The following is a 57,671-nucleotide window of genomic DNA, read 5'->3' on the forward strand; positions in this document are numbered from 1 at the left end:
AAGATGCAATCTATATAGCGGCATCGGAGATTTTGGCGATAAGCTCGGTTTCGTTAATTCATTAGCTGCAGCTTATATAGACAATGGACTACAAGGATTACGAACACTTTATTGAGATAGCTGCAGAGATAATAAGTGAAACACTAGCCACGAGGGAAAAGAAAGAGAAGAAAGAATAAAATGGGGGTCAAGTCTTCCTTTATGAATAGATACAAACTGTTCAACATACAGACGTGAACTTCAATTAACGACATTTTACATGTAACTTATTGGAAGGACGTCGGAACATAGTCTATACTGAGTATAAAGACTTGGTCTGCAGTGAGAAAAGGAGCGCATGGAATGAGTATGACTTATTTTGAATCCCATTTAGTGTTTGATGAATATATAAGTAAGACTCATCTCCGTGGCTTCTCTGTGGGTTACGAATTAAATGAGTATAGATATGACTCGATTGTCGAATTAATATTTAATGCATTACCTGATTTTGCACTTAGCCATAGTGAGCTTGCTACTTTGGGTTCTAACAACTGTGTTAGAAAAATGAAAAAAGCAGCGAAGTTAGTTTACGAAAGTGATAAATATACACGAAGAGGAGAATTCGGGGAAGTATTGTTACATATAGTTATGAGGGACTATTTTAATACAATCCCGGCTATATCAAAGCTATATTATAAAGATAGCTCCAATGATACTGTTAAGGGTTTCGATGCCGTTCATATCGTTCCTATTAAAGATGAGCTAGAACTATGGCTAGGTGAAGTGAAATTTTACAATAACTGTTCAACTGCAATTAGAGATGTGATCAAGGAACTATGGGTCCATACAGACAAAGATTTTCTTAGAAAAGAATTTCTATTTGTTAGTAATAAGATTGATGCCTCTTGGCCACATGCAAGCCAACTACAAACGTTAATAGATGATAGAACATCATTAGATAAAATCTTTTCAAGACTAAAGATTCCTGTGCTATTAACTTATGATAGTGACGTAATTAAAAAACATAGAGTAGTAACAGATACATTTAAGGATGAGTTAATAACCGAACTTGAGGCGAACCACCAGTTATTTAGAAATGGTGGTTTGCCCACTACTGTGGAATTCGTATTGATATTAATCCCTCTTGAGGAAAAGAAGATATTAGTTGATCAATTACATCAGGAATTAAGGGGATGGCAAAGATGAGCAAATTAAATTTTTATGAGATAAAAACTATCCTTAGCCTTCCTGAAGTTTCTCTTGATCAATGCTCTGAAATATTAGCATGGATTGATGTTAATGAAAAAATTTCTGACCAACAGAAACATGCTAGAGAAATATTGTTTCGTCTTTTAGACAGAAAGCAATCACTGCCTCAGGCGATTTTACCTGTTCTTTTTGATTACGTCGAAAACTTAGGATATTACCCATATTTAGAGGCAAATAAAGAGGGGATGTCTTTAAAAAGCACACTTCATTACGAATTTTTCCGTTCAGAGAATATACCTGAAATTGTAATGCACCAGAAACAGGCTGAGGTGTACAATTTACTTTCAAATGAAAGGAGTGTTATTCTTAGCGCTCCTACCAGCTTTGGTAAGAGTTTGATTATAGAAGAGATCGTAGCTTCAAACAAATATAATAATATTGTAATTATTTTACCAACATTAGCTTTAATCGATGAGGTGAGGCAAAAGCTTTCAAGGTATGCGGGGGTCTACAAACTCATTTTTACTACTAAACAGCGAATTGGAGAAAAAAATATTTTTATTTTGACTCCCGAGAAATTTATTGAACTTGAAAATTTTCCGCAAGTTGAATTTTTCATTATCGATGAGTTTTATAAAGTGAGCTATAACAATGACGATGATGAACGAGTAAATGTACTCAATCATGTATTCTATAAGTTAATGAAGCAGACTAAAAGTTTCTATTTACTTGGCCCTAATATCGATACGATCCCAAATACTTTTGAAGAGACCTATGGATGCGAGTTTCTTTCTACAAATTATGCAACTGTTGCAACAGATGAAATTTATATCAATAGAAATCCTGGCAACGAATTCGAGCAACTAAAAGAACTATTAGATCAGCTAGAGGAGCCTACATTGATTTATTGCCAATCACCTGCGTCATCTGAAAAGCATGCAAAATTACTTGCTGAAATATATCAAGAACAAAACCGGAATCAAACCACAGTTCATATAGATGCAATTGAGTGGATAAAGAAAAATATACATCCTGAGTGGTCTTTAACGAAGACATTAGAGTCGAAGATTGCATTCCATCATGGTGTAATTCCAAGGTATCTAGGGAGATATATTGTAAACGAATTCAATAAAGGAAATATAAAATATTTGTTTTGCACAAGCACATTAATTGAGGGAATTAATACATCTGCCAAAAATGTGGTCATATTTGAAAATAAAAAGGGCAGAGGGAAGATAACCCATTTCGATTACAAAAATATATGCGGCAGAGCAGGGCGAATGAGAAGGTATTTTGTTGGCAATGTATATAGTTTTCATACACCCCCTGAGCAATTAAGCATGCATGTAGATTTCCCTTGGTTTACACAGGATAGCTCTTCTGAAGAAGTGCTAATCCAGTTAGATTACTCCGATTTAAAGGATGGTTCAAGACAAAAGATACAGAATTATATTGATCAAGACTTTCTAGATTTAGATGTTATTAAGCGAAATAATAACCTAACGGTAAGTGGCCAAATTGAATTGGCTAAAGAACTAACTAATAAAATTGATTACTACCATAGGTTTTTAAATTGGTCACAGTTCCCGACCTCTATTCAGTTAAAAGTATGTTGCGAGTTAATTTGGAAATATTTTGTTGTAAATCCTAAGGATGGAGTGTTCTCAGACAAGATGCTCCACTACTATGTGAACAGTTACCGAATGTCTCAACAGCCGATCACTGCCTCATTTATAAAGAATATATTAATGAACGACAAGAAGGTAAAAGATACAGATGATGCAGTACAAAAGGCTCTAAAGATAATTAGAAAGTGGTTTGAGTTTAGATTCCCTAAACTATTACTCGGATTAGAACAAATACAAAAGTCGATATTCTTAAAACATAAAAAGACATATGGCGATTATAAGATGTTTGCTTCATCTATTGAATCAGGGCTAATAAATCCTACGCTTTCCGATCTTGAAGAATTCGGTTTACCACTTTCACTTTTGAGAAAAGTGGAGAAGTATTTGAATAATATCGAAGATCAGGATCTGGATGGTGTAATTGGCCAGATAAAAAAATTAGATATATCCAAAATAAACTTAGACAAATTCGAAAAGAAATTGTTAGAAGAGTTTATAGGAAGTTAATTAATGTGACGCTGTTATGATAAATAGTCTTTAAGGCTACTCAACAGATTTCTCTTCAACTTTCTTCAAAATGTTATCATTGCTTCAATTTAACCAATAGGGGCGCGTAGCAATCTTCGGATTTTCGTCGAGTTCAAAGATTAATTAGTTTAAGGGAATCGCCCAATTGTTTTTTTTGACGCTTCAAGCGTAACAGGAACCATACAGAAGAGAAAAGGGATGCTTCAATTTATGAAGATTATTCATAATACAGGAACTGAACGTGTTGTCGATCTGCTCCGCCCATGGATCAGAGAGGGCAATCAGATCGACATTATGACCCCATATTTCTCGTTGTTCGCATTTTTGGAACTTCTTGAGGAAGTTTCAAAAATGAGTAGAGTCCGTTTCCTTTTGCCTGCAGATGGAGCCGATTTAGCATTGCTGGGCACGGAAAATGACCGTACTGTACGCAATAAATTGCAAAACCGTTGGTTGGCAATGCGTTGTATGGAGTGGATTCAGAAGAAAGCTGAATTGCGTCGTGCAACTAGTGGAATACCGCAAGGAGCAATTGTGATTCGTGATGCAGAAGGGAGTCCTAAACAAGCGATACTAGGCTCATTAGCATTTAGCACCGATGGGCTTGGTATAACACCAGGGAATCCGCTTAGCCTTGTTCAAGTATCTGAGAATGCAGAGGAAAGCGAATTTCTTACTCAGTGGTTCGATAGGCAGTGGGAGGCGCTACAAGCTCAACCAGAAGCTCAAGCTGGATTGATTGCGACATTGAAATCTATTGCAGCTAAACATGATCCTTACACCGTATACACGTTGATTCTCTATCATCTTTTTCGGGATGGTGGAGAAGAGATGGATGAGGAGCGTATTATTAAATCAGCTACTGGAATCCGAAACACAATTATTTGGAATAAGCTCTATAAGTTCCAACTTGATGGTGTGATCGGAGCCATCGACAAGCTTAATCGGTTTGGTGGATGTATTATTGCGGATAGTGTGGGCCTCGGAAAGACGTTTGAGGCACTTGCCATAATTAAATATCATGAATTAAGGAACGATCGTGTTTTGGTACTTTGTCCGAAACGCCTGCGTGATAACTGGACATTGTACAAGTCAAACGATCGACGCAATATTCTTGCTGCGGACCGCTTTAATTTCGATGTGCTTAATCACACGGACCTGTCTCGTGATGAGGGGAAGACTGGAGATATTGACCTGTCTCAGTTAAATTGGGGGAACTATGACCTCGTAGTTATAGATGAATCACATAACTTTCGTAACAAGCAAACTCCACGTCAAGGCGGGGAGACCCGTTATGATCGATTGATGCGCAAGATCATCAAAGAAGGAGTCAAAACACGGGTATTAATGCTTTCAGCAACACCAGTGAATAATAGATTAGCGGATTTGCGCAATCAGATAGTGTTCGCCACTGAAGGGGACGATGTTGCTCTTTTTGAGCATGGTATTTCAAGCATTGACAATACTACCCGGCTTGCACAAAAGCAGTTCAATCGTTGGTTAGAGCTGGATGAGGATGAAAAGACATCATCTCGTTTGATTGAGATGTTGGGATTTGATTATTTTACATTATTGGACCATCTAACGATTGCTCGTTCTCGCAAGCATATAGAGAAGTATTATGGAATAGCTGAAACAGGCCGCTTCCCGTCTCGTCTGAAGCCAATCAATATCAAGCCGGACGTAGATAGCGCCGGTCAATTCCAATCCATCCGGGAAATTAATCAAGAAATTCGGAAGCTTAATTTGGCCTCTTATGCGCCTTTGCGCTATATTTTAGCCACTAAACAGGCAGCCTATGATGCTAAGTACAGCACTAGAATCCGTGGTGGCGAAGGTTTATTTCGTCAGGTAGACCGAGAGGAAAATCTGATCCACCTGTTACGTGTTAACTTGCTTAAACGAATGGAAAGCTCCGTCTCTTCATTTGCTCTGACTATCCAGAGGCAACTTAATGACGTTGAAACAACATTAACCAGGGTAGAGGCACACGAAGAAGAAATTGAAGAGTTGGATATCACCGACGTAGACATAGATGATCCTGCTTTCGAGAGCCTGCTGGTAGGGCGTAAGGTAAAGGTGCTGCTTGGAGATGTTGACCTTATAAGGTGGAAGCAGGATCTTATTGAAGATCGGAATAGATTAGCAACATTGCTCTCAGCCGCAAGACAGGTTGATGCCACTCGTGATGCAAAGCTGATGGCACTAAAGGAAGTCATTGTACACAAGTGTATGAATCCTCTCAACACCGGTAATCGTAAGGTGATTGTTTTTACGGCCTTCGCAGATACGGCCAAATATCTTTATGAGCATTTGGCGGTATGGGTGAAAGAGACGCTTGGCATTAATGCTGCTCTCGTAACGGGATCTGGCGGTAACCAGGTTACTTTACCTGGATTGCGTAAAGATTTGGGTGCAATTCTGACCGCGTTCTCCCCCCGCTCGAAAGAGCGTCCAGAAGAACTCAATAGCGAGGGGGAGATCGATCTATTAATCGCTACGGATTGTATTTCCGAAGGTCAAAACCTTCAAGATTGTGATTGGTTAATCAATTATGATATCCATTGGAACCCAGTACGCATTATCCAGCGTTTTGGACGTATTGACCGACTTGGTTCACCTAATGAACAAATACAGCTAGTTAACTTTTGGCCGAACATGGAATTGGAGGAATATATCAATCTTGAGCAACGTGTTAGTGGCCGTATGGTGCTGCTCGACATTTCTGCCACCGGCGAGGAGAACTTAATTGAACAGCAATCTGGCAATCAAATGAACGACCTAGAGTATAGACGTAAACAATTGCTTAAGTTACAAGATGCAGTAATAGATTTAGAAGACCTATCGTCGGGAGTATCCATTACTGATCTCACACTAATGGGATTCCGAATTGATTTGGCACAATATATAAAGATGCATCCTGGCAGACTCGAATCGTTGCCACTAGGGACCTGTGCAATCACTACTTCAAATGAGGTGGAGATTTCGCCTGGTATTGTTTTTTGCTTGCGTGGAGAAGGTGCAGCTTCAGAGATTGCCGAACCTGGCTATCCACTTTCACCGCATTATTTGGTATATATAGGTGATGAAGGGCCTGTTCTGTTACCGCACACGCAAGTCAAGAGGATTCTCGATCAGATTAAACGTCAATGCATAGGACGTGATCTTCCGGACGCTGAGGCGTATAATCGCTTCGAGCAAGCAACACGATTTGGTGAGGATATGCGGCATGCTCAACGCATGTTGTCAGCGGCGGTGGCATCCATTGTCGGCAAGAGTGAAGAACGTGCTGTAGCTAGCCTGTTTTCACCTGGTGGTACCCATGCTATCAGAGGTGAGTTCGCTGGTATTAATGATTTTGAAGTTGTCGCATTTCTAGTAGTGTTGCCGGAGGATGGGGCATGAATGTCACAGACTTATTATCTGCGATGGAACTGTCCAAAAGTACAGCTGTAAATCAGCGTGTTCCGAAAAAGCTCTTCATTGAAAATGGTGCAAAAACTACTGCTGACAAACGCCAGATCAATGAGGGTATCGATGAAATATATTGGCTGGCTACGATTAAACCATCCACAGTTGGAGTGCCGGAATATCGAGATGAAATGCGTGAGTATCTTGAGATCGCTATTCTTAACGTAACCGTGCGTTCAGGGGCTAATGCTAGGCGTATTGCTGAGTTTGTGCATCGTGCAATACCTTATCCTGTGTGGCTGCTGCTTGCACAAGACAAGGGGATAAAGATTTCACTTGCTCACAAACGTTGGGCTCAAAATGAGAAGAGCAAAGTAGTTCTGGAAGGTGAAATTGTAGAAATTGATTTAGAAAGTCATTCAAAGGCGACACTGGAGTTAGAAAAACGTTTTTTGGATGGACTATCCTTGACGAATCAGCGTCGATCAAACATTATGATCCTGTATCAAAGCTGGATGGACGCTCTTTTGGCTTGGCAGGCTGCTCTCCTAACAGGTCAATTTGCCCAAGCGAGAACAACAGAACAAGCCATTATTCGTCGTGAATCATTAATAAAATATAAACATTTGATTTCTCAGATTGAGACGCTTCGTTCGCGTGCCATACGTGAGCACCAAATTAGTCGACTCATAGAAATAAACATGGAGATAAAGCGCCTAGAAATAAAGCTTGATGAAGTCAAAGCAAACATTTAATGGAGGATTCCAATGAATAAATTTACTACAGACGATCCGGAGACGAAATCAAGTGATATCATTTCTGAAAATATCGGACGCTTGAAAGAATTGTTCCCGGAGGCATTCATCGAAGGGAAGATTGATTTCGAAGTTTTGAAGCAGTTATTGGCTGGTGTGATAGAAGAACGGGAAGAGAAATACGGCCTGAATTGGCATGGTAAACGGCAAGCTCGACAACTAGCGCTCACTCCAAGTACAGGAACGTTGCGTCCCTGCCCAGAAGATAGTGTGGATTGGATAAATACAAAAAACTTATTTATTGAGGGTGACAATTTAGAGGTCCTGAAACTCTTGCAGAAAAGCTATGCAAATAAGGTAAAACTCATTTATATTGACCCACCGTACAATACAGGTAAGGATTTTATCTATTCTGATGATTTCCGAGACAGCATAAAAAATTACCAGATGCTTACGGGCCAATTAAATAGTGATGGACGAAAGATCTCTAGTAATTCTGAAGCTTCAGGACGTTTCCATACTGACTGGCTCAACATGATTTACCCTCGGATTATGTTAGCAAGACATTTATTGCGCGAAGACGGAGTCATTTTCATTAGTATAGATGAGGCGGAGTTTAAAAACTTAAAATCCGTTTGCGATGAAGTCTTTGGTGAAGAAAATTACATTGCAACATTGATCTGGGAGAAGGGAAGAAAAAATGATGCGAAGTTAATTTCAGTAGGCCATGAATATATGCTTGTTGTCGCCAAAAACAAGTCGTATTTCACTGCGAATAATATTAAATGGCGTGAAGCAAAGCCAGGAGCGAAGGAAATTCTTGATGAGTATCTGAGATTGAGGTCAGTTCATAAAACGGATAATTTTTCTATCGAACGTGGAATCCGGGATTTTTACGAATCGTTGTCCAAAACCCATCCTTCTAAAAAGCATACTAGATACAATAAAGTTGATAACAAAGGGGTGTGGAGAGATGATAATATGTCGTGGCCTGGTGGCGGAGGGCCGGATTACGATGTAATACATCCCGTTACAGGGAAAAAGTGCGCTGTTCCAGAAGGGGGATGGCGTTACAGCACTCCTGAGAAGATGGATGAAATGATTAGAAAAGGTAAGGTAATATTCCGCGAAGATCACACTGAACCTCCAATCAGAAAAACCTATTTAGTGGAGGTCGATGATGAACAAGATGTCGGAATAGAGGAATTTGAAGCATCGGATGACTCTGATGATCTACCCATTCAAGTGGCTGGTAGCTATTTTTACCGAAGTGCACTTCAATCAACAAATGAACTTACAAGATTATTCGGTAAAAAAGTGTTTAACAACCCGAAAGATCACGAAGTGCTCGCTAGATGGATTTCTTATGTTGGCGTCGGACAGAATGATATTGTAATGGATTTTTTTGCAGGGTCTGGAACAACTGGACACGCTGTTTTTTATCTAAATTTGATAGACAAAAAGGATATCCACTTCATATTAGTGCAGATCCCCGAACCCATAGATCCAAAAAATAAAGCAAGTAAACCTGCAGCTGCATTGTTGGAAAACATGGGGAAGCCCTTTAATATAGCGGAATTAACCAAGGAGCGTCTTCGTCGTGTAATTGCAGGGATTATTGATGATAAATCCCAATCCACGAGTGATTTAGGATTTCGTGTCTTCAAACTGGACTCATCAAATATCCATACTTGGGATCCGGATCAGGATGATATTGGAAAGACATTGCTTGACCATCTTGAACATATTCGTGCGGATCGTAGTGAAAATGACATCCTTTACGAATTGTTGTTAAAGCTTGGTTTAGATCTCTGTGTACCGATCGAAACCCGCAAAATTTCCGGAAAATTGGTACATGCTGTAGGTGCCGGTGTTCTCCTTGTTTGCCTTGATATGCATATATCACAAGAAGAGGCTGAACCATTAGCGACTGGCATTGTTACATGGTACAAGGAACTGGATCCAGCTGGCAAGGCTACTTGCATATTTCGCGATAGCGCCTTTGCAGACGATGTTACGAAAACCAATCTTGCAGCAATTCTCCAGCAGAATGGGCTGGACAAAGTGCGGAGTCTATAGGGAGGGCCGCTTGTGAAACTACAGTTTGAGTCCAATCTTGATTATCAGCTAACGGCTATTGATTCGGTCTGTGACCTGTTTCGTGGGCAGGAGATATGTCGTACTGAGTTCACCGTAACCAACGCTGTATTAGATGATCAGCTATCTTTTGCCTTCGAAGAGAACGATCTAGGTATTGGTAATCGTTTGAGCCTACTGAATGATGAAATTATAAAGAACCTTAACGATATTCAACTAAAGAACGGGCTTCCTCCCTCGGCAACACTCACCTCTGGTGATTTCTCTGTGGAGATGGAGACAGGAACCGGAAAAACTTATGTTTATCTACGCACGATATTTGAGCTCAACAAACGATATGGCTTTACTAAGTTTGTCATTGTCGTACCATCAGTAGCAATTAAGGAAGGAGTATACAAGTCCCTTCAACTTACTGATGATCATTTCCGTGGATTGTATACAAACACACCGTTTGAATATTTTATTTATGACTCCGCAAAGCTTGGCCAAGTGCGCAACTTCGCGACTAGCCCGCATATTCAAATTATGATTGTGACGGTTGGGGCCATAAATAAAAAAGAGGTCAATAATCTATATAAAGATTCGGAGAAAACTGGCGGCGAGAAGCCGATAGATCTAATTAAGGCCACTCGTCCAATTATTATTGTAGATGAACCACAAAGTGTTGATGGAGGTCTAGAGGGACGAGGCAAAGAAGCACTTGGGGCAATGAATCCGTTGTGTACCCTTCGCTATTCGGCTACACATGTGGACAAACACCATATGGTATACCGTCTGGATGCGGTTGATGCCTATGAGAAAAGGTTGGTAAAACAAATCGAAGTCGCCTCAGCAACGATTGAGGAGGCGAATAACAAGCCGTATGTACGGTTAATATCAGTAGATAACAAACGAGGAATCATCAACGCCAAAGTAGAATTAGATGTGGACACTACTAACGGCGTACAGCGTCGCGAAGTAACCGTGCAGGACGGGGATGATCTCGAGCAAACCACTAGGCGAGCGATTTATCAAGGGTGTCGTATTGGTGAGATTCGCGTGGGGAAAGGCAACGAGTTAGTCGAATTACGTGTGCCAGGTGACGAGCGCTATCTCAAACTCGGGGAAGTCTGGGGGAGTGTAGATACACTGGCAGTACAACGTCATATGATTCGTCGTACCATCAAGGAACATTTAGATAAGGAGATGCGCCTTAGACCACAAGGAATCAAAGTGCTATCATTATTCTTCATCGACGCAGTGGACAAGTACCGTCAATATGATGAGAACGGCAACCCAATGAAAGGTGAATATGCCCGGATTTTCGAAGAAGAGTATCGAAGGCTCGCGAATCATCCTGATTATCATACATTGTTCCAAGAGGTAGAACTGAGTCGTGATGCTGCACTAGTTCATGATGGATATTTCTCTATCGATAAAAAGGGTGGTTGGTCGGACACAGCCGAGAACAACCAAGCCAATCGAGATAATGCTGAGCGTGCGTATAACCTAATCATGAAGGAAAAGGAGAAGCTCCTAAGCTTCGAGACGCCACTTAAATTTATTTTTTCACATTCGGCTCTTAGGGAAGGTTGGGATAACCCGAATGTATTTCAGATTTGTACGCTTAGAGAAATTCAGACTGAGCGTGAGCGGCGGCAGACAATTGGCCGCGGATTACGGTTAGCAGTTAATCAGAACGGTGTAAGGGTACGAGGATTTGACACGAATACGCTTACGGTTATTGCCACGGAGAGCTACAAGGACTTTGCAGAGAATCTGCAAAAAGAGATCGAAGCAGACACTGGTATCCGCTTTGGTGTCGTGGGGGAACATCAGTTCTCAGCGATTTCTGTGATCCAGCCGGATGGTGAGAAGACACCACTAGGGTTCGAGCGTTCCAAGATTTTATGGGAGCATCTTAAGGTTCATGATTATATTAATGGACAAGGAAAAATTCAGGACAAGCTTAAAAAGGCGCTTAAGGAAGGGACATTGTTCTTATCTTCGGAGTTTGAAACTCTAGGCAGCCAAGTTACAGAGATATTGCGTAAGCTCGCAGGCCGGCTAGAGATAAAAAATGCTGATGAACGCAAACAAGTTCGTGCTAGGCAAGCTGTCTTACAAAGTGTAGAGTTCAAGGCGCTGTGGGATCGAATTAAGTACAAGACCACCTACCGTGTGAATTTTGATAATGAAAAGCTAATTCAGGAATGTATCCGCGCCGTTCAAGGTATGCCGTCAATTTCCAAGACGCGTCTTCAATGGCGAAAGGCTGATATCGTCATCGGTAAGGCTGGCGTAGAGGCTGCTGAGAGAACCGGGGCAGCAACAGCAGTATTAGAGGAGTTCGATATTGTGCTGCCAGATTTACTTACTGACTTGCAGGATCGAACGCAACTCACCAGACGTAGTATTCAGCGCATACTCTCGGAGAGTCAGAGGCTAGACGATTTTAAGCGTAATCCTCAACAATTCATTGGGCTAGTTGCTGAAACAATCAACCGCAATAAACGATTAGCATTAGTGGATGGTATCAAGTATCAGCGATTAGGTGAAGAATACTATTATGCGCAGGAACTAATTGAACAGGAAGAACTGACCGGATATTTGAAAAATATGCTCAACGATACCATGAAATCGGTTTATGAGCATGTTGTATACGATTCGGAGACGGAACTACACTTTGCAGATCAGCTCGAGAAGAATAGCTCCGTCAAGTTGTATGCCAAACTGCCTGGATGGTTTGTCGTGCCGACCCCCCTTGGAGGCTACAACCCGGATTGGGCTGTGCTTATTGAGAAGGACGGAGATGAATTGTTGTACTTTGTAGTTGAAACGAAAAGTAGTCTCTTCACGGATGATCTGAGAGATCGTGAAGGGGCTAAGATCGCGTGTGGCAAAGAGCATTTCAAATCGCTTTCTGTGGGGGAAGCTCCAGCCAAATACGTCGTAGCTCGTGGAATAGATGATGTGATAAATTTGATTCCGTAGAGTCAGATGAATGAGTTGAATGAAACGAAACGCAGTTGAAGGTGTTGATTTCTCAATGCCCTTAACTGCTTTTTGATTTTGGCTGTATTGAATATTAGTTTAATCTTTTTTATTTGTTGTGCAACAGGGTGCACGAATACTTATGTTTGCCATTAGATAATTACTAGAGATCAAATCATATTCGTTGCCTAAGATGCCTCTGGTTCGAGCGGGTTTTGATGAAGGGCTCATGTGGTATTACAGGAATCCAATTGAGCAACCTATTCGTCCGACTTATCATCCAGAAATGTTTCGAGGTCGATATACGATATAAGGATAGCAAGGAAGGGAGACGAACTACGTGAACCAAGGCCTCTACGAACAAGTCATCAACCAACTGACGGCCAGTCAGCTCTCAGGTCTTGATCTTTCCACTCACGAGATCGGCAAGGAGAAGCTCGACGTCGAAGAAGCTCGCAAGCTCCTCTCCAATTATATCGCACTCGTGACGCGTAGAGCCTTGAAGCTGGTGCGAGAGCAATCGGGTTCAGATAACAACGGGGACGCCATCCTGGCCCAGGTGCAGACCTGCAACGAAATGATCGAGACACTGAAGAATAGCCTGGGGCAAGAGGAATGCGATCAGCTTAAGCTGGACGAGCAGGGAGAGGTCCTTACTTACATATACAGCAAGATGAATCATATCCGCTCCTTCAAGAGCGAGAAGGTCATTCGTCCCGCGACGCCGCTGTCTCAGAGTTCGCTGTTCACAGGTGCGCATTCGGAGCCGAATATGCTGCATGAGTTGAAGCATGAGATCGTGACCTCCGACCGGATCGACTTCCTTGTGTCGTTCATCAAGTGGAGCGGGTTGCGGATTCTGATGGAGCAGCTTGAGACGTTCACCAATAACGGCGGACAGCTTCGGGTTATTACGACGACGTACATGGAAGCGACTGACTACAAGGCGATCGTGGAACTGAGCAAGCTCCCGAACACGGAGATCAAAATTTCCTATGACACAGATCGGACCCGTCTGCACGCCAAGGCATACGTGTTCAAGCGGGACACGGGCTTCACGACGGCGTACGTGGGTTCTTCGAATCTCTCCAATCCGGCGCTCACGAGTGGCCTCGAGTGGAATGTGAAGGTGACGGAGAAGGATTCGTACGATGTCTTGATGAAGATCGAAGCGACCTTCGAGAGCTACTGGAACGATAGAGAATTCAAGACGTTCGTTCCGGAAGACACCGCGCATGAACAACTTCTCCTCCAAGCTCTCTCCAAGAACAAAGCTGCCGAGCAGGGCTCGTCGGTTTATTTTCCATTCGAGATTACTCCCTACGATTATCAGAAGGAGATTCTTGAGAAGCTGGAGGCGCAGAGAACGTTATACGATCGGCATTATAACCTCGTTGTGGCGGCGACGGGAGTGGGCAAGACGGTGGTGTCCGCATTCGATTACAAGAGGTTCGCTAATGTTCATACTCGTGCCCGATTGCTGTTCGTCGCGCATCGGGAGGAGATTCTGCAGCAGAGTCGGGACACGTTCCGGTATATCGTGAAGAACCTGAACTTCGGGGAGCTGCATGTGGGCGGCAACCAGGCGGAGTCGCTGGAGCATCTGTTCATCAGCATTCAGAGCTTTAACGCCATGAGGCTGACGGAGCATATGACGCCGGACTTCTACGATTACATTGTCGTGGATGAATTCCACCATGCGGCAGCACCGTCGTACCAGAAGCTTCTGTCGTACTACAAACCGAAGATTCTGCTGGGCTTGACGGCGACTCCGGAGAGAATGGACGGCAAGGATATTCTCGGCTACTTCGACAACACGATTGCGGCCGAGATCCGTCTGACGGATGCGATTGATCGGAAGCTGCTCAGCCCGTTCCAGTACTTCGGTGTGACGGATCAGGCGGATCTGAGGCAGGTGAAGTGGTCGAGGCGCGGGTACGATCTGGCGGAGCTCGAGAACCTCTACACGAACAACAAGATTCGAGCGGTTCAGGTTCTAAACAGCATGAGGCGATACGTCACGGACATGGACCAGGTCAAAGGGCTTGGGTTCTGCGTGGGCGTGGATCATGCGAAATATATGGCGAAGGTGTTCGAAGAGGCCGGCATTCCGGCGATCGCGCTGCATGGCGGGTCCGACGACGGGGAGAGGCAGATGGCCAAGGTTCGGTTGACGAACGGTGAGATCAAGATGATTTTCGTGGTTGATCTGTACAATGAAGGGGTCGACATCCCGGTCGTGAACACGATTCTGTTCCTTCGTCCGACGGAGAGCTTGACGGTATTCCTCCAGCAGTTGGGACGCGGACTGCGCCTTGCCGAGGGCAAGGAATGCCTGACGGTGCTGGACTTCATCGGGCAGGCGCACCAGGAGTACAACTTCCAGGACAAGTTCCGGGCTCTGATCGGTCATACGAAGCATTCGGTTCAGCATTATGTCGAGAACGGATTCTCGACCTTGCCGCGGGGGAGCTTCATCCAATTAGAGAAGCAGGCGAAGGCTTATATTCTCGGGAACTTGAAGCAAGCCGTCGTGAACCGCAGGAGCCTCATTAATCGGATAAAATACTTCGAAGAAGACACGAGTCTGGCGCTCAGTTTGAGCAACTTCGTCAGTTATCATGGGCTGAGCTTGTACGAGTTATATGGCGGCCGAACGGGGAATCGGACGTTTACCGGCTTGCAGGAGGAAGCGGGAGTTGTGGAAGTAAGGGCAGACTATACGTGGGACAACGCCGACTTCGTGGCGAAGAGGGTCCCGGCTCTGCTGAACATCAATTCGCGGAGATGGCTCAAGTTCCTGCTCGCCTATCTCGAGGATGGATCGCTCCCAAGCTGGGAAGAAGAACGGCTTATGGTGAACATGCTGTTCTACACGTTCTACCGAACCGAACCTTCCCGGAATGGATACGCCAGTGCGCATGAAGCCATTCAAGCGACGCTCGCATACCCGGCCTTCCGCGAAGAAGTTGTGCAGATCCTCAAGATCAAGCTGGCTCACCTGGATTTTGTGGATAAGCCGAATGATTTTCCATACATGTGCCCGCTCGATATTCATTGCACCTATTCGATGGACCAGATTCTCGCGGCATTCGGGTATTGGAACGAGGAGAAGGCGCCGAGCTTCCGCGAGGGAGTGAAGCACTTCGAGGACAAGCGGACGGATATCTTCTTTATCACCTTAAATAAGACGGACAAGGACTTCTCGCCGTCAACGCTGTATGAGGATTATGCGATCAATGAGAGGCTGTTCCACTGGCAGACGCAGAGCCGGACGTCGGAGGAGTCGAGGACCGCTCAGCGCTATATCCATCATCGGCAGATGGGAAGTCGCATCGCCCTGTTCGTTCGGGAGTACAAGGAAGAGCACAACTACACGTCCCCGTTCGTCTTCTTAGGGGAGGCAGAGTACGTGAAGCATGAGGGGAACAAGCCGATGAGCTTCGTGTGGAGGCTTCAGCATGATATCCCTCCGGGGATGATTCAGGCGGCGAATAAGGTGATTGTGTAGAAGGAGATAGAGTGAAGTCAGTCGCTTACCTTAGTCACCTGCACCTACGAGGTTAGCGATGCCGAGTTGATTATTTATGCGAGACGAGTATAGTTCATTGACATCCGGTTTACAATAGGTTGACAACTTGTTGAATATAATTGTTTGGGATATACTTAATTCAATAGGATGCTGAAGGAGGCCATTTAGATGACCACCAAACAGGAAATTCAACATCGCTTGGATCAATTAATTATTAGGGCGGATCCATCGATTGCTATTGAATTACGCGAGTTGAAGCGTCAGATAGCGGACTCGAAGGAGATTGGCGTGTCCATTCTTAGTATTTCTTCCGAGAAACTCAAGAAGACTATGGCTGGATCAGGACAACTTAGGAGTAGACGACCTCATAATGTGTTAAAAGAGGTTCTTCTTCCTAATGAAGATTACTACACCGTTGAGGAGGTGGCTAAGCGGTTTGGCGTCACGAGGCAAGCTGTTCATAAGTGGATTAGCATGGAGAAGATTAAATACCTGGCTCCTACGGATGGGAAGAAAAAGGGATACCTGATTCCTAAAAACCAGTTTAAGCTAGAAAAGTCACGAAGCGCAGAGTTTCGCAAGCGACGAAATGCCATCTTCGGAGAAGGAGAACTTTCGCTTACAGATGCACATGATGTGTTTCGCAATGGTGAGGTGGAGGAATGAGTCATTCGGCTCGACAAGAACCATTGGTGCGAATTCTTTGGGACACCAATTTATTTGTTTCGCTTCTTGTCTTCCAATCGGAGTCTCTGAATGACTACTTGGATAAATTAATATACCAACATGAGCACGGGTTGATACAGCTGATCGTTCCCAAAGCAGTGCAGGCTGAGTTGTACGGTATTCTGCAGGCTGGAAGAGTGAAGAGAAGCAATCAACCCGTTTTTTTATCCCACGAGCAAATTTTGTATCTACTGGAGCCTTATTTGGACCTCCTTTTTGATCGGGATTACTTGAATCAGTTAGGGAAACGTGCTTGGCCAAGCGGCGAAGCCTATAAAGAGCTTCTAAAACAGTTGCTGGCAGAGGAGTACGGCTGGCATGATTTCGGACAGGCCTACATAGAGAGAAGGCTTCGTCATACGGTTGAGATGATGGGGCTATTGGATCGTTATGATTTTCCTATTATGGCATCAGCTTTATTTCATGGAGTTGATTTAATTGTTACTCATAATATGCAGGACTTCATCGATCCCCTTGGCAAGATAAGAGTTATGAATTTTCGCGAAGCTAGTCGATTTGATCATTTCGAATTACATCTTCCTTATGAGTCGTGGGAGGATCCTGTCGCAGAATAGAATTGTCGGTTAATCGATTGCCCCACTGGCTTGCGCGCGGCAATAAACGAATAAGAATCCCCAGCAGCCCTATGTTCAGGACGTTCGTTCTGGATGCAGGGCTTTTTTGACGATTCAGAATGTATAAGTTTCACCTGTATCATTGCCTGAATCATCTCCGCAAAGCTTCTCCGGCGTCTTGAGGACGCCGAAGGCGTTTTTGCTTGGCCTGCGGCAAATCAGTGCCATCCCCTTCCGTATGCGACTATCAGAAATTGTTCAGATGAATGAACTAGAATCAATCGCTGATGAGTGTACGATAGGAGGGAGAATTAATTTTGCGGAAGTATGCGAAGATTGCAATGCTTGTTTTGCTGATTGCTGCACTTCAGGCCGGCCCTGTATCATCCATGTTTCTTGCGTATGCAGCGGGCACTGACGTGACAAGCCAAGTGGCATCTCAGTTTATCACAGGTGTGGATATTAAAGAGAAAACAGGGACGACGGTAGGGAGTACGCTGGTAGGCCAGCAAGATCTCGACACAGCAACACCGTTTTATTTGTGGTACGACTTTACCGTGCCTAATGCTCACTCTATTGAAGAGGGAGACTACATCGCTTTTGATGTGCCGCAGGCCATTGTTTTTCCCGGCGGCGGTGCTTCCACCATTCAATTGCCGGATCTGATCACGGAAGACGGGGACTCTATAGCAGAGGCTTACCTGGACCCGGGCAATCGAATCAGGCTTGTGTTCACAAGTGCCATAGAGACACTATCGAACGTCGGCGGCGCTTTCTATATTGCGGGCAGCTTCGATCAGAGTGTCATTAACACGGATGGCAGCGATACAGATATTAACTTCACCGTACCGACGCGGACGGTAACGCTGTCGTTCAAAGCCGCCCCTCCTCCCGAGCCGGAGCCGGTCACGGTCAAGAAAGACGGCGCAATCTCGAACGGAACGAGCATTGAGTGGACAATCACCGTCGATAAAGCTGATTTTAGCGCCGTGAACGTGGTCGAGAATGCGGTGTTGACCGATGTTATTCCAGCAAGCCAAAGCCTGGATGTCTCATCGATCGAAGTGAATAATGCCGCTCCTGATGTCGGCGACATCAGCTTGGAGGGCAACACCTTAACGCTGTCGCTGGGCACCATCTCGACGAAGCAGGAGATCACATTCGTTACCACTCTCACGGAACAGGCATTGCTGGACGCTCTGGCTGATGGCCAAACCTCGATCGATGTAACGAACGACGCGCAGCTTAAGCATGACGATAATCAAATCACCAACGCAGATCACCCTAAGACGGTTACGATTCCCATTAATATTTTGAGCAAGTCCGGCAATTATCTCTCCGCTACAACCGTCAATAACACGAAGAACATATCGTGGACGATTGTCGTCAATGAGGACGAGTTAACGTTCGACAATGCCGTTATTCAGGACACGTTGCCTAGCGGACTCACCTTCATAGCCGGATCGGAGACGATTACGGGCGCATCCGGCGTCACGCCAACGGTAAGCGGATCGGATGTTGCGTTTAGCCTTGGGAATATTACGGGCAAGGTTACGATTACGTACCTGACGGAGATCGATCCGGCACGGTTTACGGCGAATGGTTCCTATAACTTCAACAACACCGCCGTGCTTACGTGGGATGGCCTTACCGGAACGGGAATCGCTAAACACGCCAATGTCGGCGTCGGAAGCAACCTGTTTACGAAGTCCGGAGCAGGCTACAACCGATCCAACGGCGTCATCTCCTGGTCAATGGTGATCAATAATGAGAGCATTAATCTGGCAGCTCCGACGATTACGGACACCATTCCGGCCAATCAGCAATTTATTGAAGGCTCCGCCAGAATCGTTGACCATCAAGGCATTGTTTATTCGGGCGGGACGTTCGATTATGATGCAGCGACCAAGGTGTTGAGCTACGAGTTTAATTCGGCGATAAATTCGAAGTACACCCTTACTTTCGATACCAAGCCGGTTAGTACGGAGAACATTACATCGAACAGCAGCGGTCAGTTTACGAATACTGCCAAATTTACTAGCGGGGCAATCTCATTCGATAGCCCGGGGACGCAGAGCTTCTCAAGCAACGTCCTCCGCAAGGAGCAAGCGGGCTACAATATCTCCAATCGTCATGTGACATGGAGATTTATTGTGAACGAGAACGGAGACACGACTCCGAGCAGCAATGCCGGCGCTCTTGATCCCAGCTTCTATCAAGCCAATCCGCTGACTAACGTTGTTATTACGGATGAGATTCCGGCAGGTCTTGAATATGCAGATAACTTCAGCATTGTCGACAGTCTCGGAGCGGATGCAAGCAGCCTGGTAACGGTTAACGACACCAATGGCACATTAACGATCTCCTTTAACCAACCGATTACCAAGAAGTATGTGATTCTATTCGATACGAAGATCGTGGATGAATCGCAGTTTACGGAACAGAACAGCAGCCTTAATAACGGCAATTTCAACATTACCAATGAAGCTGCATTAACTCATAACGGGACAACCAAGACGAACAAGATGTCGGCAACGCAAGAGATCAAGAACCGTATTGTCAGCAAAATGGCCGTCCCCACAGCGTTCGGCAATAAGTATATCGATTGGGTCGTCTACCTGAACTCGAATGCGGTAAATCTGAATTCGTTGTTGAACGTAGATAACTTCTGGCTGATCGACGATTTGCAAGAAGGTCTGGAGTTGGATACAACAAGCGTATCTCTCATCGCCTACGACCAAGCGGTTAACTTGCCGAATTCCATTCCGGCTAACGGAGATGACGGACTAGGCTCCGGCAGAGATATCCCGCTGGACGGCAGTCATATTAAATACGATGCGACAACCAGACAATTCAGACTGAACTTCCCGGGCGATCTTACTACGGCGTATAAGCTCTCGTTCCGTACGTACGTAACCGAGAGCGTTGCTTCGGGGGCTCAATTCTCTAATGGCATCAACCTGTACGGCTCCAAGGACGGCACTCCGGTTAGCATTGACAGCGTCTATCAATCCAGCGATGCTCGTCAAGTGTCTTTCCTTGAAGTGGGCAGCTTGGGATACGGCAACCTGGGCAAGCTTATCGTCAAGAAGGTAGATCTGGAGGATACGAACAAGAAGCTGTCGGGCGCTACATTCGCGTTATTCGATCGATACGGGAACAAAGTTCAAGAGAAGGCGACCGTAAATGGCGAGCTCGAGTTTAATCGTATCAAAATCGACTTGCCCTACTATGTCCAGGAGGTAGAGGCTCCGACGGGTTATCTGCTGAGCGGCGACGTGAGCGTAGACGGGGCCGCGGCAACGTTTACCGGATCGAGTGCGGCCGTAGCGGATGCCATTGAAGTGCAATTGGATTCGGCAATCAATCAGAAGTCCATGGAGTTGCTCTTCAAGAACCAAGCGATCAAGGCAACGATCCAGTTTGTGAAGCAAAATGAAACGGGAGACGCGTTGGCCGGTGCACAGTTCGGATTGTTCGAACGCGGAGCGTCCGCAAGCTCCACGCCATTGGCTACAGCAACGAGTACAAGCTCGGGTGTCGTATCCTTCGCGGATGTCCTCTATGGACAGTATGATATCCGCGAAATCTCGGCGCCAACCGGCTATCGCACGTTAACTGGCGTGGTTCATGCGGCAGAGGTCACTGCCCAGGATCATGGGCAAACCTTGAGTCTCGCTCCTGTGGCGAACGAATTAATTAAAGCCAATATTAAGTTCGTGAAGAAAGACAGCGCAGGGACGGGGATTGCCGGCGCCGAGTTCACCTTGTATGACAGCGGTAATCAGCCGGTAGCAACAACCTTGAGCACGGCTGATGGAACGGTAGAGTTCAAGGATGTATTGGCAGGACCATATACGATTCGCGAGACGGCCGCCCCGTTCGGTTATGTGCCGCTTGCCGGTGTTGTCGGAACGGCTGCCGTTACGGAAGCGGAGCATGGGACAACGATTCTGCTGGCCGATGTCGCCAATGAGCTGATTCAAGCGGATATCGAGTTCGTTAAGCAGACGGAGAACGGCTTGCCATTGGCTGGAGCAAAATTCGGTTTATATGGGGCCTCCGATGAGCTGGTGCAGTCGCAGGTCAGCCAATCGGACGGCAAGGTGAAGTTCACGAATATCGGTCAGGGCACATACACCATAAGAGAAATCGAAGCGCCGTACGGCTATCTGACCGATAGCAATGACATCTACAACGTAACGGTAACGGCGAACGATCACCATCAAACGATCTCGCTTAACCCGGTAATCAACACGCTGATTAAGGCCAACATTGCATTCAAGAAAGTGAATGCGAAGGGGGACGGGCTGGCCGGCGCGGAATTTGCGCTGCTGGACGTTAATAATAGCGAAGCTGTCGTTCAGACGGCAACCAGCGGCTCCGATGGCCAAGTTGTGTTTGCGGATGTTCACGAAGGCCAGTACTTGATTCGCGAGATAACAGCGCCTGTCGGGTATAATCCGTTAACCGGCGACGTTGCGGCAGTAAACATCGATGCGCAGAAGCATAATACGACCGTAGCGCTTCCGGATGTAACGAACCAGATTATTAAAGGCGATGTCGAGTTTGTTAAGGTGGCCAAGTATACCGGCTTGCTATTGAAAAACGCACGTTTTGCTCTCTATGCGGCAGACGATACCACCTATGATCATGAGATCGCAACCGCAACATCCGATGATCAAGGGATCGTTCGCTTCGAAGACGTCGAATATGGAGACTATACCATTATTGAGGTAACTCCGCCTGGCGGGTATAACCTCTCCAAGGACAAGCTGTCGGTGTCCGTTCGACAAGAGGGGGAGACGTATCGTCTTGGGAACTTTGAGAACGAGCCGACACCTGCATATCTTATTATAGGCACAATCGAAGTAAATACGGTTAATGTCATCGGAACTCCGCTTGCGGGAGCGAAGTTCGGTCTCTACGATTTGCAAGGCAAGCTTGTGAAGGAAGCCGTTACGAACAGCTCGGGTATTGTCCGTTTCCTGGAGGTGCCGGCAGGAGCGTATACCGTTAAGGAGCTTGAAGCGCCTGCCAATTATGCGAAGACGGACAACATAGAGAAGGCTGTTATTGCAACGATGAACAATGAAGTGAAGCTGACGTTCGTCCATGAACGCAGCGGCGATGCGCCTTGGCCGGACGTAAGTGTTCACAAGGTTGACGATGCGGGCAAGCCACTGGCCGGCGTAAAGTTCGCCTTGTACAAAGCTGCGGATGCCTCATTCGCAACGCCGGTAGCGACCGGTACAACCAATTCGGAAGGCGTTGCAACGTTTACGAATATCATTCCGGGCCAATATGTTGTAAAAGAAGTCGAAGCTCTTGAAGGGTATATTCCTTCCGATGTCGCGTTGCCGGTGACCGTGGCTGAAGATGCTAAAATGTATGATGCCGGTACGGTGGTGAATCAAAGATCGAATGCTGCACCGGAAGGCAACGAGGGGACATCGGACGACCAGGTTAAGGGAAGCAACGATGAGGGAGCTTCTGAAGGCGGCAGTGCTGGCAACGGCAGTGCTAATGGCGACGGCAATGGCAGCGGCAATGGCAGCGGCAATGGCAGCGCTAATGGCAATGCCGGCGGCAATGACGATACAGCAGTAGCCGGAGCTCATGCGCATAACCAACTGCCCAAGACAGGAGACACGATTGCTCCGATGATCTGGCTGTTTGTTGGCAGCGGAGCGCTGATCCTTGCCTTGCTGGTGATCGGCAGAAGAGCGCGTAAACAGTAACGCCATTTATTGCAGAATGCGTACGTTCCTGTCGGAATGTACGCATTCCTTATTTGGCTGTCATCGGAATTGAGGGATAGGATGGGGAAGGCAATCAGGCGAGTCGTGCTGCTTATTCTTATTGCCGTGTTCGTGTACAGCGGCTATCGAATAGCGTTATATCTGTATGACGGTTATGCAAGCAGTAATTTGAACGATCGTATGAAGCAACAATATGAGGCTGCACAGAACGTGCAGGAAGAGACGAACCGTGCAGAGCAGGGACAGTCGACGGAGGAGCCAGGGAAGACAAGCTATCAGGAGCGATTCGATCCCTTGCTGGCGATCAATCCGGATATTGTAGGTTGGCTTCGCATCGACAATACGAACATTGATTATCCTGTCGTGCAATCCGGCGATAATCAATATTATCTTACCCACAATGTGGAGAAGCAGCGATCACAGCGAGGCGCGATTTTTATGGATTATCGATATACGGATGCGAACGACAACGCCCAATTGGTCATTTACGGTCATCATATGAAGGATGGCAGCATGTTTGGCGAGCTGGCGAAATATAAGGATGCTGCCTATTATCAGGAGCACGATAGGATCACTTTTGAAGGACTTAAGGAACCGGCGAGCTATCAGATCTTTGCCGTCTATATTTATAGTCCCGAGAGTCGCTTCTTCGAATATGACTTCGCAGATGCACAGCAGTATCAAGCCTATCTGGATACGATCAAGGGACAATCCTTGTACGATACAGGAGTCGAAGCGACTTCGGACGATCAACTTCTTACCTTGGTAACCTGCACCTACGAGGTTGCCGATGCCAGATTAATTATTCATGCGAAGCGAGTGCAGTAATGTCGTGGCAATTGGAGAATGGGATGGAGTATTATAGATAGTGACTTGGAAAATGACGCTGCGAGAAGACGCGAAGGAGACTCCACATGCAAACATTCATCGTCCTGGGAAGCATTCTGATGGCCATCGCGGTAGCGGTGGGGGCGTTCGGAGCGCATATGCTGAAGAGCAAGCTGGAGCCGGACAAGCTCAAGGTGTACGAGGTTGGCGTGCAATATCATCTGATCCATGCGCTGGGCCTTATCGGGGTAGGCCTGTTAAGCGGACAGTACCCGGAATCGGGGATGATCGAGGCGGCAGGCTGGTTGATGTTCGCAGGGATTGTGCTGTTCTCAGGAAGTCTGTACGTGTTGAGCTTGAGAAGAGTTCGGCTGCTCGGTCCGATTACGCCGCTTGGCGGATTGTGCTTCATGGCGGGATGGGTGCTGCTGGCTCTAGGCGTGCTGTAGATGGCGAGACGATAGCCGCTCGCAGATGCTCGCACATGCTCACGCAGAACAAGCTGACGACGGAAGCGTTCCGTCGTCAGCTTGTTGCGTCTCACACGCTATTATTGGATAGAATCGGCCAGTTGAAGGGCGCCATCGGCCGACAACGGACCGACGATGGAATAGTTAACGCCGTCAACGCTCCAGTACAGTTCGACCAGCTCGGGCTGCTCGAACACGAACCCGTCCGCATCGCCGACCTGCACCGGGGTGAACATCTCGGCGGGGAACGCAGCGGTCATGCGGCTGGCCGAGAACGTTAACGTCTTGTCGCCTGCCGCATACGTAAGGACGATATCTCTGGCGGGCTGACCGTCTTCCCCGACGGCAACCGTCTCCGCCAGCGCGAAGCCTTCCGGTGCGGCGGCAGGCAGCCGCAGGTCCTCGCCGAACGCCGCCTTCGCGTCTTCTGCGGAGCTTAGCGTTGTCGTCACGAGCAGAGACAGCTCGGAGCCCGAGGTCGCCCCGGTTCCGCCGGCCGACTGGCTTGCGCTCGGCTGACCGCCGGGATTCGCCGCGTTCTGGTTCTGAATCAGCGCATACCCGGACCCGATCAAGATCGCGACCGCCGCCGCAGCGGTGCCCAATCTCCAACTCTTGGGCAGAAGAGAACGCCGCGCCGTCTTTTCCAACCTTGCCTGCCCTCCTGTCTCCATCCGCTCCGCATCCGCTTGCTCGCGGATTCGCTGCTTCGCTTGCCCGCTCAGTTCCATGTTCTTAAATAACATCTCATCCGACTCCTCTCTCAATTGCCTTCGCAGCTTATAATCCGTATCCGTCATCGCTTGTGCCCTCCTTCATCTCCCTGGCCAGCGTCTCCCGAGCACGATGCAGGCGATTGCGCACGGTTCCTTCTGGAGTCGACGTTGCCAACGCGATCTCCCGCGTGCTGTAATCGAGGTAATAGTACAAATACAACGCTTCCTGATACGGCAGGGGCAAGCGAAGCAGGTACTGAAGCACCTCGCTCCTCTGCAATTTATCCAACGCTTCCTCTTCCACGCTGATCGTGCGACCGAGCTCTACGCGGCTCAGATCGGCGGGCTGCTCCGTGAACATGCGGACGCCCATCTTATCCCTGCATACATTGACGGCGATCGTCGTCAACCACGTCTTAACGGAGCTGTCTCCCCTGAACGAGGTCCAGGAACGATAAGCTCTCAGGAACGTCTCTTGGCTGATATCCTCGGCAAGATGACGATCGCCGGTATAGAAATAAGCGGTTCGCATGACCGTCGCGCCGTAACGTTCCATGAGCTGTTCCAAGGCTTCCGATGGTTGCGGGGAGAAGCTGTTTTTGTCGAAGTTGTCTTGGTCTCTCGAGCCGGCCGGCTTCACAGGATCATCACCTCCAACCTTATAGACGGCATGAGCGCGAAATCCGCTGCATCGAGTTAGAACTTTGTTCGGGCAGTTCGGGCAGTTCGGGCAGTTCCGGCGCATTGTATCCGGACGTCGATTTACTGTAGAATGATTTGAATGCGGAGCAGGGGCGGAGGGGCACTATTGGCTAAGAGGTCGAAGAAAAAAACGAACACGCCGAGGGCGAAACGAATGAACCGGCATGGACGGCTGCAATCGGCGGCAAGCTGGCTCAAGAAGTATCCCGGCGAGCGGTACATCTATGGATACCGCAAACATTTTGGAGTAGATACGGGAACGGCGATTGCCGAGCTGAAAATATTAGGTGTGCCGTTGTCGGAAGAAATGATTCAAAGTGCGAGAGCAAGTGCCGAGGCCTTGGTGAAACAAAAGCAAGCACGCAAGAACAAGAGAATGTTACGCAGGCAAGAGGAAGAATCGTCCGAATTCCCGGATTCCGATGAGACTTATGCTTACATAGCCGGGTACACAAACTGGGGGTTCCCTTATGGAATTACCTGGGCCGAGATGGAGCGGTTCGCCGATCAGGATAGTCTCGACGATCTGGTTCCTCCCCGCCCCCCATCGCAGCCTTGTACCTCGGCGGATGAGAGGGAGCGGCCGTACGTTGAAGACGGGGGGAGGGAAGAGGTTCCGTTCGATATCGAAGAATTCATCCGATATTATTCCAGTTCTAGGAACGAATTTATGTGAAATTTCACATTCGCGCCCCCGATAATCGGCGGTTTGGACAATTCTATGTGAAAAATAGCATACATAGAGAAAATTCCGGGTCGAGCTGCCGGATATATGCGAAAAATCACATAAAACGCCTCGATTCGCCGGAAACGAAGCCGATGAATGTGAAAAACCACATAAAATCGCAAAAGACGGAAGCATTTCAAACCGCAGAACGAAAGCGGGATGGGATGCTTCTTTTTTTACCCCACAAATCTAACGTTTGTTGACCGCGATCTCATGTTTGTTGTCTGGAATGGAGGGGGCGAATTTCATTACAATGACATCAATCGGTTGCATGTAAGCGTGTACACGGTGCGTGTACCAATGGGTGCGAACAACGAAAGGGGCGGTTCATATATGGACACCAAGAGCGGGGGCAAGCGCGTGCGGGCGCGATGGCGGACGCAGGACACCGAGCTGACGCTGTTGGCGTTGCCGACGACGATCTGGTACATCTTGTTTTGCTTCTTGCCGATGTTCGGTCTCATTATCGCCTTCAAGGACTTCAAGATCCACGGCGGATTCCTGAGCAACGTCATCCACAGCGAATGGTCCGGGTTCAAGAACTTCGAATTCCTGTTCAAGTCGAACGACGCTTGGGTCGTGATCCGCAATACGCTTGGGTACAATGCGATATTTATCGTCCTGAGCATCGCGGTCCCCGTCACGCTGGCGCTGATGATCGGCCAGTTGCACAGCGGCAAGGCCGGCAAGTTCTATCAGACGCTCATGTTCCTGCCGTACTTCCTCTCCTGGGTCGTCGTCTCCGCCATTGTCTGGGCTTTTCTCAGCTTCGATAAGGGGATCGCGAATCAATTCCTGGCCGACCTCGGCAAGGACCCTGTGAACTGGTACATGGAGCCTAAGTATTGGCCGTACTTCCTCGTGTTCATGAATGTGTGGAAGGGGCTCGGCTACGGCATGGTAGTCTACCTGGCGACCATCTCCGGCATCGACAGCACATACTACGAGGCTGCCGTCATCGACGGCGCGACCAAGTGGCAGCAGGCGCGGTTTATCACCTTGCCCCTCATGAAGCTCGTCATCGTTATGATGTTTATCCTCGCTGTCGGTCGGATTTTCTACACGGACTTCGGTTTGTTCTTCCAGGTGCCGCGGGACTCCAACTCGTTGTTCAATGTGGCGACGACCATCGACGTTCTCGTGTACAAGCAGCTTAAGACGGCTACGGTCGGGATGGCTTCGGCTTCCGCGTTCGTCCAATCCGTGCTCGGCTGCGTGACCATTCTGACGGCCAATTGGATCGTACGCCGCATTGATCCGGACAGCGCCATGATGTAGAGGGGGGAGCGGAAAAATGAGTACGAGGAACAGAGTGGAGGCTGAGACGGGGCTCGACAAATTTAACCGAATCGGAACCTTCACCAACGTGGGCTTCCACGCGATCTTTATCCTGTTGGCGTTGGTCTGCCTGGTGCCCGTCCTGGTCGTGCTGTCCATCTCGCTGTCGAGAATAGCTGGAGCAAGGATCGCGGCTACAAGCTTGTTGCAGAGCCGGTGACGCCCGCAATCATCACGACGGAGTCGATTCGGGGCGGGGTTATGGCGGTCAGCGCGGATACGAAGCACCCGCTCGAAGCCGTCAAGTTCCTGAATCTGCTCAACACGGACCCGACGGTGCGCGACCTGTTCAACTTCGGAATCGAAGGCGTGCATTATACGTTGGACAGCAACGGCCAGGTGGTGCCCATCGCTGCCAAGGACGATGACGGCAATCCGATTCCGGACGCGCTGCCCAGCTATGGAGGCGTGCAGTACACGCAGGGCAATTGGTTTATTCTGAAGACGATGGGCGGAGAGTTCCCGGACCCCTTGGACAAGTGGGACCGGTTCCGCGAGAGCAACCGGGAGGCCGTCGCTTCGAGCACGCTGGGCTTCACCCCGGATCTGTCGCGGATGCCGCTCCAGATGCAGAACATCGAGATGGTCTGGGAGAAGTACTTCCCCAGTCTGATGACGGGCAGCGTAGACGTCGATACGGTGCTGCCGCTGTTTAACGAAGAGCTCCGGCAAGCAGGCATCGACGAGGTGCGGGCCGAAGTGCAGAGGCAGCTTGATGCCTGGCGAGCCAATCTTGCGCAGAATTCAGGCGGCCAATAAAACAATCGTGTACAATAGAATCCACAGACGAGAGGGGGAAGCGAATGGACTGGGAAGCCCACATCGAGCGGTGGAGCCGGGTCGCTGTCAGGCTGGCGGATATTCGGGAGTGCAGCGCGGAGCAGGGGACGGTTCCGAAGCGCGGTGCAGCGCCTTCCGGCTTCTTCCTGATGACGACCCGCGGAGAGGCCGAGGTGAGTCTGGCGGGAACCGTCTATCGCAGCCGCGCTCCTCACGTTCTGCACGGGGGCAAGGACTCGGAGCTGGCGGTTCTCCCGTTGGGGAGCGACTTCGCCTGCTGCATCGTTCTGTATACGGCCGATGCGCAATCGCCGGAGGATCGGGCGGGCTTCCGGCTGCCGTACGCCTTCACTCCGTATGCGCTGCTGCCTCTGCAGGAGAAGTGTCGGACCATGTATCGCTTGTGGCAGCAAGGGGCTTCGCTGGACAAGCTGCAGGCGCAGGCGCTCTTCCTTCCGTTCGTATACGAGCTGATGCGGCAGATTCGCAAGTCGGCAATGGGCAACAGCCGCTCGAATCTGGTAACCGAAGCGATCCACTATATTCACGAGCACTACAAGGAGCCGCTGACAGCCGAGGGATTGGCCGGGATGTACAATTGCAGCGCAAGCTCCATGGCGCGGCTGTTCAAGAGTCAGATCGGCGTCGGTCCGATCGACTACCTGATCCATGTCCGCATCCGCAAGGCGAAGCAGTTCCTGCAGCAGTCGGAGGCGCGAATCCAGGAGGTCGCAGGCGGTGTCGGCTATGCGGACGTGTATTACTTCAGCCGGCTGTTCAAGAAGCATACGGGCGTGTCTCCCCTTCAATATCGGGAGGACCAGCGGAAGGCGCGGAGGAATAATCCATTCGATCTGTCAGAATCGTCTATTGTTTCCCCTGCCCTCGGTTACCATAATGATAATGATAGTTATTATCAACAGGTAGAGGAAGGGGAACCATCGATGTTCAGATTGGCAAGACCTGTATTCGGAGCCATGCTGTTATTATGCACAACCTTAATTCTGAATGCGTGCCAGGCAGGGGGCAACACAGAGACAACGTCCCCGTCGCCTGCTTCGACGGATAGCGCCGCGGAGAGCGCGGCGGCGGGCACCCGGATGTACGAGCACTTGAACGGCCGGACGGAGATTCCCGTCAAGCCTCAGCGGGTAGTCAGCCTGTTCCACCTGGGCGAGCTGATGGCGCTTGGCGTGAAGCCGGTCGGTGCGACAACCCATATTCTGAACAATCCGCTGATCGCCGACAAGGCCGATATCGTGGATGTGGGCGTTCCGCCGGAACCGGAGAAGATTCTGGCGCTCGCGCCCGACTTGATCGTGACGACGGCACCGTTCGCGGAGATTGTGGAGGGCGGATACGAAGCGCTGAACAAGATCGCGCCGACCATCGTTGTGGAGCAATACAACGATCCGATCCAGGATGTCGAGATGTTCGGCGATATTCTCGGCAAGCAGGAGGAGGCGCGGCAATGGAACGAGGCGTTCGCGGCCAAGATCGCCGAGTACAAGGAGAAGATCGGCCCATACGTCGGGCCGGAGGAGACATTCTCGATTCTGAACGTGCGCCCCGACGCGATCTTTATCTACGGCGATACGAATATGGGAGGCAACATTCTCTACAAGTATCTGGGGCTGAAGCCGACCGACAAAGTCAAGACGGACGTCATTAACGGCGAGACGTGGGAGATCTCGAGCGAGGTTATCGACCAATTCGTCGGCGACCGATTGTTCCTGGCCGTGAACGAAGGCTCGGAGGAGCAATTGAAGGTCGTGGAGAAGTTTATTCAGAACACGCCGGCGGGCAAGTCCGGCAAGATCTACAACATCGACTTCAATGAATTCCTGTACAGCGACCCGATCTCGGTGGATCAACAACTGGACATCATCGTCGACTTGCTGACGGAGGGCAACAAGTAGTCGAGCGTTGCCCCGCATCCCTTTATACGACAACGGACCCTCGGCCGATTCGGCCAAGGGTCCGCTCTCTTGTGCACCCAAACCTCTTATTTGGCATTCAAGACGAGGACGATAACGCTTTTGTCCGAGTCCAGGTTCCAATCCACGAAGCAATCGACGACGCGCTTGCCGAGCATGTTCTCGAAGTTGTCGTTGTTGTGCAAGTAGCTGTTCTCCAAATCGCGTTTAATGCCCTTAAGCAGTTCGCTATGCCCCAGACGAATAAGTTCCTTCTCGATGCGCACAAGAATGCCGTTGCGGATAATAAGAATCGTGCGAGGATTGACCTCGTACGAGATAATCTCCTCCGGCGTCTTCTGCGCCATCTGGCTGATGCTGACGATCTCTTGTTCCAGCTCCGCTTTGCCTTCGAACTCCTGGCTGACCTCTTGGCCGCCGGGAACCGGTTCGGGACAGAAGGCGAGCAGCATGCCCGATTTATTGGGCAGAGACCAATCATAATAGAATTCATGAGGTTTGATGCCCGTCACGGACTCGATGTAGCTCGCAAGCTCGGGAATCATCGCCTGGAACAGGGCCTGCCTCAATTGATGAATGATCGTCTCTTGATTCTGCTCAAGCAGAACGCGCTCGGAAGGCGTCAGGAAATTGCGGAAATAAATCGTGATGGAATTCGAGCCGATGGACACCATAGCGGATTCCGGGCCTTTGCCGAAGTGATCCCGGAATAGCTTGCCGACATAGCTCGCGATAAGCTGCTGAAATTGGTTGATTTGCTGATTCATCAGATCGAACTCGACCATGCGTTGCTCCTTATGCGTGCCGGTCTTGCACAAAACACGCCTAAGTATATGGAATGGCGAGTCACCTTATCCTCCTTCGCGATTAATCGGAAGTTTGACGGCAACGACCGCCCCGCCGGCAGAACGATTCCGGAAGCTCATGTGCCCTCCGTGGTTGTCCAGAATCGTCTGGCTAACCATGAGCCCCAATCCCGTTCCCTTCTCTTTGGTACTGCTGAACGGCTGGCCGATTCGCTGCAATTGCTCCTGAGCGATGCCGGGACCGCTGTCCGCAACCTCGACATAAACCCATTCTTCGTCCGCAGAGACCTCGACGGCGACCGTTCCGCCATCAGGCATCGCTTCTATCGCGTTCTTAATGACGTTAAGAAAGACTTGTTTTAACTTGTTCTCCACGCACAGGACTTCCAATGAATCCAAGTGCGGCGGATAGAGATCGAGCAACTGGACATTGAGGAGGATCGCCTGAGGGTTGACCAAGGTGAGGACGCTCTGCAGCAACGTCCGCAGCTTCTTGCGTACCTGTTCGCCTCCCTGGGGTTTGGCCAATATCAAGAGCTCGTTGACGATGTCGTTAATCCGGTCAATCTCCGCCAGCATGATCTCGGAATGATTTTTGGAAGTGGCTTGGCTTAACTGAACGAATCCCTTCAGGCTGGTCAATGGATTTCGGATCTCGTGGGCGATCGACGCGGCCAATGTTCCGGCCATCGTCAGCTTCTCCGATTGCTGCCTCTCCTTATGTAGTCCGATTGCCGTCTCCTGCCTGTTGCGTTCGATTTCGTTGATGGAATGAGTGTGCACTCTCCGGAAGACAAACCAGAAGAACGCGAGACTGGTCAAGGTTCGCGCAATTCCCCAGATCTTTATCCACCCATTGAGGTGCAACGCCCACAATATGCTTTGATCCGCCGCGATGATGACTAATCCAGCCAGAATAAACACGTTCAGGTCGCGAATTTGTCGTCTTCTTCTGTCCATTGATAAAACTCCATCTATGGATTGGGTAATTATGGCAAAGCATAAAGAGACCTAACTTTCCCTGTTAAAGAAAGTTAGGCCATGAACGTGACTTTTATCCGGAGATAGATTCACTCATTTACCTTATATGAAGAAATGGAAGCTTGCAGAAGCTGCACACAATCTGTATACACTATAACACAATGACTTGGGTATTAAAAGAGCGCCTTCATTCTTGGCTTAAAGAGATTCGGCCGTTTGGACCGACGCCGCGCTTGGCGATCCGTCCTTATGCGAGGCTGCCAAGCGCCAGGTCGCCAAGCCGCATCGCCAAGTCGTACCGCCAAGTGGCATCGCCAAGCCGCCGAAGCCATCGGAGCATCGGAGCTGCTGGAATGGCCGCTGGTTGCTGATGGGTGTTGCTGGGTGTCGCTGGATGCTGATGGGTGTTGCTAAGCTACCGCTAAGATAGCGCTAGGCTACCGCTGAGATTCCGCCGACACCGCTGCCCGCCGAATTTTATGTGAAAACCACATTCGCGCGGCTCGGAAACGGGTGCTTTGTCCGGTTTTATGCGAAAAATCACATTCGTGGAGAAATTTCCGGGCCGGAGTGCTGGATATATGCGAAAAATCGCATAAAACGCCGAAATTGCCGCCAATCCAAGCCGATGAATGTGAAAAACCGCATAAAATCGCAAGAGCCGCACCAGTCGCTGGAGTCACCAGAGTCACCAGAGTCGCCGGAGTCGCAAGAGACGCACAAGCCGCCGGACCCGGGTCTCGACTATTCTTCCCAACCCTCCCCAATCCTCCCCCTGCCTCTCCAACCCTCTCAGTCCCAAGGCCCCGCCAGCGGAACGAAGATCGCCCGAAGTCTCTTTTCCGCCCCCCGGCCTATTCAACTGTCTATTAACGCAATAAATGGTATAGTTAAAGGAGATTAACTCTATTCAACAGAGGTGCCGAAGATGAATCCTCAATTGTTACGCGACTTCCCGCTCTTCGAGAACCTGACGGACGAGCATCTGGCCGAGATTGCCGAGCTATGCGGCACTTCCGAGTATGCCAAGGGAGAGTCGATCTTCTTCGAGGGCGACGAAGGGGACGGGCTCTATCTCATACTGTCCGGCGTCGTTCAAATCTATCAGGATAATCATACCCGGGATGTTATACTATCGATCTTCCGAGAGGGGGACTTCTTCGGGGAGATGGCGCTGCTGCAGAACGAGAAGGTGCGCTCCGCTTCCGCGAGAACTATCGAGAAGTCGACTCTGTGCATTCTGAAGAAGCATCACTTTCTCGCATTGGTCCAGAGCAGGCCGGAGATTCTGATCGGGATTCTGGAGACGGCGCTGGATCGGCTTCGGGACGCCAACAAGCTCATTACGGACCTCACGATTCTCGACGTGCGCAAGCGGATGGCGCGGCTGCTGCTCCGGCTGACCGAACAGCACGGAGTGCCTTCGGCAGAGGGGACCCTCATCGATGTGAAGCTGACGCACCAGCATCTCGCGGACATGATGGGGACGGCGCGCGAGACCGTGACGAAGCTGCTGCTGGAGCTGCAGAACGAGCAATGGATCCGAATCGATCGGAAAAAAATCATCGTGTGCGACATGGCCAGGCTGCGAGCGACAGTGGATGCCATGTGAGCCCGATAGCCGGGCTATTGAGAGGCGGCGCGGTGACTAGGGCAAGCGGGCCGGTTTTTGCGACGATTTTGAGTCTACTCCTCGAACCCGTTGGCCCCACCAACCCCACAAATCCCGCAAACTCCACCGTAACTCATCGAACCTGCCGACCTCGACCAACCCGCCGAGCCGCCGAGTCTGCTGAATCCATCGCTCCCGTCGAACCCACCAACCCCATCGAACCCAACAAATCAACCGAGTCTGCCGAACACGCTGAACTTACCGTCCTCGCCTCCTCTGTCGCTCCCACCGCCTCCATCGCCCCACCGACTCCACCGCTCCACCGCCTCCATCGCCCCCACCGAAGCCGGGATGCCGAGTTTTATGTGAAAAACCACATTCGTGATGCCCCGATAACGGTAGTTTAGGCGATTTTATGTGAAAAATAGCATACATAGAGGAAATCCCAGCTCGAGGCGCCGGATATATGTGAAAAACCACATAAAAAGACGCGATTCCCCTCCAAATCAGGCCGGCGAATGTGAAAATTCATATAAAATCGCCAAAGTCGTAGGCGCGGGGGAGCGACTGGCGGCCTAAAAGGGGCCACGGGAGCGACTATCGGCCTAAAAGGGGCCATGGGAGCGGATAGTGGCATACAGGGGGCACATGGGAGCGAATGCAAACGTGAGCGGTCCTCAGGAGCGTATCGCATTGCGTGAGGGATGCCCCCGAAGCCAACCGTTCGGGCGATCCCCCAAGGCGGCTTTGTTTACCCATCCATCCGTGTCAAAAAAATTGCAAACGAGTCATAAACCGGCCTTATTGCCGATGAAGCGGTTTCCTATAATGAATTCATACCCTTATTAGCGAGGAGGCGACAGCCTGTGAGTCAAGCGCGCATACCGGCCAAGACGAACGCAGCCTCCCTGCGGACGCAGGAGGGGCGGCGGCGCAGACGGCGCGAGATCGCAGCCGGCTACGTGTTCATCGGTCCGATGCTGATCGGCATTCTGTTGTTCACGATCATTCCGATGCTGATGCTGTTCCTGTTCAGCCTGACGGACTGGTCGTTCTTGACCGGCTACGATAAGCTGAAGATCGTCGGCTTCCACAACTTCAGCAGGCTTCTTCACGACCAGGACTTCGGACAGTCGCTTGTGCACAACCTGATTATGCTGCTGGCCGTGCCGATCGGAATGGCGCTCGCGCTGCTGCTGGCCGTCATCATCACCGAGCGGGTGCATCTGTCCGGCTTCTTCAAGGTGATCTTCTTTATGCCGCAAATCTCGAGCATCGTGGCGGTGGCCGTCGTCTGGCAGGTGCTGTTCCATCCTTCGTACGGGCCGGTCAACGGCATGCTCTCCGCGATTGGCATCGACAGCCCGCCCAAGTGGCTGGCCGATCCCCATTATGCGCTGCCTTCCGTTATGCTTCTGATGATCTGGATCGACCTGGGGGTTGGCCTGATCATCTATATCGCCGGGTTAAAAAATATCCCGAGAGACTTGTACGAGGCAGCCGATATCGACGGTTCTTCCGCGTGGACCAAGTTCCGCAAGATCACGTTCCCGCTGCTCACTCCGACAAGCTTCTTCCTGCTCATCACCGGCATTATCGCCAACTTCAAGGCGTTCGCCCTGATCAAGGTGCTGACCGACGGCGGTCCGGCGCATGCCACCTCCGTCATCGTCTACGACATGTACGAGCAGGGCTTCGTCAACCTGAAGACCGGGTATGCCTCGTCGATGGCGGTTGTGCTGTTCCTGATCATTCTGTTCATCACGTTCCTGCAGTGGATGTTCCAGCGAAAGTGGGTGCATAACGGATGACAACGGCTACGGCAAAAGCCAAGACAACCAGGCGCAGACGCGCCGTCTCCGTGCGCAAGCTGATCTATACGATTCTCATGCTCGCGGCCGGCCTGGTGTTCCTGCTCCCCTTCCTCTGGATGCTGTCCACGTCGATGAAGCCGGAAGTCGACGTCTTCATCTATCCGGTCGAATGGATTCCGAAGCATTGGCAGGCTGCCGAGAATTACGCCAAGGTGTGGAGCGGCAAGGCGAACTTCACTCTCTATTACTGGAACTCGATCAAAGTGTCGGTGCTGACAACGCTGCTGTCCGTCGTCGTCTCCGCAATGGCGGCCTACGGGTTCACGAAGATCCGCTTCCCCGGACGCAACGCGTTGTTCTTCCTGGTTCTGACGACGTACATGATTCCCCCGGAAGCGACGCTGGTGCCGTTGTTCGTGCTTTATCGCTCGATGGGGCTGTACGATACGCATACCGGCCTGATTCTGCTCGGCGGCTTCAGCGTGCTCGGCACGTTCCTGCTGCGCCAGTTCGTCGACGGAATCTCGAACGATTATATCGAATCGGCTCAGATCGACGGCGCCGGCCACCGTCAGATTTTCTTGCGAATTCTGCTTCCGCTCATTCGGCCGGCGGTTGCCACTTACGCGATTCTGCGTTTTATCTGGACATGGAACGATTATCAGACGCCGTTTATTTTCCTGAGCGACAAGGCCTTGTACACCATTCAGCTTGGCATGAGCGCGTTCGCCGACCGCAACGGCCAATTCTACTCGCTGGTGATGGCGGCTTCCGTCTCGGCCATCGTGCCGCTGCTGATCGTGTTCATCATCGGCCAGAAGCAGGTCATCGAAGGCATCAGCTTCGGCGGAGTCAAAGGCTAAGACGGTGGAGAAGGCGGAGCTTCATATTGTCAATATATTTTCAACATAGTAAAATCCGACCCCTTCGCAATTCGCCGCCTAATGTTACGATTGTGTTACAAGAAGGGGATGCCTTCGAAGATAACGAAAGCGAGGGAGGATATTCATGTTCAAACTTAAAGGAACGCTTGTCCCTGTGTTAGCAACCGGTCTCATGGCAAGCCTGCTGGCTGGGTGCGGCGGGAACAACGCCGACAACAACAACGGTGGCAACAGCGCAGCGCCGTCTTCATCCGCTCCGGCAAGTCAAACCGCGAGCGAGTCGCCGAGCGACGAGCCGGTTACGCTCCGCTTCGCATCATGGATTCCGAAGTCGCAGATGGAGCCCTTGCTGGCCGAGTACAAGAAGGAGAAGCCGAATGTCACGGTCGACTACACCGAGCTTGTCGAAAACAACGATTCGGATGAAGGGCTGAAGAAGCTGGACCTGCTGGTCGCTTCCGGCACGGAGCTGGACGTCGCCATGTTCCCCAGCGCCACCGAATATTCCAAGCGCGCCGGGCTCGACTTGCTGGCACCGCTTAACGATCTGCTCGCGGCCGAGGGCATCGCATCGGTCACCGACGAGTACACCGTGGATCCTTCCATCGACGGACAAGTCTTCGCTCTTCCCGACACCTATGAGAATTACTTCGTTCTGTTAAATAAAGACATGCTGGACCAAGCCGGACTGGCGGTACCGACGGACTGGACATGGGACGACTTCTACGACTATGCGCGCAAGCTGTCGAGCGGCGATGGGGCTAACCGGGTATACGGCACTTACTTCCATTCCTGGCCGATGTACATGGAGCTGGCCTTGTTGAACCAGAGCCAGGACAACAACCTGATCAACAACGGCGTGCTTAAGGTAGACAGCCCGGAGATTCGCCAGTCGCTTGAGATTCGCCACCAGATGGAAGTCGTGGACAAGAGCGCGATTCCATACAGCGACACGATCTCGCAGAAGCTGGCTTACCGCCCGGTATACTTCTCCCAGAAGGCGGCAATGATCGTCACCGGCAACTGGATGATCACGGAATCCGGCGGCTCGGACGAATTCCCGGCTACCTTCGTCAGCGCGTTCGCGCCGATGCCGGCCAACAAGGAAGGAGATCCTTCCGGCGTCAGCCCGGCCAACGGCAACTTCATGTCGGTGGTGAAGAGTTCCAAGAACCAACAGGCGGCCTACGAGTTCATTCGCTGGTACACGACGAAGGGCGAGGAGTTCAACAACGTCTATTCGGCCTGGAAGAAGCAGGACGTGGACCGGTTTATCGAAGGCATCAAATCCAAGGTTCAGAGCCCGGATATGATCGATACGGAGTCGCTCTCGTACGTGATCAAGAACAGCCCGACGACGCCGCTCAACATCCCTCCGGCTTATCAGTCAGAGCTTGACGACGCTTACGTCAAGGAAGCGGAGAAGTTCGTGCTGGGGCAGCAAGATATCGAGACGACGGTCAAGAATGCCGCAACCGCGCTGCAGAAGATTGTCGACGCCAACAAGTAAAACAATTGACGACGCGCGTTGTGCGCAGTCGCTGCGGGGAATCGCGACAAACGCGGTTTCCCGTTTGCGTTCCCTGCGGGGGGCCCGCCTTCGCTTGTTCCGGATCATTCGTGTGATAAAATAAAACAACGAAACGACACCGGAACGAAAGTTGACATGGGGAAGGGGGCGGCGGCCGTGTACAGAAGAAGATCGGGACGAACGCTGCGGAGGAAGCTGGCGATCGCCGCGGCGCTGTGCTTGCTGCTGCCGGCCGTATTCACCCTTATCGCGGGCGATTATTTAACCCAGCGAATCGTCCGCGCCCAAGTTGTCGACAATGAGAACAAATCGCTCGAGCTGACGGATGTGTACATCTCCAGTCTGCTCGACAACATGATCCGCGTCTCGAACGGCATCATGTTCGACACCGACATCAATCTGGCGCTCAAGGAGATGTGGCAGCGCTACAGGCTGGGCCAGAGCGATCCGGCGCAGGACACATACGACACGAAGAACATCGGCTACATTCTCAGCAGTATCGCCAATACGATGGAACCGGTCTATGTGACGATTCTGACCTCCCAAGGACGTTATTTTACCAATTACCAATTCAATCTGTATGGAGGGTTCAACCCCTCGGAGTTTCTGGATATGGCCTGGATGAAGCAGATCGAAGAATTGCCTGCTTTCGACATCGGCTGGGTCGGGCTGGTGGACCAATACACGGCAGGCTCGGTCGATGCCGAGCCGTACCTGCTGACGATGGCGCGCAACCTGCGCCTGGCTTCGTCCCGCGAATCCTACGCCTATATCATCATGAGCATCGAACCGGCCGCGCTCGGCGAGATATTCAAACACGATGTAGGACGTCAGGACACGGTGCTGATCGACCGGGAAGGGCGGATTCTCGTCAGCAAGGACCGCAGCGCGATCGGGCAGCAGTTCGTCTTCCGGGACGAGGTCGACAAGGCGGACAAGCCGCTGTCCGTCCGCTATGACGGCGAGGAATTCCTGCTCAGCCGCCACGATCTGAATTACGGCGGCTACCGCGTCGTCAGCCTGCGGCCGTACAAGGAAGCGGTCGACCAGATCCATTCGGTGTCCCGCCTCAGCTTCCTGATCCAGATTGGCGCCGTTGCGATATTCCTGGTGCTGTTTCTCTACATGGTGCGCCAGTTTACGAAGCCGGTCGTCAAGCTCGGGGAGACGGCAATCTCCGTAGAGGCCGGAGATCTGTCCGTGCGCTCCGGCGTCCGCGGCAGGGATGAGATCGGGCGGCTTGGCAAGCTGTTCGATCAGATGCTGGAACGAATCGAGCGGATGATCGAGGAGGTCAAGGACGAGCAGGCGCTCAAGCGCAAAGCCGAGCTGGCGATGCTGCAGGCGCAGATCAATCCCCACTTCCTGTTCAACATTCTGAACTCGATCCGGCTGCGCATTCTGATGAAGGGCGACGAGGAGAACGCCGAGCTGCTCTCTTCGCTGTCCGGCCTGCTCCGCATGACGATTCGCCGCGACGAGGAATTCACCGCGCTGCACGGAGAATTGGAGATGCTGCGCCGTTATATCGAGCTGCTTAACTTCCGCCAGCAGGAGAAGGTCGAATTGGTCATCGACGCCGCTTCCGATACCTTGCATCTGAAGCTGCCGCGATTCCTGCTGCAGCCTGTCATCGAGAACGCCTACATTCACGGCCTGCGGCAGGAGCGGGGCACCATTGAGATCAAGGCGATGCGCACCGGCGAGGAACTGCTGCTCACGATTGCGGACAACGGCGTCGGCATGAGCGAGAAGAAGCTCGAGAAGATGCGGTCCGAGTTCCGCGACCTGGGAGGAGCGTTGCCGGAAGAAGGCGCCGGACGTTTGTCGGGCATCGGGCTGTCCAACGTCTTTGAGAGGTTGCAGCTTATCTACGGCGACCGCTTCCGGCTGACGCTCGACAGTCGGCAAGGGCAAGGAACTCGAATCGCAATCGCCATTCCGATTCAATCCTAGGTAAGGAGGTGCGGAGATGCACACGGTTATGCTGGTAGACGACGACTACCCGGTGCTGGAATTTCTGACCTCGGCCATCCCGTGGAGTCGGCTGAATCTTAAGCTTCATTCCTCCTGCAAGAACGGATTGCTGGCATTGAAGGCGGCCGAGGAGCAGATGCCGGACATCGTGGTCACCGATATCGGAATGCCGCAGATGGACGGACTTGCCCTGATCGCCAGGCTTAAAGCGATGAAGCCCGACATTCGGTGCATCATTCTCTCCTGTATGGAGGACTTCGCCTACGCCCAGCAAGCGGTTCGGCTGCAGGTGGACGATTACGTGCTCAAGGAGACGATGCGGCCGCAGCAGATCGCGGATTTGCTTGAGAAGCTTAAGGAGCAGATCGCCCTTGCGGAGCGGAATTCGTTCCACCTGGCGAAGCTGGAGAGCGCGGCGGAAGACAATACGCTGCTGCTGCGGCAAGGGCTGCTCGAACGCATCGTCTCGACTCCGGCCGACGAGGAAGGCGAGCCGAACTGGATCGGAGAAGCCGCTCGGCTCGGCATCGAGTTCGACGGCCGCGAGCTGCTGCCGGCGCTCGCCGTCGTCAACCGCTGGGCCGCCTTGACGCAGAGCCCGTCCCCGGCCGACGAGCGGAGCGTTCAACTCGCGGTGGCGGACGCCGCACTCGAGCTTGCCGCTGCGCACCCGGGCGTACAACTGCTGCCCCATGGGGCGCGCGAATACGTGCTGCTTTTCCCATTCCGCCGTACGCTCAAATCAAGCGCCTCCACAACCGTTCATTCGCTTCTGCTGCAGCTCGGGGAGAGCTTCCGCCAGAGAACGGCGCGGGCGGGCGGCCTGTCGCTGACGTTCTTCACAGGCGCTCCCGCAGCCAGACCGGCGGCGCTTGTCCGCTCTCTCTCGCTGCTGCTGGCATCGGAAGAGCGACGATTCTACCTGGCCGAAGGGGACGTCCATGCGCTCTTCCCTTCCGCCGCTTCCATCCCCGTCTCCGCCGCCGCTTCGTTCGAAGACGATTCTCTGCATACCTTATATCCGGAAGCGCTTGCGGAGATTCGCGAAGCGTTCCTGGACGAGAACGAGCCCTTGCTGGAATGCCGCATCCGCAAGTGGATGGACCACATCCGCGAGCGGCGCTACCCGCCGGAAGCCGTCAAGGAATGGGCGCTGAAGCTGATGTACGACATTCAATCTCGCTTCCAGTCGCTGCAGCATTACCAGTCGCTATTCTCGATTGAAGTGCTGCACCGCACGCTGGCGGCCATTGCGACCGTCGAAGAATTGACGGAGTGGACGCTGAAGTTCTTTAAGGAGCGGTTGCCTCATCTCAGCCTGCTCTACGGCCAGTCGCGCCGCTCGGAGATTCAACGCGCCCAGCAATATGTCGCCAAGAATATCGGCAAGAAGATTACGCTTGAGGAAGTCGCCGATCTGCTGCACATCAACTCGAGCTACTTCAGCCGGCTGTTCAAGAAGGAGACCGGGCACAACTTCATCCATTACGTGACGCTTGCGAAGATGGAGCGGGCGAAGGAGCTGCTGGCGCATAAGACCGTCAGCGTCGAGGAAGTGGCGGACCGCCTCGGCTACGAGAACAAGAGCTACTTCACCAAGCTGTTCAAGAAACATTGCGGCACGACGCCGGGGGAATACCGGGGGGATTAGCTTCCTCGCTTATGCGCCGCGCAAGATGTCAAATCCGGCTCGGAATCGGTCAAATCATTTCCGTCGCGTCTTGCTATAGTTCAAGATAAGACAGCACGGCACCACGCCGGACGGAGGGATCGAAGATGAGCTTGGAACCGCCTATTCCGCTTTTTTTTGCCCTTAAGGAACGATTGAGAACGCAAGTGTATCCGGACAGAGCGCAATTGGGAGCGGCCGCCTGCGCCGAGTTCGTCCAATCGCTCAAGCAGAAGCTGCAGCTGCAGCAGGAGGTGCGGATCGTGTTCGCGGCCGCGCCGTCGCAGAACGAATTCCTCGACGCCGTCGCCGACGAACCGGACATCGATTGGTCTCGTGTAACCGCCTTCCATATGGACGAGTATATCGGATTGCCGCCGCACGCGCCGCAGCGCTTCTCCGCCTACCTGACGGAGCGGCTGTTCGCCAAGGTGCGCCCAGGGCATGTCCACCTGCTCGATCCCGGCGCCCGCGGACAGGAGGAAGCTCCCCGCTACGAGGAGCTGCTGCGCGAGGCGCCGATCGACTTCGTCTGCCTCGGCATCGGCGAGAACGGCCACATCGCCTTCAACGATCCGCCCGTGGCCGACTTCTCGGACCCGCTGTGGGTCAAGGAGGTGGAGCTCGATCTCTCCTGCCGGATGCAGCAAGTGAACGACGGCTGCTTCCCGTCGTTGGAGGAGGTGCCGACTCGCGCGCTGACGCTGACGATTCCTGCACTGATGTCGGCGTCGCGATTGTTCTGCATGGTTCCGGGGGAGCGCAAGCGCCAAGCGGTGGAGCGGACGATCAACGGACCGATCTCAACCGAGTGCCCGGCCTCCATCCTGCGACAGCATGAATTCTGCACCTTGTACACCGACGCGGACAGCTTCGGCTATTCGTCGGAGACCGGTGAATGAACAGGCTGACGGGAGCGGAGGGAAGGGCGAGGGAGAGGAGCGGACGGGATGTCGGGGAATAACGAAGCTCCGGCCGAACTAACGCTGATCGGTCGGCATTATGCAAGCGGAGAGCCGGTGGAAGTCGGGATATCCGGGGAGAAAATCGCATACGTGAGGGAACGGAACAACGAAGGAGAGGAGTCACCGGGCAAGGAAGGGCGAACAAGCTTCGGCGCTGGTGCCGACGACGGTGTCGACGATTCCCTCTCCTTCATTGGACCGGGGCTTGTCGACTTGCAGATTAACGGTTATCGGGGGAGAGACTTCAATCTCCCGCCGCTTCGGCCGGGATTGACCGACGAGACCACGCGCCTGCTGTATGGCGAAGGCGTGACCGGGTATTGCCCGACGGTCATTACGAATAGGCCGGAATCGATCGAGCAGGCGATGCGGGCCATCGCGCGCGATTGCCGCGAAGGTCGGGACGCGGCGCGTTCCGTTGCGGGCATCCATCTGGAGGGGCCGTTCCTCTCGCCGGAAGACGGGGCGCGCGGCGCCCACTCCGCCGCGGACATCCGCGCGCCGGATTGGGAGCTGTTCCGGCGGTGGCAGGATGCCGCCGAGGGACGCATCCGCATCCTTACCATGTCGCCGGAATGGCCGAACAGCGCCGACTTTATCGAGCGGTGCTCGGACTCGGGCGTCATCGTCTCCATCGGACATACGGCCGCTTCTTCCGAGCAGATCGCGGACGCGGCAGCCGCCGGCGCCCGCCTGTCGACTCACCTCGGCAACGGAGCACACCTGCAGCTCCCGCGGCATCCGAATTATATCTGGGAGCAGTTGGCCCAGGACGGGCTGAGCAGTTGCGTCATCGCGGACGGCTTCCACCTTCCGGACCAAGTGCTCAAGGTTGTGTTGAAGGTCAAAGCCGATAAGGCGCTGCTCGTCAGCGATGCGGTGGCGCTGAGCGGCATGCCGCCCGGCCGCTATGAGACGGCGGTCGGCGGGCAGGTGACGCTTACTCCCGAGGGCAAGCTTCACCTGGCGGACAACGAGCGGCTGCTCGCGGGCTCGGCCCAGATGCTCTCCCGGGGCATCGAACGGCTCTTCTCGCGAGGGCTGGCCTCCTTCGCCGACGCCTGGGAGATGGCGTCCGTCCGCCCCGCCGCTCTGCTCGGACTTGAAGCTGCCGCCGGGCTGACGCCGGGAGCGCCGGCGGATATCGCGGTATTCCGGCGAGCGGAGACGGGGCGGCTGACGGCTGAGGCGACCTGCGTTCGGGGCGAGCTGGCGTACCATCGTGCGGAACGGGAATAGGTGTGGGAACGGCAAAGAGGACGGATATGGGAACGGGAATGAAAACAGGAACGACCATGACAGGGAGGTTCGCTTATGAACGCGCAATCCGACATTATGTCCGCTTATCTCGATCATATCGCAGGTTTGCTTGATGAGATCCGCCGCGAGCCGCAGGAGAAGCTGCGTCAGGTCGCAAAGCTGCTCGCCGATCATATCGCCCAAGACAAGCTTGTCCATCTGTACGGGCCGGGCGGCCATTCGAACATGAACGCCACCGAGGTCTTCTTCCGTGCCGGCGGGCTGATGCACATAAGCGCCATTCTCGATGAAGGCACCCTGATCTCCAACGGCGCCCTGCGTTCGATGGCCGTGGAACGGACGCCGGGCTACGGCAAGCTGGTCATTGAAGACAACCGGCTGCAAGCGGGCGATATTCTCATCATCGCCAATGCTTACGGCATCAACACCGCCTGTATCGATGCCGCCCTGGAAGCGAAGCGCAGAGGCGTCACGACGATCGCCGTCACCTCGGTCGGCCATGCCGATGCGACGCCGCAGGATCATGTCGCGCGGCATCCGAGTCGGCGCAACCTGTATGAAGTATGCGACTATTATCTCGACAGCAAGGTGAAGCCCGGCGACGCCGCGCTGCAGATCGACGGCATCGAGCCGAAGATGGGCTCGACGTCCACCTTCGCCAATGCGTTCCTGCTCAACTCGCTGATGATGACCGTTGCCGCCTATCTCGGCGAGCTTGGCGTAGAGGTCCCGGTCTGGCGCAGCGGCAACGCTCCCGGAGGCGACGAATGGAACAACCGGTTCATCGAACGCTTCAAGGGCCGGGTACGCTGGCTATGAAGACGACCCTCATCCCCGAGCCGCAGTATGCCGAATCGCTCGGCGACCGAGCGGCGGAAGCTCTCGCCGCCTGGCCGGTTGTGCTGCGGCTGCCCGCTCCCGACGAGCGGCTGGCCAAGCAGGCGGCCTCCCTGTTCGACCGGGTAAAGCTGGAACTGCCGGGGACAGCGGAGGACGGCAACGGCGATGGCGAAGCAGAAGCTGATGCCGATGGCGTCTACGCGCTTATCCTCGACGGGCTGGAGCTTCGTCCGCTGACGGCGGAGCGGGTTGCCGGGAGGTGCGACGGCTACGTGCTTGAAGTCGATGCGGATCGCCTAGAGCTGTATGCATTGTCCGCATCCGGCCTGTTCTACGGCATGAAGACGCTGCAGATGCTGCTGCGCGGCGGAGGCGGCTCCGTCCCCGCACTGTCGATTGCCGACTGGGCCGATCTGCCGCTTCGCGCCGACTATCTGGACCTGCGCACCGTCTACCCGACATACGAGCATATCCTGGCTTATGTCGCGGAGATGGCGGACTACAAGATCAATACGCTCGTTGTCGAGTACGAAGACAAGCTGCCTCTGCGCAAGCACGCCTTCCTGCGGCATCCTGAATACGCCTTCACGGACGAACAGCATATACGCTTCCTCGAAGTTGCGCATAATAACTTCATCCAGATTATCCCGAAGCAGCAGTCGTTCGGCCACCTGGAATACATTCTGAAGTATCCCGCCTACATCCGGCTTCGCGAGACGCCGGCAAGCGTCGCCGAGCTGTGCCCGCATCGCCCCGGCTCCTTCGAGATGATGGCCGGCATTCTGGAAGAGGTCGCCGACCTGCATCCCCACAGCGACTATCTGCACATGGGCTGCGATGAAGTGTGGTCTCTTGGCACATGCGAGGATTGCCGACGGTCGGGCATGACCAGGGAAGCCTCGTTCATTCAATTCGTCAACCGCTTGGCCGCCAAAGTAAGCAGCCTCGGCAAGAAGCCGATGATCTGGCACGACATGCTTATGCATGCGACCGAGGAAGAGCTTAACCGGCTCGACCGCAGATTAACCGTTGTCGTCTGGATTTATGGCGGCCATCGGATGAAGCGGGATGCGCGCGAGATGATCCGCAAGCTCCGTCGCTGCGGCATCGCGGTGCTCGGCGCGTCGGCCGTTCGCTGCTGGGACGACAACGGCGACCAGAATTACCCGGTTATTGCGAACCGGGTGCGCAACATTGTCGATTGGACGGAGCTGGCGAAGACCGAACAACTGCCGGGCATCGTCAATACGAATTGGGGAGCGCCGTTCTCGCTCGGCAGTCCGTACGGGCTGTTCGAGACGTCGCGGTACCCGGCCTTCCTGGCCGCCGAGCTGAATTGGAACTCCCGCGCCGACATCGACACGTACCTCTTCCGCTTCTTGGCCCAGTATCATGGACTCGATCCTTCCGGGGAGAGCCGGGCGGGCATCGAGGGCTATGCCGTCACGGACTACTACGCGCTCATTCCCGAGCTGCATCCGGCGCTGCGCAGCAACCTGCCGACCGCCGAGCTCATTGCCGCCATGGTCCAATTCGAGCTCCCCGCGCAGCGGAAGTTCCCGCTGCATACGTTCTTGTTCCGGGGCCGGCTGTATCCGGACAGCGAGGAAGTCATCACTTGCCTGCGCGACAAGTACCAAGCGGGCTACGAGGCTCTTGCGGCGGCTCGCGTGCGGATGCAGGCAATCGTCTCGCAACTGCTGCCTCCGTCGATGACCGAGCTGTACGTCTATTCCCGTTACTACCGGTTCGCCGTCTACGAAGAGAAGCTGCTCGAGATGGCGCCGGGCCCGGCTTATTCCGAAGCGAAGGAAGGGATTCCCGATGCCTGATATGCTCGTGAAGCTGTACGACCTGCCGGACAACAGCGGACTTCTTGCCGGACTGCGCGAGAAGAACATCCACATCAAGCGGGCGATGACCGCCGACAAGAGCAAGCTGGTCGACTTCGTCGGCGCGCACTTCCCGGAGAACTGGCGCAACGAGAGCGATTGCGCGTTCTCCCGGCTGCCCTCGAATGCCTTCGTCGCCATCAAGGACAAACAGATCATCGGCTTCGCCCTGTACGACGTTGTCGTGCGCAACTTCTTCGGACCGACGGGCGTGCTCGAGGAATACCGCGGCCTCGGCATCGGCAAAGCGCTGCTGCTGGAGACGCTGCACGCGATGCACAATGAGGGCTACGCCTACGCCATTATCGGCTGGGTCGAAGCGGCGCTCGACTTCTACGCCAAGACGGTCGGCGCCATCGCCATTCCCGACTCCTTCCCCGGCCCTTACCGCGATCTGCTCGCTCTAACGTAGATTATGGTATAATTCATTTAAAATCCGCCAAACTCTAGCCTACTCGGTTAGAGTTTTTTCCTTCATAAGGATGTGAATCCTCCATGAGCGACTTGCAGAAGAAGTACGAGCGCGCCTTGATGGAGATCGAGAAGCTCAGGCAGGAGAACATGCGTCTGCAAGCTCAACTTATCAAGCTGACCCGATCTTCGGACATTCAGGGCGGGCCTGTTGAACCTCCGCATCCCCCGCAGCCATACGCCGGTCAAGCAGCGGTCCACCGCTTCTCCTCGGTCGAAGAGAAGCTTGCACTGTTCGGCAGCTTGTTCCGCGGCCGGGAGGATGTGTATCCCATTCGCTGGGAAGGGAAGCAAGGCCGAGCCGGGTATTCGCCCGCATGTGCCAATGAATGGACCTCCGTATGTCGGAAACCGCAAGTCAAATGCTCCGCGTGCTCTCACCAGCATTTTCTGCCCGTGACGAATGAAGTGCTGTACAAGCACCTGGATGCGCGCGAGAACAGAACGGTCGGCGTATACCCGATGCTGAAGGACGAGAACTGCTGGTTCCTGGCCATGGACTTCGATAAAGAGCAGTGGCAAGAGGATGCGGCGGCGGTTATGCAGATATGTGGAGAACAGCGAATTCCCGCGGCTCTCGAACGCTCCCGTTCCGGGAATGGGGGGCATATCTGGCTCTTCTTCGAGAAGCCGGTGGAGGCTTCGACCGGACGGAAGCTGGGGGCCATCCTGTTGATGCTGTCGATGAATCGCCGATACCAGTTGGGACTTGATTCGTTCGATCGCATGTTCCCCATATTGAGAAGGGCGGGCTGGACTCGCAGGCCCTTAATCGATTGCGGGGCTTGGCTTCGCTCTCGAACCCGGACTTCTATAAGGCTCAAGCGATGCGAATGTCGACCTACGGCAAGCCAAGGGTGATCTCATGCGCGGAGGACTTGCCGAGTCAGCTTGCGCTGCCGAGAGGTTGTTATCCTGCGTTGCTTGAGCTCGCTGGTCGACACAACATAACGGTTAACCTGGAGGATCGGCGGTTTGAAGGAACGACGATCGACGCGTTGTTCTCGGGGCAACTGACAACCCTGCAAGGCACGGCCGCCAGAGCCATTCTCGCCCATGACACGGGGATATTGGCCGCCGCAACCGGGTTCGGCAAGACGGTCGTGGCCGCCTCCATCATTGCGAAGCGCCAGGTCAACACCCTGATATTGGTTCATCGCAGAGAGTTAATGGATCAGTGGAAGGAACGGCTGCAGAGCTTCCTCGATCTTCGGAAGGGGTCGATCGGCTTGCTGGGCGGCGGCAAGGACAAACGTACGGGGCAAATCGACATAGCCGTCATCCAGAGCATGAACCGGAAGGGACACGTTCACGAGGCGGTGAGCGAATACGGTCAAGTTATTGTGGACGAATGTCATCATGTGTCGGCCTTCAGCTTTGAACAGGTTCTTATGAAGGCCAGAGCCAAATTCGTTTTCGGCCTGACTGCGACTCGCAAGCGGCAAGACGGCCAAGAACCGATTGTTGCGATGCAACTGGGGCCGATTCGGATGAGGGTCGATGCGAAGATGCTTAGTCAATCCCGTGGCTTCTCGTTGACCGTTATTCCTCGCTATACGGCTTTTGTGCTGGACAAGGATTCCCCCAATCCGGGCATTCAGGAGATCTATGGCCAACTTGTCGCGGACGAGGCTCGCAATACGCTCATCTTCGACGATCTGCTGCATTGCCTGGAAGAGGGGCGCTCGCCGCTGCTGCTGGTCGAGAGAACGGCGCATGCGGAATACTTCGAGGAGCGGCTGCGGAATTTTGCCAAGAATGTGATTGTGCTTCGAGGTGGAATGGGCAGGAAGCAGAGAGAGGCGATACGGGAGCGGATTGCGGCCATACCGGACGACGAAGAGCGTGTATTCATCGCCACGGGCAAGCTGATCGGCGAGGGCTTCGACGATGCCCGGCTCGACACGCTGCTGCTTGTTCATCCGATCTCGTGGACGGGCACTCTGCAGCAATATGCCGGCCGCCTGCATCGCTCCCATGCGAACAAGCATGAGGTTCGAATCTACGACTACGTCGATGCTCATGTTCCTATGCTGATGAGTATGTTCCGGAAGCGGGTCAAGGGCTACAACAAGATGGGGTATCGGGGAGTCGGGGAGATCAAATAAACGCTGCATGCCGCTAGTACCCCCGGAGCCCCGGCGGTAGGATGCGCTCTCGCGAAATGTATGCGGTTTTTCACATTAAAATGGTCGTGCGAGGCGGTTGGTCGGGGATTGTATGCGGTTTTTCGCATTAAAATAGTCGTTCGAGGCGGTTGGTGGGCGATTGTATGTGGTTTTTCGCATAAAAATGGTCGTTCGAGGCGGTTAGTGGGCGATTGTATGCGGTTTTTCGCATAAAAATGATCAACCGAGGTCGATCTCCTCATGGCGGGGGGAAGCCGGGGTGATCTTGGAGAGAAGTGTCTTCAGATGCATACGGAGCTCCTCATTCGATTCCGGAGGTTTAATCACCGGGCGGAGCAGAATGTGATTCTCGGGGGTCAATATCGCTTCCATCTCCATGCCGTCAACCAGATTCAACCGCTTCATAAACTGATTCGGAATACGGACCGCGCTGCTGTTGCCCCATCGACTGAGCGTTACCGTTGTCATAACGATCATGTCTCCCTTTGTTCTATGATGCTCCAATTATAGCTCACCTTCTCGTTCGCGTATATCATCAGAATATACAATGGCGGTGTGAATGATACGAGGATGCAACGGAAATCAAACAAATGATTGCAAAATTTTCCCACAGATGTTATTCTAGCCTCAATACGATATTCAGGTGAAGCACACCTCTATGGAAGCGCGCGGCGCTCTCTTGGAGGTGTTTTTTGTTGTCCCTGACCATAATGCGAAGAGGAGAGAGCGCCGATGTATGCGAAGGTGGATTACCCGAAGGGGGAGCCGACGAAGGAGTGGGAGGAGCGGGCGTTCGCGCCGCTGCGCGATTATTTGAGGAAGAGCCGTCCAGACGAAGCGGCTCGCATCCTGCCTTACCTTATGTTCATGCACAACGAAGAAGGACAATTCGTGTACAAGAACTGCATATCGAGGGCATCTATTATTTTCGACCAGAGCGGCGATCTGGTTACCCTTGACAACGAGGCGTTGAGGTACGAGTTCGAGGAGCTGAGGGGGACGCCTGTGGAGCGGCCTCCGGTCTCCGAACGGTTCATTCATCCGAATGTGGAGAAGTGGATTGCAAGCCGTCTCACTCGCGAGGAGGACAGCAAGTATGGCGAGGACGTGCGGACATTCCTTCAGGAGCTGTGGGGGCCGATCGCGAATTACGACTTCTCGGACCTGCGTGCGGAGTATCCGCTCTCGCCCCAGGGGGAGCAGCCTCCCTACTGCTTGTTCGTCTACCCCTCGGAGTTCGAGAAGCGGGTGGGCTACTTGTTCGTCGGCGACGAGATCGTGGAGTGTCGCTGCACCCGCAAGCAGTTCCAGGAATATCGCGATGCCGAGCAGGACCTGATGATAGGCGGCTGGAAGGTCATCCCTCTATACCGGGAAGCGTTCGACGCCGAATTGCCCTACTGCGTGCATCGGTTTATCGAGCTGGCAGAATGGCGAACGCCGAACCGGCCCAAGAGACAGTCTGCTCGGAGGCGGGCGTAGTCTTCGCGTCCACTGTTTATGGCATTCTGCATCAAATCACCATTCGGCAAGAATGACCAATTTACAGACGAACGAGAAAGACTCATCATAAAGAGAGGACCGCCCAGAGATTGCCCAAGCACGTATGGAGGAGGATGCTGATGTTTATTCGCCATTTTCGCTCGCGCCTGTTCCTCACGTATCTCCTCTCCAATGTGCTCGTATTCTTGCTGCCTGTGGCGGTGCTCGGCAAACTAATGTACGAGAATGCGGTTGTGAATCTTCGTTCGGAGATCGAGTCTGCGACCATGAGCAAGCTGGCAGAGGCGAGGGACGTTACGGAACGGAATATGAGAGAGCTCAGTCGAATCGCGGCCAAAATCTCCTACGATCCGTCGCTGACTCCTTATATGGTGCGCAACGATCGGTATTCCAGCCTGGAGGCGATTGAGGAGCTATCCCGTTACCAGGCCCTCAATGGGGTCACGGAGGACGTCTTTCTTTATTACCGTGGGGACTCCGACATTTATTCGGGGATCGGCGTCAGCAGCGTCGAGACGTTCTTGAACAGTCATTATTCCCTGAATGACGAGGACAAAGCGGAATTCGCCAACCAGATCAATACGATTGAGCGGCCGTACATCTATCCCGTTCAGAGCGTCATGTTCAATTACGAGCCGACGAGAATGTTGACGTATATGTTCCCGATCAAGGAACTGACTCCTTACGGCACCGTGCTGTTCTGGATTCGCGAGTCCAAGATGACCGATCTGGTCGAGAATACGCTCAGCGACTTCCAGGGAAGGGCGATTATCGTTCAGGATACGGGAACGGTCATTGCGGAGAGTGCTCGGGGGTCCGAGCTTCCGGAAGAGAAGATGCTTGAGCTTGTTCGACAAACCGAACAGGAGGGGCTTCGCCAGTTCAAGTGGAACGGGGAGAAGTTCTCCATCGCCATGGTACGCTCGGAATCGATGGGGTGGAAGTTCGCCGCGATCATGCCGACGGATCAGTTCTTTGGGCGGGTTTTCGAGAAGCGGACATTTATCTTGCTTGTTCTCTTGCTCGTTCTGACGACCGGGCTGTTGGCCGCTCTGTTCATGTCGATGAACCTGTACCGTCCGATCCGGAAGCTGACGAGATTTACCCGGGAGAAGATCGGGCTGGCCGATGGAGGAACGAGGAACGAGCTGGAGCTGATCCGGCATTCTCTCGAAGCGACGGTCGACAAGCAAGCCAATCTGGAAGAGAGGCTCGAGACCCAGCGCCCGTGGGTAAGGGATTTGACGCTGATTCGGCTGCTGACCGGCGGGCTGGGCGAGAACGATAAGGAAGTTCTGGCTCGCCTCGTTCCCGAGCAAGAAGGACGCCCATTCCAATTGAGCTTCGTCATGCTGGTCGCTCCCGCGGACTCTTCGTCCGGCAATCCTGCGGAGAGATCGGGCGCCTTCGACAGGGAGCAAATTCTCAAGCAGCTATACAAGTTCGATTTGCCCGGAGGAATCGGCCTTGGCGTAGAGCTTATTCAAGAGCGCGCCATTGCCGTGTTCATTCTCGTCTTCGATGGGGCCGGCGACGATCATCCGAAGGCGGTGCAGCGGCGAAGCGGCCTGCATGTGCAAGGGTTGATTCAGGACAATCTTGGCCTGTCCTGGGCGCTCGCCATCGGCAATCCGGCCACGGAGCTGCTGCAGGCCAATCGCTCGTTCATCGAGGCTTCCGCAGCTCTGGAGTATGCCGTTAAGCTGGACCGAACCGGAGCGGTGTTCTTCGATGAGATGCTGGAGCAACAGGGACAATCGGCGTGGTTCCCGGCCGAGGAGCAGTTGAAGCTGGTACACAGCTTGAAGAAGGGCGATGAAGCGGTCGCCTTGGAATCTCTGCGCATTATGATTGCGAGCATCTCCGGTCAGCAGCAATCCCTCTTGCTGCTTAAGTGCATGTGTATCGACATCGTCAATACGCTGTTCAAGACGGTCCGCGAGTTGAACTTGAAGCCGTTCGACGCCGAGATCAAATCGCTCGTCGAGTTCACCTCGTTGGCTGCGCTCGAGGCGGAGGCCGCAGCGCTCGTCAGGCGTGTCTGTGCTGCGGTAACGAGCCGGAAGGAAGCCGAATTCGACCATCTGCGCGCGCAAGTGACCGAGTATATTCATAAGCAGTATTCGTCGTACAGCTTGACGCTTGAGAGCGCGGCCGACCGGTTCGGGTTGTCTCCCTCCTCGATGAGCCGGCTGTTTAAGGACACGACAGGCTCCGCCTTCACCGACTACGTATCAAAGCTAAGGATGAAGGAGATCAAGCGCCAACTGACCGAGACGGGACTGCCGATCAAGGACATTATTGCCAGTGTCGGTTATGCAGACGTGTCGACGTTCGTACGCAAGTTTAAGAAGTCGGAGGGGCTGACCCCCGGCGAGTATCGCAAGCTGTATGGCCGTTCGAGTATCGGATAATGTATTCCGCGACAGCCCGCCAGGGCTGTTTTTTGTTGAACCTCAGAGGGACTGACCGGAATTTATGTGAAAATTCATATTGATGAAGCTTGATACCGGGCGATTTGGGCGATTATATGTGAAAAACAGCATACATGGAGGGAATTCCGGCTTGAGTTGCCGTATGTATGCTAAAAATCGTATAAAACGCCGCGATTGCCGCCAAATCCGAGTCGATGAATGTGAAAAACCACATAAAATCGCAAAAACCGTGCCCCGCGCTCCACATCTGCACCTTCACACCCCACACCCCGCGCTCCACCTCTGTACCTCTGCACCTCCGCACCTCCGCACCCCGCACCCCACACCACATCTGCACCTCGTCCCCCACATCCGAACCCCGCAAACGGCATCGCGCCGGAAGCGCGAACCGTGCTGCAGAGGACCGTCAGGGCGAGTTTTCCTGGCGGTTGTTCCTATTCCGAGGCCGTCTGGATCGAATACCTAGCGTGCATCGATGACCAATTTACAGTTGGCGCGAGGATCGCCTATCGTTAGGGCACCGGAAGACACAACGATGGAAAGGAGCAGAACGATGATGCAACAACAAGCGAAGCTGGCTGCGCCGAAGCTGAGATCGCCGGAAACAAGTCTTGGACGGCGCAAGGTAACGAAGTACTGGCAATTGTATGCGCTTGCGCTGCCGGCGGTCGCTTATTTTGTCCTCTTTTGTTATGTGCCCATGTACGGGGTGCAGATCGCGTTCAAGGATTTTGTGCCCGTGAGGGGGATATGGGGGAGCGAATGGATTGGGTTCGAGCACTTCGACCGATTCTTCCATTCCTACTACTTCGGAACGTTGATCGAGAATACGGTGCTGATCAATCTGTTCCAGCTGGCGTTGTTCCCCGTCGCGATTATCGTGGCGCTGTCGATCAACGAGCTGAAGAACGGCCCGTTCAAGAAAATCGTGCAGACCATCACGTATATCCCGCACTTCATCTCGGTTGTCGTGCTGTGCGGGATGATGATCGCCTTCCTGAACCCGTCCACGGGCATTCTGAATCGGGGGATCGAGGCGCTGACCGGTCGAACGCTGCCGTTCCTGACCGACCCGAGCTGGTTCAAGCCTGTCTTCGTGCTGTCCGGCGAATGGCAGAACCTGGGGTGGGGAGCCATTATCTATCTGGCCGCACTGGCGGGAGTAAGTCCGGATCTGCACGAGGCCGCTACCGTCGACGGCGCCACAAGGTGGCAGCGCATTCGTCACATCAATATCCCTTCGATTCTTCCGACCATCATCATTCTCTTTATTCTCAGCACCGGCAATCTGATGAATGTCGGCTTCGAGAAGGTGTTCCTGCTTCAGAACGAGTTGAATATGGAGGGCTCCGACGTTATTCAGACCTATGTCTACCGGACAGGGCTGCTGAGCGGGCAGTATAGCTTCTCCTCTGCGGTCGGCTTGTTCAACTCCGTTGTCAATCTGGCCATTCTCGTTACGGTGAACGGAATTGCCCGCAAGGTCAGTCATACGAGTCTTTGGTAGGAGGAATGCCGAATGCAAGCAATAAGAATCAAGCCGAGTCGTCCAGATCGAATCTTCGAGCTCGCGAACATGTTTTTCCTCTGTCTGCTGCTGCTTGTTGTGCTGTACCCGCTTGTCTATGTGACGAGCGCATCCGTCAGCGATCCGCAGGATGTCAATTCGGGCAGCATGTGGCTGTATCCGATGCATGTCACCATTGAAGGCTATCATCGCGTGTTCCAGAACCCCGACATCCTTACCGGCTATCGCAACACGATTCTGTACACGATACTCGGGGTGCTGATCAACTTGGCGGTTATGGTTCCGTGTGCATACACGCTGTCGCGGAAGGACTTGCCTTACCGCAATGCCATGATGATGTTCATGCTGGTGACGATGTTCTTCAGCGGCGGTCTTATTCCAAGCTATCTGTTGGTCAAAAATCTCCATCTCCTCGACACGTTCTGGGCGCTCGTCATTCCGAATGCGGCCAATGTGTGGAGTATTATCGTGATCCGAACCTTCTTCCAGAGTACGATACCGCGCGAGGTCGAGGAGGCCGCCGAGATGGACGGCTGCTCGGTATTCCGGCTGTTCGGCCGCATCGTGCTTCCGTTGTCTGCTCCGATTCTGGCTGTCATGGCGCTGTTCCAGGGCGTCGGCCACTGGAACGCCTACTTCAACGCGATGATCTACCTGTCGAACCGGGACTTGTTCCCCCTGCAGCTCGTCATTCGGGAGATTCTTGTGCTCCAGGAGATGAGCGTCAGCATGCTGATGAACGGCAGCGGCGATATGGAGGTAATGGCGGAGCAGGCGCGTATTGCCGACATTGTGAAGTATGCCGTCAAGATCGTCTCCGCGCTTCCTCTGCTTATCGTGTATCCGTTCCTGCAGCGCTTCTTCGTTAAAGGGATGCTCATTGGATCGGTCAAAGGTTGAAAGCGCTATCTATTGAGAGGGGTGATGCTATAAAATCGATAGCAATAGGAACAATAGGCGCAAGCAGACAGAGGCTAGAGAGTTGACGATGGCGGTTCATTCCAAAGGGAGGGTAACGAACTTATGACATCCATGACAAAGATAAGCAGTATTCTGGCGGCAACTCTGGTCGCCGCGCTTGCGGCAACGGGCTGCAGCAGCAACTCCAACAACGGGGCCGGCTCCGCCGAACCCGGCTCGCCGTCGGCATCGGCGAGCGGTGCCGCGGTCGAGCCGTCCGGCAGCGCCTCGGCCGAAGCTTCCAAGGAGCCGATCACGCTGAAGCTGATGGGACCGAAGCAGCCGATACAAGGTCCGTGGGAGCAGATGGACTTCTTCAAGGAGATGGAGACGCGGACAGGCATTCACTTCGAGTTCGACAACCCGCCAAGCACCAGCTTCGCGGAGAAGAAGAATCTCGCGTTCGCGAGCGGGGAGCTGCCCGATGTCTTCTTCGCGGCGCAATTGACGGCGTCGGAAGAGGTCACGTACGGGCAACAAGGAAGCTTGATTCCGCTCGAGGATCTGATCGAGGAGCACGCGCCGAACATCAAGAAGCTGCTGGATGCCAACCCGGACATCCGGAAGTCGATTACGACAACCGACGGCCACATCTACTCGTTGCCTCAAGTTACGGAGCTTGCGCACAACTTGATCAACAAGACCTGGATCAACGGCTCCTGGATGAAGAAGGTCGGCGTCGATCAAGCTCCGACAACCGTCGACGAGCTGTATGAGATGCTGAAGAAGTTCAAGGAAGGCGACGCCAACGGCAACGGCAAGGACGATGAGATCCCGCTGTCCGGAAGCGATATCGGCGCGGTGCGCCAATCGATTCTCCCGGCCTTCGGCCTGCTGACGACCGATGTCCAGGTCAACGACGGCAAGGTCCTGTACGCGGCGACATCCGAAGGCTACAAGCAATATTTGAGCTTTATGAACAAGCTGTACAAGGAGCAACTGCTCGACAACGAGATTTTCTCCCATACGAACGAACAATTCACGGCCAAGGGCAAGAGCGGACAGCTCGGGGTGTTCCTGGCGGCGGCGCCGTTCCTCGTGTTGGACATTAAGACGGATGAGGACAACTTCCTTAATCCGACGCTTCCCGCTCTGACGAGCGAGTACAATCCGAACCCCGTCTATATGCTGAACAACGGAGTTCAGCGGGGGACATTCGCCATTACGAGCCACAACAAGTATCCGGAGCGCACGATGGAATGGGTCGATTATCTCTACACGGTCGAGGGAGCGGCGCTGGCGAACTCGGGCATCGAGGGCAAGGGCTGGAAGTGGCTTGACGACGCCCATACGACGTGGGATCGAATCGCTGTGGAGGGCAAGAACATCGAAGAGACCCGGGCCTCCAATACGCCGGACCCGGGCAACGTGATTCCGACGTTCAAGAGCAAGGAATTCAATTACAAGATCAACAATCCGGTGACGCAATGGCTGCATCAATCGTCCGAACCGTACTTGAGCATCGCCCGCATGGCGTATCCGCTCGTGTACTTCACGGACGAGGAGCAGAAGCGGCTGAACGTGCTGACGACGGATCTGAACACGTATGTGAGCCAGATGGAGGCGAAGTTCATTCTGTCCAAGGACGTGAACGCGGGATGGGACGACTACGTCAGCACGATTAACAAGATGAAGGTCAGCGAGCTGCTGGACATTTATCAAGCGGCATACGATCGCTGGAGCCAATCGCAATAAGACAAGAGCAGCGAATTAGGCTGCGGGGGCGAAGTACTATCGGGTC

At 52.6% G+C, this 57,671-nt stretch carries 41 protein-coding genes (1 of these 41 only partly in view); 36 read left to right on the forward strand and 5 right to left on the reverse strand.

Features of this window, described 5'->3' with window-relative positions; genetic code table 11:
* The 13 genes from E6C55_RS35030 to E6C55_RS00250 form a co-directional block, all read left to right on the forward strand.
* Positions 1–115, forward strand: the 3' portion of a protein-coding gene (locus tag E6C55_RS35030) for a DUF1861 family protein (RefSeq protein ID WP_269145530.1). The gene continues 47 nt to the left of window position 1, outside the view; only the last 115 of its 162 coding nucleotides appear in the window; its start codon lies beyond the left edge, outside the window; the stop codon is at positions 113–115.
* 227 nt (positions 116–342) lie between these two features.
* Complete coding sequence (locus tag E6C55_RS00195; protein WP_136367759.1) at positions 343–1,185, forward strand: HamA C-terminal domain-containing protein; 843 nt, start codon at positions 343–345, stop codon at positions 1,183–1,185.
* Positions 1,182–3,323 (forward strand): DEAD/DEAH box helicase, encoded by a 2,142-nt coding sequence (locus E6C55_RS00200; protein WP_230986439.1) that lies wholly within the window; start codon positions 1,182–1,184, stop codon positions 3,321–3,323. Before E6C55_RS00195 ends, E6C55_RS00200 begins: the two co-directional genes overlap by 4 nt.
* Before the next feature lie 231 nt (positions 3,324–3,554).
* Positions 3,555–6,749, forward strand: a complete 3,195-nt coding sequence (locus E6C55_RS00205; RefSeq protein WP_136367761.1) for a helicase-related protein — start codon at positions 3,555–3,557, stop codon at positions 6,747–6,749.
* Entirely contained in the window at positions 6,746–7,510 is a 765-nt protein-coding gene (locus tag E6C55_RS00210; protein ID WP_136367762.1) for a DUF4391 domain-containing protein, read from the forward strand. Before E6C55_RS00205 ends, E6C55_RS00210 begins: the two co-directional genes overlap by 4 nt.
* 12 nt (positions 7,511–7,522) lie before the next feature.
* Positions 7,523–9,589, forward strand: a complete 2,067-nt coding sequence (locus tag E6C55_RS00215; protein ID WP_136367763.1) for a site-specific DNA-methyltransferase — start codon at positions 7,523–7,525, stop codon at positions 9,587–9,589.
* Positions 9,590–9,601: 12 nt separating this feature from the next.
* Entirely contained in the window at positions 9,602–12,580 is a 2,979-nt protein-coding gene (locus E6C55_RS00220; RefSeq protein WP_136367764.1) for a type III restriction-modification system endonuclease, read from the forward strand.
* Positions 12,581–12,920: 340 nt separating this feature from the next.
* Positions 12,921–16,091 carry a DUF3427 domain-containing protein gene (locus tag E6C55_RS00225; RefSeq protein ID WP_136367765.1) on the forward strand — a complete coding sequence of 1,057 codons (3,171 nt, stop codon included), beginning with the start codon at positions 12,921–12,923 and terminating at the stop codon, positions 16,089–16,091.
* A 189-nt stretch (positions 16,092–16,280) separates the two neighbouring features.
* Positions 16,281–16,778 carry a helix-turn-helix domain-containing protein gene (locus tag E6C55_RS00230; protein ID WP_136367766.1) on the forward strand — a complete coding sequence of 166 codons (498 nt, stop codon included), beginning with the start codon at positions 16,281–16,283 and terminating at the stop codon, positions 16,776–16,778.
* Positions 16,775–17,413 carry a PIN domain-containing protein gene (locus E6C55_RS00235; protein WP_136367767.1) on the forward strand — a complete coding sequence of 213 codons (639 nt, stop codon included), beginning with the start codon at positions 16,775–16,777 and terminating at the stop codon, positions 17,411–17,413. The genes E6C55_RS00230 and E6C55_RS00235 overlap by 4 nt, the downstream gene beginning before the upstream one ends.
* Before the next feature lie 317 nt (positions 17,414–17,730).
* On the forward strand, positions 17,731–23,154 hold the full coding sequence (locus E6C55_RS00240; RefSeq protein WP_136367768.1) for a SpaA isopeptide-forming pilin-related protein: 5,424 nt from the start codon (positions 17,731–17,733) through the stop codon (positions 23,152–23,154).
* 81 nt (positions 23,155–23,235) lie between these two features.
* Positions 23,236–24,003 carry a class B sortase gene (gene srtB / locus E6C55_RS00245; RefSeq protein ID WP_168735369.1) on the forward strand — a complete coding sequence of 256 codons (768 nt, stop codon included), beginning with the start codon at positions 23,236–23,238 and terminating at the stop codon, positions 24,001–24,003.
* An 86-nt stretch (positions 24,004–24,089) separates the two neighbouring features.
* Positions 24,090–24,452, forward strand: coding sequence for a DUF423 domain-containing protein (locus E6C55_RS00250; RefSeq protein ID WP_136367770.1), 363 nt, complete (start codon positions 24,090–24,092; stop codon positions 24,450–24,452).
* A 101-nt stretch (positions 24,453–24,553) separates the two neighbouring features.
* On the opposite strand, the gene E6C55_RS00255 is transcribed toward E6C55_RS00250, so the two are convergent.
* Both E6C55_RS00255 and E6C55_RS00260 read right to left on the reverse strand, forming a co-directional pair.
* Positions 24,554–25,273, reverse strand: coding sequence for a hypothetical protein (locus E6C55_RS00255; protein ID WP_136367771.1), 720 nt, complete (start codon positions 25,271–25,273; stop codon positions 24,554–24,556).
* Positions 25,254–25,829, reverse strand: a complete 576-nt coding sequence (locus tag E6C55_RS00260) for an RNA polymerase sigma factor (RefSeq protein WP_230986440.1) — start codon at positions 25,827–25,829, stop codon at positions 25,254–25,256. Before E6C55_RS00260 ends, E6C55_RS00255 begins: the two co-directional genes overlap by 20 nt.
* A 168-nt stretch (positions 25,830–25,997) precedes the next feature.
* Here E6C55_RS00260 and E6C55_RS00265 point away from each other — a divergent pair, with 168 nt between their 5' ends.
* The 5 genes from E6C55_RS00265 to E6C55_RS00285 all read left to right on the forward strand — a co-directional run bounded on the left by E6C55_RS00265 (position 25,998) and on the right by E6C55_RS00285 (position 30,655).
* A complete protein-coding gene (locus tag E6C55_RS00265; protein WP_136367773.1) occupies positions 25,998–26,567 on the forward strand; it encodes a hypothetical protein in 570 nt (189 codons plus the stop codon).
* 384 nt (positions 26,568–26,951) lie between these two features.
* A complete protein-coding gene (locus E6C55_RS00270; protein WP_136367774.1) occupies positions 26,952–27,896 on the forward strand; it encodes an ABC transporter permease in 945 nt (314 codons plus the stop codon).
* Between the two features lie 16 nt (positions 27,897–27,912).
* Positions 27,913–28,116 carry a hypothetical protein gene (locus tag E6C55_RS00275; RefSeq protein ID WP_211093497.1) on the forward strand — a complete coding sequence of 68 codons (204 nt, stop codon included), beginning with the start codon at positions 27,913–27,915 and terminating at the stop codon, positions 28,114–28,116.
* Positions 28,113–28,715: a DUF3502 domain-containing protein gene (locus tag E6C55_RS00280; protein ID WP_230986441.1), complete on the forward strand. Its 603-nt coding sequence runs from the start codon at positions 28,113–28,115 to the stop codon at positions 28,713–28,715. The genes E6C55_RS00275 and E6C55_RS00280 overlap by 4 nt, the downstream gene beginning before the upstream one ends.
* A 44-nt stretch (positions 28,716–28,759) precedes the next feature.
* Entirely contained in the window at positions 28,760–30,655 is a 1,896-nt protein-coding gene (locus E6C55_RS00285) for an AraC family transcriptional regulator (RefSeq protein WP_136367775.1), read from the forward strand.
* An 86-nt stretch (positions 30,656–30,741) separates the two neighbouring features.
* Here the strand turns inward: E6C55_RS00285 and E6C55_RS00290 are convergent, their stop codons facing one another.
* Together E6C55_RS00290 and E6C55_RS00295 are read right to left on the reverse strand one after the other, a co-directional pair.
* Positions 30,742–31,458, reverse strand: a complete 717-nt coding sequence (locus tag E6C55_RS00290; protein WP_230986442.1) for a DUF2294 domain-containing protein — start codon at positions 31,456–31,458, stop codon at positions 30,742–30,744.
* A 66-nt stretch (positions 31,459–31,524) separates the two neighbouring features.
* Positions 31,525–32,439 carry an ATP-binding protein gene (locus E6C55_RS00295; protein WP_136367776.1) on the reverse strand — a complete coding sequence of 305 codons (915 nt, stop codon included), beginning with the start codon at positions 32,437–32,439 and terminating at the stop codon, positions 31,525–31,527.
* A gap of 949 nt (positions 32,440–33,388) precedes the next feature.
* On the opposite strand from E6C55_RS00295, the gene E6C55_RS00300 reads away from it, so the two are divergent.
* The 13 genes from E6C55_RS00300 (at position 33,389) to E6C55_RS34445 (ending at position 49,483) form a co-directional block, all read left to right on the forward strand.
* On the forward strand, positions 33,389–34,072 hold the full coding sequence (locus E6C55_RS00300; protein ID WP_136367777.1) for a Crp/Fnr family transcriptional regulator: 684 nt from the start codon (positions 33,389–33,391) through the stop codon (positions 34,070–34,072).
* An 866-nt stretch (positions 34,073–34,938) separates the two neighbouring features.
* A complete protein-coding gene (locus E6C55_RS00305; RefSeq protein ID WP_230986443.1) occupies positions 34,939–35,883 on the forward strand; it encodes a carbohydrate ABC transporter permease in 945 nt (314 codons plus the stop codon).
* Positions 35,880–36,749 (forward strand): carbohydrate ABC transporter permease, encoded by an 870-nt coding sequence (locus E6C55_RS00310; protein WP_136367778.1) that lies wholly within the window; start codon positions 35,880–35,882, stop codon positions 36,747–36,749. The genes E6C55_RS00305 and E6C55_RS00310 overlap by 4 nt, the downstream gene beginning before the upstream one ends.
* Before the next feature lie 145 nt (positions 36,750–36,894).
* Positions 36,895–38,280, forward strand: a complete 1,386-nt coding sequence (locus E6C55_RS00315) for an ABC transporter substrate-binding protein (protein WP_136367779.1) — start codon at positions 36,895–36,897, stop codon at positions 38,278–38,280.
* Between the two features lie 177 nt (positions 38,281–38,457).
* Entirely contained in the window at positions 38,458–40,257 is a 1,800-nt protein-coding gene (locus E6C55_RS00320; RefSeq protein WP_168735370.1) for a cache domain-containing sensor histidine kinase, read from the forward strand.
* 16 nt (positions 40,258–40,273) lie between these two features.
* A complete protein-coding gene (locus E6C55_RS00325) occupies positions 40,274–41,929 on the forward strand; it encodes a helix-turn-helix domain-containing protein (protein WP_136367781.1) in 1,656 nt (551 codons plus the stop codon).
* 125 nt (positions 41,930–42,054) lie between these two features.
* A complete protein-coding gene (locus E6C55_RS00330; RefSeq protein WP_136367782.1) occupies positions 42,055–42,849 on the forward strand; it encodes a glucosamine-6-phosphate deaminase in 795 nt (264 codons plus the stop codon).
* 48 nt (positions 42,850–42,897) lie between these two features.
* Complete coding sequence (locus E6C55_RS00335) at positions 42,898–44,151, forward strand: N-acetylglucosamine-6-phosphate deacetylase (protein WP_136367783.1); 1,254 nt, start codon at positions 42,898–42,900, stop codon at positions 44,149–44,151.
* Between the two features lie 75 nt (positions 44,152–44,226).
* On the forward strand, positions 44,227–44,991 hold the full coding sequence (locus E6C55_RS00340) for a sugar isomerase domain-containing protein (protein ID WP_136367784.1): 765 nt from the start codon (positions 44,227–44,229) through the stop codon (positions 44,989–44,991).
* Complete coding sequence (locus tag E6C55_RS00345) at positions 44,940–46,844, forward strand: family 20 glycosylhydrolase (protein ID WP_136367785.1); 1,905 nt, start codon at positions 44,940–44,942, stop codon at positions 46,842–46,844. The genes E6C55_RS00340 and E6C55_RS00345 overlap by 52 nt, the downstream gene beginning before the upstream one ends.
* On the forward strand, positions 46,837–47,316 hold the full coding sequence (locus E6C55_RS00350; protein ID WP_136367786.1) for a GNAT family N-acetyltransferase: 480 nt from the start codon (positions 46,837–46,839) through the stop codon (positions 47,314–47,316). The genes E6C55_RS00345 and E6C55_RS00350 overlap by 8 nt, the downstream gene beginning before the upstream one ends.
* Before the next feature lie 83 nt (positions 47,317–47,399).
* Entirely contained in the window at positions 47,400–48,236 is an 837-nt protein-coding gene (locus E6C55_RS34440; RefSeq protein ID WP_230986444.1) for a TOTE conflict system archaeo-eukaryotic primase domain-containing protein, read from the forward strand.
* On the forward strand, positions 48,203–49,483 hold the full coding sequence (locus E6C55_RS34445) for a DEAD/DEAH box helicase (RefSeq protein WP_230986445.1): 1,281 nt from the start codon (positions 48,203–48,205) through the stop codon (positions 49,481–49,483). Before E6C55_RS34440 ends, E6C55_RS34445 begins: the two co-directional genes overlap by 34 nt.
* A 240-nt stretch (positions 49,484–49,723) precedes the next feature.
* Here the strand turns inward: E6C55_RS34445 and E6C55_RS00360 are convergent, their stop codons facing one another.
* Entirely contained in the window at positions 49,724–49,972 is a 249-nt protein-coding gene (locus tag E6C55_RS00360; RefSeq protein WP_230986446.1) for an AbrB/MazE/SpoVT family DNA-binding domain-containing protein, read from the reverse strand.
* 264 nt (positions 49,973–50,236) lie between these two features.
* Between E6C55_RS00360 and E6C55_RS00365 the strand changes: the two genes are divergently transcribed.
* From E6C55_RS00365 to E6C55_RS00390, 5 genes are all read left to right on the forward strand, one after another.
* Entirely contained in the window at positions 50,237–50,986 is a 750-nt protein-coding gene (locus tag E6C55_RS00365; protein WP_136367788.1) for a hypothetical protein, read from the forward strand.
* Between the two features lie 140 nt (positions 50,987–51,126).
* The gene (locus tag E6C55_RS00370) at positions 51,127–53,421 is read left to right on the forward strand and encodes a helix-turn-helix domain-containing protein (RefSeq protein WP_168735371.1); all 2,295 of its coding nucleotides are present in this window, start codon (positions 51,127–51,129) and stop codon (positions 53,419–53,421) included.
* A gap of 577 nt (positions 53,422–53,998) precedes the next feature.
* A complete protein-coding gene (locus E6C55_RS00380) occupies positions 53,999–54,949 on the forward strand; it encodes an ABC transporter permease (RefSeq protein WP_230986464.1) in 951 nt (316 codons plus the stop codon).
* A 12-nt stretch (positions 54,950–54,961) separates the two neighbouring features.
* Complete coding sequence (locus tag E6C55_RS00385; RefSeq protein ID WP_136367792.1) at positions 54,962–55,870, forward strand: carbohydrate ABC transporter permease; 909 nt, start codon at positions 54,962–54,964, stop codon at positions 55,868–55,870.
* Positions 55,871–55,993: 123 nt separating this feature from the next.
* Positions 55,994–57,625, forward strand: coding sequence for an extracellular solute-binding protein (locus E6C55_RS00390; RefSeq protein ID WP_136367793.1), 1,632 nt, complete (start codon positions 55,994–55,996; stop codon positions 57,623–57,625).
* Positions 57,626–57,671 lie beyond the last annotated feature (46 nt).

Source organism: Cohnella fermenti (assembly GCF_004801405.1).
GTDB lineage: Bacteria > Bacillota > Bacilli > Paenibacillales > Paenibacillaceae > Cohnella > Cohnella fermenti.

Excerpts from the sequence above, each read along its gene's own strand:
- E6C55_RS00210 (WP_136367762.1), top strand. The coding sequence starts at position 6,746 with ATGAATGTCACAGACTTATTATCTGCGATGGAACTGTCCAAAAGTACA.
- E6C55_RS00325 (WP_136367781.1), top strand. The coding sequence starts at position 40,274 with ATGCACACGGTTATGCTGGTAGACGACGACTACCCGGTGCTGGAATTT.
- E6C55_RS34440 (WP_230986444.1), top strand. The coding sequence starts at position 47,400 with ATGAGCGACTTGCAGAAGAAGTACGAGCGCGCCTTGATGGAGATCGAG.
- E6C55_RS00250 (WP_136367770.1), top strand. The coding sequence starts at position 24,090 with ATGCAAACATTCATCGTCCTGGGAAGCATTCTGATGGCCATCGCGGTA.
- E6C55_RS00295 (WP_136367776.1), bottom strand. The coding sequence starts at position 32,439 with ATGGACAGAAGAAGACGACAAATTCGCGACCTGAACGTGTTTATTCTG.
- E6C55_RS00205 (WP_136367761.1), top strand. The coding sequence starts at position 3,555 with ATGAAGATTATTCATAATACAGGAACTGAACGTGTTGTCGATCTGCTC.
- srtB (WP_168735369.1), top strand. The coding sequence starts at position 23,236 with ATGGGGAAGGCAATCAGGCGAGTCGTGCTGCTTATTCTTATTGCCGTG.
- E6C55_RS00230 (WP_136367766.1), top strand. The coding sequence starts at position 16,281 with ATGACCACCAAACAGGAAATTCAACATCGCTTGGATCAATTAATTATT.
- E6C55_RS00335 (WP_136367783.1), top strand. The coding sequence starts at position 42,898 with ATGTCGGGGAATAACGAAGCTCCGGCCGAACTAACGCTGATCGGTCGG.
- E6C55_RS00365 (WP_136367788.1), top strand. The coding sequence starts at position 50,237 with ATGTATGCGAAGGTGGATTACCCGAAGGGGGAGCCGACGAAGGAGTGG.
- E6C55_RS00235 (WP_136367767.1), top strand. The coding sequence starts at position 16,775 with ATGAGTCATTCGGCTCGACAAGAACCATTGGTGCGAATTCTTTGGGAC.
- E6C55_RS00360 (WP_230986446.1), bottom strand. The coding sequence starts at position 49,972 with ATGACAACGGTAACGCTCAGTCGATGGGGCAACAGCAGCGCGGTCCGT.
- E6C55_RS00215 (WP_136367763.1), top strand. The coding sequence starts at position 7,523 with ATGAATAAATTTACTACAGACGATCCGGAGACGAAATCAAGTGATATC.
- E6C55_RS00340 (WP_136367784.1), top strand. The coding sequence starts at position 44,227 with ATGAACGCGCAATCCGACATTATGTCCGCTTATCTCGATCATATCGCA.
- E6C55_RS00290 (WP_230986442.1), bottom strand. The coding sequence starts at position 31,458 with ATGGTCGAGTTCGATCTGATGAATCAGCAAATCAACCAATTTCAGCAG.
- E6C55_RS00315 (WP_136367779.1), top strand. The coding sequence starts at position 36,895 with ATGTTCAAACTTAAAGGAACGCTTGTCCCTGTGTTAGCAACCGGTCTC.
- E6C55_RS00300 (WP_136367777.1), top strand. The coding sequence starts at position 33,389 with ATGAATCCTCAATTGTTACGCGACTTCCCGCTCTTCGAGAACCTGACG.
- E6C55_RS34445 (WP_230986445.1), top strand. The coding sequence starts at position 48,203 with ATGCGAATGTCGACCTACGGCAAGCCAAGGGTGATCTCATGCGCGGAG.
- E6C55_RS00200 (WP_230986439.1), top strand. The coding sequence starts at position 1,182 with ATGAGCAAATTAAATTTTTATGAGATAAAAACTATCCTTAGCCTTCCT.
- E6C55_RS00275 (WP_211093497.1), top strand. The coding sequence starts at position 27,913 with ATGAGTACGAGGAACAGAGTGGAGGCTGAGACGGGGCTCGACAAATTT.
- E6C55_RS00285 (WP_136367775.1), top strand. The coding sequence starts at position 28,760 with ATGGACTGGGAAGCCCACATCGAGCGGTGGAGCCGGGTCGCTGTCAGG.
- E6C55_RS00345 (WP_136367785.1), top strand. The coding sequence starts at position 44,940 with ATGGAACAACCGGTTCATCGAACGCTTCAAGGGCCGGGTACGCTGGCT.
- E6C55_RS00195 (WP_136367759.1), top strand. The coding sequence starts at position 343 with ATGAGTATGACTTATTTTGAATCCCATTTAGTGTTTGATGAATATATA.
- E6C55_RS00255 (WP_136367771.1), bottom strand. The coding sequence starts at position 25,273 with ATGACGGATACGGATTATAAGCTGCGAAGGCAATTGAGAGAGGAGTCG.
- E6C55_RS00390 (WP_136367793.1), top strand. The coding sequence starts at position 55,994 with ATGACATCCATGACAAAGATAAGCAGTATTCTGGCGGCAACTCTGGTC.
- E6C55_RS00330 (WP_136367782.1), top strand. The coding sequence starts at position 42,055 with ATGAGCTTGGAACCGCCTATTCCGCTTTTTTTTGCCCTTAAGGAACGA.
- E6C55_RS00350 (WP_136367786.1), top strand. The coding sequence starts at position 46,837 with ATGCCTGATATGCTCGTGAAGCTGTACGACCTGCCGGACAACAGCGGA.
- E6C55_RS00380 (WP_230986464.1), top strand. The coding sequence starts at position 53,999 with ATGCAACAACAAGCGAAGCTGGCTGCGCCGAAGCTGAGATCGCCGGAA.
- E6C55_RS00310 (WP_136367778.1), top strand. The coding sequence starts at position 35,880 with ATGACAACGGCTACGGCAAAAGCCAAGACAACCAGGCGCAGACGCGCC.
- E6C55_RS00270 (WP_136367774.1), top strand. The coding sequence starts at position 26,952 with ATGGACACCAAGAGCGGGGGCAAGCGCGTGCGGGCGCGATGGCGGACG.
- E6C55_RS00385 (WP_136367792.1), top strand. The coding sequence starts at position 54,962 with ATGCAAGCAATAAGAATCAAGCCGAGTCGTCCAGATCGAATCTTCGAG.
- E6C55_RS00370 (WP_168735371.1), top strand. The coding sequence starts at position 51,127 with ATGTTTATTCGCCATTTTCGCTCGCGCCTGTTCCTCACGTATCTCCTC.